Raw genomic sequence first — 49,213 nt, 5'->3', positions numbered from 1 at the left:
TCCACCAACTGCTGCATCAGCTCTGGCGAGTCGACATCGAAATCTTGTATTGTATAAGGCTCCTCCTCACCTTCATATATCTCCATATCCTTCTTGCGCTGCATGAGAATGGTTTTCTGAAGGTCGGTATCTATCAAGCAAACATCCTTTCTTTTGTACGCTAAATAGTTGGCAAACAGAATACAAAGGGTAGTCTTACCAACTCCACCTTTCTGATTCGCAAAGACTACTTTTACATTTTTCATTATTTATATATTTATATTTTCGTATTAAAATCTATTTATATCTTCACGCTAAAATGTATTTACATTTTCGTATTAAAACGTATTTACATCTTTACACTAAAACGTATTTATATATTCGTATTAAAACATATTTATATTACAACGTTTATATATTTAAACATAAAAACATAACCACGTAAAATATGCTAATACACTACCATTTTTCGCCCATTTTGTCTATTTTCAGCGAAAACAGAAACACCGCCTTTGAGCAGAAATACATAACGTTTTGTCATATCTATCTAACTACTATGCGAAAAACACTTTCTTTTTGATCACTAATTAGCCAACAAACAATACTTTATGTAAAATCGCCGTGCGCTATTTTATTCTATTTTTGTCGCCGCTCTGCCTTTTGTCCGAAATAGGCGAAATATGCGGGTAAAAAACGCTTAGCACTCGCTTGTTTTCACTTATCGCTAACCCCAAACGCCTAATTTTCTTCGGTTTCAAGTGCCCAGCGCAACAATCCCATCGGCAAAACTGTCAAAACGAGCCCTATAATGCTACCCATATTTACGTAAGTAGCTATCTCGGGAAGGGTCAAACCGCCTGCCACATTATATAAATAATAGTTGAGTAGGGTAATACCGCCCATAAATATTGGGGTAATGATGAGCGATGCACCGTAAGCACGCAGCTTGCCAACACAACCTCCCACCATGAAAGCCCCCAAAAGTACCGTATTGATAGCGATAGCCGAGTACGAATAGTTTACGAAATGGCTCGCAAAAGTGCGTATCGCCGTGTCGGTGGAGTAGGTGAAGAGGGTAGTGCATATAAAGGTTAGCAAGCTAAACACCATCATCAATCCTAAAAAGGTGAAGTGGAACGCACGCTTGGTTCGTGCAAAACACGATTGCAAGACACCCCACATTGTGAGTGCTGCTCCTACGCCGATTGCGCCTTCAGCCACCTGGACAGGGCTGAGTGCTTGGAGCGTTTGCAGCGAGCCGATCACTCCTTGCGCCGGATCGTTAGGATCGCTAATCCAACCGTCCACCACCGTCATACCCGTTGCTAGCGTGTATAAGCCCAGCGCCCAGTTGAAAACCTCACTCTTTGTCTTACTAATTAAAAATGTATTTATCTTCATATATTTTTATATCTGTATGAAGATAATTTTCTTCTTTTTTTCTCTTTATGACAAAATCGATATTTTCATATGAAAAGTCATCATTCGTTTCTATATAATCTTTATTTATGATATCAAAAGTAAAAATAGAATTTTTATTCAACATTTCATAAGCATTATTTAAAGTATCCATAAAATCTTCTTCATTTAAAAGGTAATTCATGCTGTCGCAGGCGGAATATATCAAATCAAATTTTATATCGCATATGAATTTAGACATATCACATTTTATTAAGTTTAGGTGTTTATCTTCAAAAAAAGCATTCTGGTCTGCAATACTTAACATTTCTTCGCTTATATCGACTCCATATAAATTAGCATTTGTCATTTCATCAAGACTTAGAAGCATTTCTCCGCTGCCGCAGCCCAAATCCAAAATGTTTTTATTTGTTAAATCTTTATCGGCAAGGGCATATATATATTTGCTCCATAATTCATAATCTACAAAGGAGGTATATATATCATAATATTCGCTGAACTTATCATAACTGTTATTCATTTAATAAATTTTCCCTTATGAATTTATCCGTTCCATTTTCAAATACGCTGTCCGCAATATACATTGCATTCTCCTTTAACTCATCTCTGGCATTTTCAACCGCTACGGGTATTCCCGACTTATCTAAAAGAGGTATATCTGCAAGGCTGTCTCCGAAGCTAATAAGTTCTTCTTTTTTTATATTTGCATAGTCCATTAAAAAATCAAGAGCTTTTCCTTTATCCGAACATCCGAACTCAAAAACAGTTTTAAATGACTGTGCATATTTTACTTTTCCTTTATATTTTTCAGCAATGTTTTTAAGTTTATTTTGTACTTCCTCCGTTTGAAGGAAATCAAAAATACATATCCTCGTCAGTGGTTTATCCTTAGGGAAATCTTTTAAATTTCTCATTATATTTACTCGCAAGTCTTTGTCAAATTGTTGGACTTTCGTAAATATTTCTACATGTTTATCGCAAAAATCAGGTTCCGCTTTGCAAGGATTTACATATAAATCATCTCCGGACTCAAGCATAAATATAAGATTATCGTACTCTTCAATCGAAGATATTATATCTCTTTTTATATCGTCAGGAATATTTACCTTGAAAATTATTTCTTTTTCCCCGTTAATAAATTTTGTAACGAGTGCTCCGTTGTCACTGATTACATAATCGGGATTTAATTTCTTCGTAAAATAATATGCCTGATAGAAACCTCTTGCCGTAGCTACTATGGTTTTATATCCTTTTTCTTTTAATTTTTTAAAGGTTTCGACCGAGATATCATCGATTGCAAATTCATGCTTTATCAAAGTATGGTCAAGGTCTGTTGCGACCGCTTTTATTTTTTCAAATCGTTCTTTATTTTGAGATAATGTAAATTCGTATAATTTATTATTTATATAATCGTAATTTTCTCTTTTATGAGGAAGCAGACAATTTGAACAGTCCTTTATCCCATTTTTTGTGTAAGTAAAATTACCACCGCATTTATCTTCCATTAAATACAGCGGGCAGTAGCAAAATAAGCAATTGAAATTTTCTTTATCATCTGTTTTATGGCAAGGGAAGAACTCGCATTTTTCATGATTTATAAATTTATAATTTTCCATAAAACAATTTTAAATCAAATCCTTTATTTTTTCAAGCTTGTCTTGTATAATACCTGATAGTGAAAGAGGAGAGTATGAAATATAAAAATATAGTTAAAGCGACTTTTATAAACCGACCTAACAGATTTATAGCAAAATGTAAAATAGGAGATATAGTTGAAACTGTACACGTAAAGAACACAGGAAGGTGCAGAGAGTTATTAAAAGAAGGTGCGGCTGTTTATCTTGAAAAATCGGATAATCCAAACAGAAAGACAAAGTATGACTTAATAAGTGTGTATAAAAACGATATCCTATTCAATATGGACAGTCAAATCCCAAATAAAATATTTAGGGAAGCACTTGAAAATAAAATTATAAACCTCGATGGTTTTGATGGTGAACTCTTTATAAAGAATGAAAGTACTTACGGTAATTCAAGATTTGATTTTTATGTTGAAAGTAAAGAGCGAAAAGCATATATAGAAATAAAAGGGGTAACATTAGAAGAAGAGGGGATAGCTATGTTTCCCGATGCACCGACAATAAGGGGGATAAAGCATATCAATGAACTGGTAACGGCTCATAAAGACGGTTATGAAGCATATATGATTTTCATAATCCAGTTTAAAGGTGCAAAGTATTTTACACCTAATCCCGTGCATGATGATTTTATAAATGCACTTAAAAATGCAAAAGAAAATGGTGTAAATATACTTGCTTTTGACTGTGATGTAACCGGTGATGAGATAAAAATAAGTAAAAAAATAGACGTTAAAATATAATTCACTTTAATTATTAAGAATTGATGAAAATTTTGTAATATTTTACATATTTTTCATTAAACATACTTTTATTTAACTTTTATTATGCTATAATACTAAAAGTAAAATGATTACTGATACTAGGAGTTTTTATGAATATAGAGTTTACTTTTTTAAGTTTGGTAATAATTATCGCATCTTATTTTATAGGGTGTATAAATGGTGCATATATATTTTCAAAAAGCGTAAAAAAAGAGGATATAAGAACTTACGGAAGCGGTAATGCCGGGGCTACGAATGCCCTTAGAACATATGGCTTTTTTTCCGGACTTCTGGTTTTTTTAATAGATTTTTTTAAAGGGATGCTTGCTGTGGGACTTTGTTATATATTTAATCAAAGTTCTTTTGTAATTCTGATTGCGTCGCTTTTTTGTGTTGCAGGACATAACTGGCCTATATTTATGGGTTTCAGAGGGGGAAAAGGCGTATCTGCCAGTGCGGGTATCCTTGTAATGGTAGATTATAGATTAGCTTTAATGGCTATTTTAATAGGTCTTATATTGGCACTTATCACAAGAATGGTATCCGTGGGTTCTCTTACAGCACTTACCCTAAGTGCAGTATTTTTTATTGTATTTAAAGTAGATACTTATTACATAATTTTATCTTGCATTCTATGCATTTTAAGCATATATCAGCATAGACTTAATATAAAAAGAATAATTAACGGGAATGAAAATAAATTAAGTTTTGGTAAAAAAGATAAATAATTTATATAAAATAATAGATTTGAGGATTTATTTATGAGAACAAGTTCTAAGAAAAATTTAAAAATAATTTGGTTGGTAATACTTTTATTCGGACTTATAAGCGGAGGGATATTGATTTCTTTTGCTATCGGTCATAAGTTATACTGGGTTGCACCTATTTGCCCTATACTTATAATCCTAATGTATTATTTATCATTATATTTTAAATATAAATCATACAGCATTATATATAATAAAAAAGGTTATGACACTACGATGCTATATATGGATCCTTTTTATGTTTTATATAAAAATCCGGATAAAAAATATAGAGGAAGACTTCATAATAAACACTATTTTTCACTCGGGGTAACCGTTCCGAAATTTAAATATCCTCAAAATGATGAAGAATTCAATAAATTAAAAAACAACTTTACCTTTACTACTTTTGAAAATATAGCAGGAAATCTGCTTTTATTGGTGTTGGCTTGTATATCGGTTTATTTTTTGTTTGTTTATATTTTCTCTGATATAATACTGTTTTTTATTGATGTAGCTTTGATTTTTTTAATTTTATTTACATCAACACAAATTTTATTTATCCTTCTTGAAGGCGATAAATGCTTGGATATCCCAAATGATAAAATCGATACAGGAGAGAAAGATGAAGAAGGACATCACATTGTTAAAAATTCTTTGACTGAAGAACAATATGATTACCTTGTAGCGTCTAAATTCCTTCTTTACGGAAGTTATAACCTTCAAAATAAAGATATTAAGAGAAACTACCTGCTTAAAAAGATTTCAGATTATTTGAACAGAGATTTTATGTTGGAAGAATTCGATTTTGAGGATATGTATACTGTAGACTTTGTCTTAAGAGATTATCTTGATGTAAAGTTTGGGAGACTTAATGTTGGGTTCAGTAAGTATATTAACTTTTTATATGAAAATTTTGATGATATTGCAGTAAACAAAATATCTCCTTTAAAAGATGATATCAAAGAATATTTAGTCGTTTGTCATCATATCGTGGCCTATTTTATTAAAAGAAAAGACTACAAAAAAGCTAATGATCTATATGAAAAAATGTCAAACTTTGATTTTGATGAAAAGAAAGATAAAGATTTGATTTATTTAAAGAAAAGAAACGCTGCTTTACTTAAAATAGATGACAGTGATATAAATAATGTTTTAACTGAAGAAACGATAGTATATAACGGACTTGACGTTTTCAGCAAGGTCACTTCAAATTATATTGATGAGGAAAAAGACTACAGATATATAACAGAGACAAAATCACAAAGAGATAAAAGAAGAAAAGAACGTGAAGATAAGTTAAGAGAACAAGGTCTATTGATAGAAGATACTTCAGAAAAAGAAGAAGATAAACCTAAGAAAAAAGGATTATTCAAAAAAAGAAATAAAAAAGAAGATCTTGAAAATGAAAATGAAAATGATTCTTTATCAGAACAAATGGAAAAAGATTTTGAAGAAAATAATTCAGAAATCACATCCGAAGAAAGTGGACTGTCGTCTGATGAAACAGAACTATCCGATAGTGAACAAACAAAATCGGAAGATATAAATGAAGCAGCTGAAGATGTAGTCTTGAATGAGACAGATGATAAAGAAGATTATAAATAGTAATAAATAAAAAAGAAGGTCATAATTCCTTCTTTTTTTATTTTGCTTTAATATGTTTTAAACTGTTGATGATAAAATTAGAAAGAATTTTTTGTATAAATACATTGATAATAGTACATTGCTGTTTATGTAGTTTATGTTTTAACTTTTCCGTCAATATTTAATTATTATATTTTTTGTTCTTTTAATATTGAATTATATATCAAATTTTTATATTTTATAGTTTTAATTCGTACATGTTCAGTATTAAATGTCATTATGAATAGTTTGTTTTTTTTGTTTGTATGATTTATTATCTTAAATTTTTTTAAGTAATTAATTACACTTTTAATTTTTATTTTATATACTTCCAGTTATTTAAATACTTTATTAATGTTTAAATGAAATATCTTTAAATTTCTAGTTATTTTGAAAATGTACATTATCCTACTTAATGCTGCTTTTTTGTTGAAATCGTGTACAAAATGTATATATTTTGGTTAATTTGTGTTATTATAGTTATATCTTATAAAAACCCTAAAAAATTATAATAACGACCCAGATATATTACATAAATCAATATATGTGTAGTATATTTGATTGTTACAAAATATATACAATATGTAACAATATATTAAAACCTTTATTTTAATATAATTTTTCAATATTATCATATATATAACATGATTTTCACATAAATAACACTTTATAATATTATATCACACCAATTACAAAATTTATACTTTAGGGATTCAAGGGGGAAAAAATGAAAAAGAAAATTTTATCGTTGTTATTGGTCTTTTTTATGTGTATGTCAGTAGTACCGGCGACTGCATTTATGGCTGATAACGAAGAAACATCTGAGCTTCCAAAAGAGGAAATTCAGACAGAAATCGATGAGAAAAATGAAAAAAGCGAAGCTGATGAAGTTGAAGCAGAAAGTAATGCAAAAGAAAATATTGTTGATGAAGAGAAAAAAGATGATACTAAACCTTTAGAAGAAAAATCTAATGATAAAGTGAAAAATCCTTCCTCAAAATTATTAAAATCTTCTACTTCAATTTACAGAGTTGATGTTGAACAGAAAAAAATCAATTACTTGGATGTAAATGTTACAGTTCCAAATGCGGATGATTTGAAAAATATAACAGGAGCTGACAGTATAAAAGTTACGGCTAAAATGTACTATGGAAAGGCTGAAAGACAAAGTGTCCAAAAATCAGCAAAACTTTCCGAACTTAATGCCAATGTTCTTGAAATGAAATTTCCTGCATATGGGAAGTATTCTGTAAAGATTGAGATCCTAAAAGGTAAAGATATTATAAAAACTATCACAAAAGAAGATATCGGAGTAGTAGCGGAAGAGTATAATTTTGCTCCTCTTAATGCCACAATGCCTGCTTTACTTACTTCTTTAAATTTATGGAAAATATCTAAGAATGAAAAAAATGAACCTATTCCAACTTTTATGGTTTTAGAGAGAACTAAAGCGTATAACTGGGATAAACTACCTGAAAATGTGTATTCAGTACCATACTTAACAAAAGCTGAAACAACATCAAAGGCAAGCATTGCTCCCAGAACAGATAATCAAACTGCAGCGTACTTAAAGGAGCTATATGAATTAAACCCTTCATCTAAATTCCATATTTATTGTGCAGATAATTACCAAAGAGTAATCATATCACTACTTTATAAAAATAATATTCCTGATAGTAACAGTACGATTACAATGATAACAGATGGTGCTGATACATATAAAAATTTTCAAGCTGTATATCAGCCTGCTGGTGTTAATGTAAATAAGCAGCATGAAGATATGAAAGCAGAATATAAAGCTTTAGTGCAAAAAGCCAAAGATACAAAGAGTGTGCCGGATTTTTCAACACTGAAATATTATAGCGGCAAACAGACAACTGGATTAAATAGATATGAATATGCTATTTTCGATGTTGAGAAAGAAAAAGATGCAAATAGGATTCAGTGGTGGGTAATCAATAGCGGTGCATTATGTTTTCCTGCTGCAGTAGAAGCAGAGAATGAGGAACTTAAAGCTTTTTCTGCATCAGCTAGAGGAAAAGTTACCGGTGTTAATATAGGTAACCTTCTAACTGATCTTGCAGAAAAAGGTAACCAGCAAGCATTTAAAGAATTATATAATATGGGTGATATGAATCCATTTGCCGAAGCTGAAAGCAAAAATAAAAAAGTTATGGTGATTTTAGGAACTAAGATAACTACAAGTAATTCTCCTAATTTGGCTGATTATACAAGATTTTTAAATACATATTATGGAGACGATTATGTTCTTTATTTTAAAGGACATCCTGGAACTCCTACAGAACTATATCCGGAAATGGTAGAAAAATTAAAAAATCTTGAAGTAAATGACTTAAATGCTTCAATCCCAGCAGAACTGTTTATGTTCTTCTATCCTAATATTTATTTGTCGGGATATCAAAGTACTACTTTCCAAAGCGTATCTTCTGATGATATAGCATGTTCCATATTTGAAACAACATATCAAACGGCACAAAATTCTTCAAATATGACCGAGTATAGAGACAAAGTCGGAAGTTATGTTACTAAAATAAATGATAATTCTTATTACAATGATTATCAAAAATATGTTCCTAGTGGTCATACATGCTATTTGGTTGAATTTAATAAAGATAAAGCAGACAGCGGTTATGATAAACATCCATTTGCTATATGGGATGTGACCGCAGGAAGCTATAAAGCTTATAAAGACGATAAAGTAGTAGATGAAAAGAATTTTACTTATCAAAAGCAAACTATAACAACATCGGCTTCAAGCTATAAAAAAGTTTACGGAGATAAGCCATTTTCATTGGGTGCAAAGACTAACGGAAAAGGAACTTTATCTTATAAATCAAGTAATAATAATGTCGTAAGCGTTGATTCTACGGGAAAAGTAACTATAAAAGGTGCCGGTACTGCTACTATAACCGTTACAGCGTCTGCAACTCTTCGTACAAATGCTGCGATTAAAAATATAAAAGTTACTGTTTCCAAAAAGACTCAAAAGGTTACTACTAAAAAATCAAGCTATAAAATTCCTTATGGTTCAAAATCTTATTCTCTAGGTGCAAAAGCGTCTTTAGGCGGAAAGCTTACATATAAATCAGGAAATACTAAGATTGCTACCGTAAATTCAAAAGGTATAGTGTATGGTAAAAAGTTTGGTAAGGTAACAATTAAAGTTACTGCCGGTGCTACAAAATATGCAAATTCCGCTTATAAAAAAGTTACTGTATACGTTGTTCCTAAAAAACAAAAAATCAAGAAAATCAAAGTAGGTAAAAAAGCTGTAAGAGTTTATGTTACAAGAGACAGTAAAGTTAGTGGATATCAAGTATATATGGCAAGAAACTCTAAATTTACAAAAGGTAAAAAACTTAAGACTGTAAAAGGATATAAAACTTCTTCTGGGAAAATTACTAAATTATCCAGTAAAAAAGTATATTATGTAAAAGTTAGATCGTACAAAACTGTGTCCGGTAAGAAATATTATGGAGACTGGAGCAGTGTTAAAAAAGTAAAAGTTAAATAGCAACAAAAAAGACTGCTTATGCAGTCTTTTTTATATTACTTCATAACCTTCTTCTGTTATTATCTTTTCTAATTCTTCTTTGCTTGCCATTTCTTCATTATATTTGATTTCAACTGTATTCTTTTTAGCACTTGCTTTAGCTTTTTTCACAGCTTCGTTTTTCTTTAAAGCTTCTACTACTCTGTTTTCGCAGTGAGAACAAGACATCCCGTTTACGTTTAAAACTATTTTTGTCATATTTTACTTCTCCTTATTCTTTTTTTATTATTATATATCAATTGCTTTCAAATTAACATAGGAAATAAATAAATGAAAAATTTTCAATAATTTACTAAATTTTCTTGACATTTATGAAAATGAGGTGTATTATATCAAACAAGATATACATTAGGAGAAGAAAAAATGAAAGGTCTAAAAGAACTTAACAGCTTTAAATTTTATAACTTTTTTAGCTTTGCAAACTATTATTTCTTTGCAGGTTCTTTTTCATGTACAGTTTAGCCTTTTAGTGAGTATCAACTTTTATGTATAAAAATTTATGTAAAAATATTAGGGAACTCATTAAAAGGAGTTCCCTTTTTTATTTTACAAATACACAATTTTTAAGGAGAAAATAAAATGATAGTAGTATTACAACCGAATGCAGACAAAATGGAAGTGGCAAAACTAGTTGCCCTAATCGAAAGCAAAAATCTTAAGATCCAACCTATCGAAGGTCAGGATTTAACGGTACTTGGACTTGTTGGTGACACATCAATTTTAGACGCTAAAATTCTTGAAGCCAATGATGTGGTAAGAAGAGTCCTTCACGTAGAAGAACCTTACAAAAAAGCCAACAGACTGTTTCATCCAAACAACAGTGAAATCAAAATCGGAGACCAGGTAATCGGAGGAGAAAAACTTGCAATCATTGCAGGACCTTGTTCGGTAGAAAGCAGAGAGCAAATCACGGAAGTTGCAAAAGATGTTAAGGCTTCGGGAGCAAACTTTCTAAGAGGGGGAGCGTTCAAACCGAGAACTTCACCTTACGCTTTCCAAGGACTTGGATACGACGGACTTGATCTTTTAAAAGAAGCAAGAAAAGAAACCGGACTTCCTGTAGTGACCGAACTTATGTCTGCAAATGACCTTGAAAAATTCATTGAAGACGTTGATGTTATTCAAATCGGTGCAAGAAATATGCAAAATTTCGATTTATTAAAAGAACTTGGAAAAATCAGAAAACCGATTTTACTTAAAAGAGGTTTAAGTGCAACCATTGAAGAACTTTTAATGTCAGCTGAATACATAATGGCAGGCGGGAATGAAAATGTTATCCTTTGTGAAAGAGGTATAAGGACTTTCGAAAATTACACAAGAAACACTCTTGACTTAAGCGCAATCCCTGCAATTAAAAAATTAAGTCACTTGCCTATCATAATCGACCCTTCTCATGCTACGGGTAAATGGTGGATGGTTGAATCTCTTGCAAAAGCAGCGGTAGTTGCAGGTGCGGACGGACTTATAATAGAAGTACATAACGATCCTTTAAATGCACTATGTGACGGTCAGCAATCGCTTAAACCCGAAGCATTCGATGAATTGATGTCTGATATCAAAAAACTTGCTCCAATCGTAAACAGAACAGTTTAGGAGAAATCAATGAGTAACTCACTTCATGTCGCTCTCGGAGAAAATTCTTATGATATCATAATAGAAAAGGGTATCTTAAAGAAGGTCTCCGAGGAGATAAAAAAGGTTTATAAAGGCGAAAAAATATTTATAATAACCGATGATATCGTCTCAAAGTTCTATTTGGATAAAGTATCTGAAGAGTTGAAATCAGGAGGGTACTTGGTCGATAGTATAATTCTTCCAAACGGAGAAAGTACAAAATCTCTTTCTTCGCTGGAAGTGATATACAATGCTTTGATAGATTTTAAGATGACTAGGAAAGACCTTATCATCACCCTTGGCGGAGGGGTCATAGGGGACCTCGGCGGATTTGTAGCTTCAACTTTTTTAAGAGGTTTGGATTTCATACAAATACCTACCACTCTTTTATCTCAGGTTGACAGCTCCGTAGGAGGAAAAGTTGCAATAGACTTGGCTAAGGGCAAAAATTTGGTAGGAAGTTTTCATCAGCCCAAACTGGTTTTAATAGACCCAAATGTACTTGCAACCCTTGATGACAGGACAGTAAACGACGGATTTATGGAAGTCATAAAGTACGGCTGTATATTCGATAAAGAATTTTTTGAACTGTTATATTCAATGCATTCAAGGGAAGATATCTTAGAGCATATAGAACATATAATATATAAAAGCTGCGATTTAAAAAGAAGAGTGGTTGAAGAAGATGAAAAGGATACCGGGGAGAGAATGAAATTAAATTTCGGTCATACTCTTGCTCACGGGATAGAAGCGTATTATAATTATGAAAAGTACACTCACGGCGAAGCGGTAGCTATAGGCATGTATGAAATAACAGCTCTGAGTGAAAAAAAAGGTCTTACAAAAAAAGGTACAAGTGATAAAATCAGAGATATACTTGTGAACTTCGGTATGGACTATGATATAAACGCAGTACACAATGAAAATATTTTATCTCATATATCAACGGATAAAAAAAATGAAGGCAGCGTTTTAAACGTGATACTTTTAGATGAAATAGGAAGCTGTTATATTTATAAAACAAATTTAGAATTTTTTAAGGATGAATAAATGGACAACATAAAAATCACACCAAATAAGCTTAAAGGAAAAGTAAATATACCTCCTTCAAAGAGTATGGCTCACAGAGCGATCATATGTGCGGCACTTTCAAAGGGAAAATCAGTAATAGATAATATAGATTTATCCGATGATATAATCGCAACCATATCGGCAGTAAAAAGTATGGGGGCTGAAGTTATAATAGATAAAAGAAAAGTGACTATAAATGGTATATTCAATTCTTCAAGTAAGGATGACTTTACCGTAGACTGTAATGAGTCGGGGTCTACATTAAGGTTTTTTGTTCCCATAACAATGCTTTTAAATGTTAAGAAGACTTTTATAGGTAAGGGGAACTTAGGAAAAAGACCTCTGGATGTATTCTATAATATCTTCGATAAGCAGGGGGTAAAGTATTCTTATAAAAAAGATATTTTAAACTTAACAATAGAAGGAAGATTGAAACCCGATACCTTTGAAGTAAGAGGAGATATCAGCTCTCAGTTCATAACGGGATTGCTGTTTACTCTACCTTTACTTGAGGGAAATTCAAAAATAATTATTACTACCGATTTGGAGTCTAAAAGTTATCTTGATTTGACTTTATCGATGTTAGAAAAGTTTGGGATAAAAATCATAAATAATGACTATAAGGAGTTTATAATAAAAGGGAACCAAGAATATAAATCCATGGATTACACTGTGGAGGGAGATTATTCTCAGGCTGCATTCTTCCTATCAGCCAACTATTTGGGAAGCGATATAGATGTCTTGGGGCTTGATGAAACATCTCTTCAGGGGGATAAAGAAATCATCAAGTGGCTGGATGTCTTAAAAAATTCTGAAGAAAAGATTATAGATTCGACGAACTGTCCGGATATAATTCCTGTACTTACCGTATGTGCCGCTCTTACAAAGGGTGAGACAAGGATAATAAATGCGGGAAGACTGAGGATAAAGGAATGTGACAGGCTTTCTGCGATATCCAGTGAACTCAATAAGCTGGGAGCGAAGATAACAGAAAACGAAGATAATCTTGTTATAGAAGGCGTAGAAGAACTAAATGGCGGACCGGTAAACTCTCATAAGGACCACAGGATTTCAATGAGTATGGCAGTCGCATCAACAGCGGCAAAAGATGATATAATAATAAAAGATTATATGTGTGTAAGAAAATCTTATCCTACATTCTTTGAGGATTTTGTAAGCTTGGGAGGAGAAATTCATGAGTGCGACATTTGGGAATAATTTCAAAGTTACAATATTCGGACAGTCTCACAGTGAGGCTATAGGCGTAGTCATAGACGGTTTGCCTGCGGGAATAAAGCTTGACTTCGATAAAATAGATTTTGAACTTAAAAGAAGACAGGGGGGAGATAGGTTTTCTACTCCAAGAAAAGAAGCCGATACGCCGAAAATCATAAGCGGTTATTTTGATGATAAAACCGCAGGCTCTCCTCTTTGTGCCATATTTGAAAACAGCAACACAAGAAGCAAAGACTACAGCGAATTAAAAGTAAAAATGAGACCCTCTCATGCGGATTATCCGGCATATGTAAAACATAAAGGAAATAATGATTACAGAGGCGGGGGAAACTTCTCCGGAAGACTGACCTTACCTCTTACTTTTGCGGGTGCGGTCGCTAAACAGCTTTTGGAAGAAAAAGGAGTTTATATCGGCTCTCATATAAAGAAAATAAACAAGGTGGAAGATATTTCTTTCGACAAGGTCAATATAAATAAGGATAAACTTATTTCTTTAAAAGAAGAAGTCTTTCCTTTACTTGATAAGAGTAAACTAACTGAAATGGAAGACGTTATCTTAAAGGCGAAGAATGACCATGATAGTGTCGGAGGTATAATCGAATGTGCAGTGCTGGGATTTCCCGCAGGGATAGGTTCTCCTTTCTTTGACAGTATAGAATCAAGATTATCTCATCTTCTATTTTCCGTACCTGCCGTAAAAGGTGTTCAGTTCGGAGAAGGTTTCGGATTTGCAGATTTACTCGGAAGCGAAGCAAAAGATGAATATTACTACGATGAAGACGGAAATGTAAAAACGTATGATAATCATAACGGCGGAGTCCTCGGCGGGATTTCAAACGGTCAGCCTATCCTCTTTTCGGCTGTGATAAAGCCTACGGCAAGTATATCAAAACTTCAGCGTACTATCGACGTAGAAAAGAAAGAAAATACTAAGCTTGAAGTCGTGGGAAGACATGACCCTGTAATCGTCAAAAGGGCAATTCCGGTAATAGAAGCTGTAAGTGCAATATGTTTATATGATTTTTTATTAAGTGAGCAGGTGGTTTTATGAGAAGTTTAGAAGAAAGCAGAAGAAGAATAGACGAAATAGATAAAGAATTGGTAAGGCTTTTTGAAGAGAGAATGAATACCGTCGTATATGTTGCAAAGTATAAAAAAGAACATAACGTGAATGTTTTGAATAAAAACAGAGAAGCGGAAGTAGTTGAAAAAGCTATAAATAATCTCAGTGATAAAAAATATGCGGAAGAAGTGGCAGATTTCTTTAATCATTTAATGGATATAAGTAAAAACTTTCAAAGAAAAGCAATCGCTAAAAAAATAGTTAATAATCTTAAGGAAAGTATATTTATAGATATAAGACAAACCGCGTCAAAAGTCGGATACAGTATGATGATAAATCCTCTTACAAAAAAAACTTGCGATATATATTTCGGGGAGAAAACCGAAAAAATCGAGTTTAGTTCTTATGATGATATAATGTCGGGACTAATCGACGAAAGTCTGGATTATGTGCTTTTGGCTGTAGATAATGCCATGGAAGGTCATATCGCCGAACTTTATAATCTGCTTGAAAAATACGATGATATTTACATAAAAGATAAGTTTGTTACGGATGAAGACGGAAACAGACTGGAGGATGTTCATGGACTAAACACCGAAAATTATAATAAATTTATAATCCTCGGCAAATATAAGAGATTTATAAAAGACAGCAATAAGGTGGATTTGATTGTAAGGATAGATAACGAGCCTAAATCATTGGGACACCTTGTAAAATATTTTTCCAACTACAATATCAATATAAATAAGATCGATTCGAGAGAAGCTGACAGTTCCGTTAAGGATTTCAGCGTTTTTATCAATTTTGACGGTAGCCTTGAAGATAAGAACATTCTTAAAATGCTTTCCGGTTTAGAGGGGGATGTTCCTTATTTAAGACTTGTCGGTGCCTATAGGGGTTAAGTATGAAAAAATTTGGTTTGATAGGAGAAAAGCTTCCTCACAGCTTTTCAAAGATACTCCATAACATAGCTTTTGAAGTCTTAGATTTAGATTATGGATATGATTTATATGAGATAGATTTAAATACTGCTAAGGATATAAAGTCATTTATGATAGAAAATGAACTTGACGGGATAAATGTGACTATCCCTTATAAAGAAACCGTCATGAAAAGTCTTGATAATATAAGTGAAGAGGCTGAAAAAATCGGTGCTGTCAACACTATTAAAAATGTCGGAGGTAAACTTTACGGATATAATACCGATTACTACGGATTTTTATACACTTTAAACAGTAATAATATAAATATAGATAATAAAACGGTTGTAATACTGGGCAGCGGCGGTGCAAGCAAAGCTGTCGTAGAGTGTGTAAAAGATTTGAAAGCAAAAAGTATATATCTGGTAAGCAGAAACAAAACAGACAAAAAGTCCAAAGACGGGATAGCCTTAATTGATTATAACGATTTAAAGGATATAAGAGGAGAAGTTCTTATAAATACGACTCCGGTGGGAATGTATCCCAAAACGGGTTTTTCTCCGGTAGGCAAAGATATTATAAGTAACTTTAATAATGTAGTGGATGTCGTATACAATCCTCTTGAAACCAAACTTATGAAAATAGCAGACAGCTTAGGTAAAAAATCCTTTTCGGGGCTTACGATGCTTATAATGCAGGGGCTTAAGTCTGAAGAGATATGGAACGATTTTAAGTTTACAGAAGAAGAAATAAATATAATAGTAAATAAAGTAAAAAAGGAAATATAGTATGAAGACGAATATTCTCTTAATCGGTATGCCGGGCTGTGGTAAAAGCAGTGTAGGGAAAGCCTTATCAAAAAGCATGGATTTAAAATATATAGATATGGATGATTATATAGAAAAAAAGACGGGAAAAGCCATAAGCGAACTTTTTGAGAAGGGTGAAGACTATTTTAGGGATATCGAAACCGAGTGTGCTAAGGAACTATCGTATAGGGAGAATATGCTTATTTCCGGCGGAGGGGGGATAATCCTAAGAAAAGAAAATATGGATTATTTAAAGAAAACTTCTACGGTCATCTTCATAAACAGAAGCGTTAAAAATTTACTTAAGTCTAAAAATTTGGGAGCTAACAGACCTTTACTTAAAGATAATGAAAACCATATATATAATTTATACAACGACAGGATAGGATTATATAAGAAGTATGCCGATATCGAAGTGGACAACAACGAATATTTTAAAAATTGTGTAGAAGAAATAATGAGAAAAATAAGATAAATTTTCGACAAAATATAATAAAATAAAAAGCATGTGTCATAATTGATACATGCTTTTTTGATATTTAATACAAATATAAATAAATATGTTTCGTTTGTATCTTAACTTGACTTAAATAGTATAATTTTGTGGTATAAAAAATATATTGAAAAAAGTAATATTAGTGATATACTAATAATTGTACCTGATTTCAGATAATATACAATATATGGTATTTTGGGTATAATAAGTATAAATAAAGGTGGAAACGGTAAATGGATAATTTGAGTATAAGTAATATTTTTACCAGACGATTTACTAAAGAATTGGAAAGAGATCCAAATAAGACGGTTTTTGACTTATTTGAATATAAAAAAGTCGACGTAGAAATATTTGATTATAAAACAAATAAAAATATATTTGAAATGAAAGATTTGGAATTCCCTGAATTCTATTCTAAGAATGCGTGTAATATAATCGCTTCCAAATATTTCAGACGTGCGGGAGTAGGTTCAAAGAACGGACACGAAACGAGCATGAAGCAAGTTGCTGACAGAATGGTCGGATTTTGGGCTGATGCACTTGTCGATGAAGGTCTTATAAGAACCAAAGAACAGTATTCTATATTCTATGATGAACTTGTTTATGCCCTTATAAATCAGATGTGGGCTCCGAACTCTCCTCAGTGGTTTAATACGGGGATAAAAAGGAATTACGGTATCGCAGGCGAAAGTGACCATTTATATTACTATGATATAAAAAGCGGGACAGTCAAAGAAAGTAAAGACAGATATACGAGGACTCAGGCTTCGGCATGTTTTATCCTCTCCATAAAAGATACTCTTCTAGGAGACAACTCTATATCAGAACAGTACATAACAGAAACGAAACTGTTTAAAGGAGGTTCAGGGGTTGGGACCAACTTCTCTAATTTAAGAGCCATAAATGAGGGGCTTTCAAGCGGAGGAAAATCCTCCGGTCTTATGAGTTTCCTTAAAGGTTTCGACAGGAATGCGGGGGCTATCAAAAGCGGCGGGACAACAAGAAGAGCCGCAAAAATGGTTATTACCGATATAGATCATCCCGAAATAGAAGACTTCATCACTTGGAAAGCGAGAGAAGAAGACAAAGTAAGAGCTCTCGGAAAAATGGGCTATGATATTTCCATGGACGGAGATGCTTATGCTACGGTCAGCGGGCAGAACGGTAATAACTCTGTAAGACTAAATAAAGAATTTATGGATAAGGTCCTCCATTTAGATGAAAACCCCGATGCGGACTTTGAACTTAAAGGCAGAGTCGACGATAGGGTAAACAGAAAAGTAAAAGTCAAAGAATTATGGGATTTAATTTGTCAGTCTACTTGGAACTGTGCAGACCCTGCGGTTCAGTTTGACGATACGTTCAATGACTGGCATACTTGTCCTGCAGGCGAAGACGGTAAAGTCGGTGCAAAACACAATAGGATAAATGCGACCAATCCATGCAGTGAATATGCTTTCTTGGATAACACCGCGTGTAATCTTGCTTCCATAAATATTTACAGATTTTTCTCAAAGGAAGAAGGGAAATTTAAATTAAATGACTATATCCACTTGATTTCATTGATCCAGTTGGTTCTTGAAGCTTCAATACATTGGGGACAGTTCCCTACAAAAGAAGTAGCAAGAAAGAGTCATTTATTCAGGACCACAGGTTTGGGGCTTGCCAATATGGCATCTCTTCTAATGGTATTAGGATATCCTTACGACAGTGATGAAGGACGAAACCTATCGGCTTCACTATGTTCTATAATGACGGCTCAGTCTTATCTAGTCTCTTCTTTGATGGCTAAAGAAGTCGGTCCTTTCGATAAGTTTGATATAAATAAGGAACACTTATTAAAAGTACTTAGGAATTCCGCAAGATGTTCTCTTGCCATAGATGATAATTTTGAAGGACTTGATTATTCTCCCGTTCGTCTTGATGAAGATTTAATGACGGAAATGGGGCTTGAAGAAGTCTTGAATGCGGGAAAAATACTTTGGATAAAAGCTATAGAAGGTGCAAATCGTTACGGTGTAAGAAATGCTCAGGTAAGTGTCATCGCTCCTACGGGAACTATTTCCTTTGCTATGGACTGCGGAGCTACATCACTTGAACCATTCTATTCAAACGTTGTTTACAAATCACTTGCGGGCGGAGGTATGATGGAGCTGGTAAATCCTGTTTTGGAAGACGCTCTTATCAATTTGGGATATTCTTCGGAACAAGTAGAAAAAATAAAAGATTATTTGCTTGAAAAAGATGAAAACGGAATGTTCGTTCATTTTAATTTAGATAATGCTCCTTATTTGAGAGAAGAAGATAAAAAAATATTCGAAACTGCCAACGATATTTCTCCTAGCGGACATGTTCTAATGGTTGCTGCGGTAACGCCTATGATAAGCGGTTCCGTTTCAAAGACCGTTAATATGCCTGTTAACGCTACTGTTAAAGAAATAAGCGATATATATAAGCTTTCTTATATAACGGGGGTAAAAGCTATTTCCGTATACAGAGACGGGTCAAAAGCCTGTCAGCCTCTTAATACAGCCTTGAGTGAAGACAGCGACTCATTGGAAAACCTTACTTATGACGCACTTCTTGATTATGCGAGAAACTGTAAGAAAGGCAGTCTTCACAGAGTAAAACCCGACGGAATGAGGACGAGCAGGACTCATGCGGCGAAAATAGGGGATATCGAATTATATGTGACAATAGGATTTTATAAAAACGGAAAAATGTCCGAGCTATTCGTTTCAACGGATAAAGAAGGGACCGTAGTAAAAGGTCTTCTCGCTTCGCTTTCAAAATCCATATCAAATATGCTTCAGTATAATATCCCTGCAAAGGAAATTTCTAGGTTACTTCGAGGTCAGCAGTTTGAACCAAGCGGATTTGTATCAAGACATCCTTATATAAAGAATGCTTCGAGTATCGCGGATTTACTGAGTAAAATAATTGATATCGAACTTGGAGATTATTCCAGAGTGCAAATCAAACCAACGGATATGGAAGAAAAGCTGTACAGCGGCTCAGTTAAGAAAAATGAAGAAAAAGCAGATGAAAAAAGTGTTACTTATGATGAAATAAAGGACGATCCCGATACCGAGAGAGTATACGGAGAGGTATGCCCTTTTTGTTCTTCAACACAATTATTTACCAACGGTACATGTAAAGTGTGCAGAGAATGCGGTTCGACTACGGGATGCAGTTAAAATAAATGTAAATAAATTGTTAAACCCTTTATAAATTATTATAAAAATGGTAAAATATATGATAGTTCAAGACCCTTTAATTGATTTTAAAGGGTTTTATGTTAATCTAAGCTAGATTTGGAGGAATTATGTCTGAGACGGTAAGGAATATTACTATAAATGGCAAAGACATAACTTTGATTGGTACTGCTCATGTATCAAAGGAAAGTGCCATTCAAGTAGAAAATTTAATTAGGGAAATAAAACCCGACAATGTGTGTATAGAACTGGACGAAGGAAGATATTCTTCTCTGGAAAACAATAAATCATGGCAGGATACGGATATAGTAAATGTAATAAAGGAGAAGAAGACTACTTTACTCCTAGTAAATCTTATTTTGAGTTCTTATCAAAAGAGGATAGCGGAAAGCTTTGATATAAATTCCGGACAGGAAATGATAAATGCGATAAACGTATCTAAGGAGATAGGATGTAAACTTACTCTTGCCGACAGGGATATAAAGACTACTTTTTTAAGGATATTTAGGAAGATGTCATTATGGGAAAAGATGAAACTTCTGTCAGGACTTATTTTAAGTTTCTTTGAAGATGAGGAACTAACCGAAGAAGACCTTGAAAATATTAAAGAAGGGGATTTTATAGAAAATGCTTTGCTTGAAATCAGCGAAGATTTCCCCGATTTAAAGACTTACCTCGTTGATGAGAGAGATCAGTATCTGTCACAAAAGATAAAAAATGCCGAGGGAGAAAGAGTGGTCGCTGTCGTCGGAGCCGCACATATGAACGGGATAATAAAAAATATTGAAAAAGATATTGATTTAAGTGAAATAGATACCATACCAAAAGGCGGCAAAGCAGGAAAAATAATCGGTTTTGGCATACCGATACTAATACTTGCAATGATATTCGTAAGTTTCTTTAAAAGTATTTCAACGGGAATGTCGCAAATAGTGAGCTGGGTATTATTCAACGGTACTTTAAGTGCTCTTGGTGTAGTTCTTGCTCTTGGAAGTATCCCTTCTATTATAACGGCGTTTATTGCAGCGCCTTTTACTTCTCTTAATCCTCTTCTTGCGGCCGGCTGGTTTGCGGGGCTTGTGGAAGCTCATATAAGAAAACCTAAGGTATCCGACTTCGAAAGTTTGAGCAGTGATTTGGAGAGTTTCAGAGGCTTATGGAAAAATAGGATAACTAAGATATTATTAGTCGTAACTTTCGCAAATTTAGGGAGTATGATAGGGACTTTTGTTGCGGGAGCCGATATTTTTAAAAGTTTTCTGAGTATATTTTAATTAAGGAGTTTTATATGAATATAGCGGTAATAGGACTTGGACTTATAGGTGCGTCTTTTGCAAAAGGGATAAAACAGCATACGAATAATAAAGTATTTGGGTTTGATATAAATAACGAAACGCTGACAAAAGCAAAAAGGGACGGGACTATCGATGATATCGTCCTTATGAATAACATGAGAGAATACGATATGGTAATCGTTGCTCTTTATCCGGTAAATACTATCGAAGTCTGCAAAGACGTTGTTAAAACGATGAAAAAGGGTTCCACCTTAGTTGATTTGTGCGGGATAAAGGGAAGTATCATAGACGAAATAGAACCTGTAGCATTAAAAGCCGAAGTCGATTATATCGGGACCCATCCGATGGCGGGAAGAGAGCTTTGGGGATATGATGCGGCAGTCAATGATTTGTTCAAAGGTGCAAGTTTTATAATTACAAAGACGGAAAATACCAATATGGAAAAAGTGAAAATTCTTGAAAGTCTGGCGGAGGAGATGTTGTTTAAAGAAAGCGTAGTTACAACGCCGAAGGAACATGATAAGATAATCGCTTTTACTTCTCAGCTTGCTCATGTTGTAAGCAACGCTTATGTAAAAAGCCCTTCTTTACTTGAAGAAAAAGGCTTTTCAGCGGGTAGCTTCCTGGATCTGACCAGGGTAGCAAAGCTTAATGAATATATGTGGAGCGAACTCTTTATAATGAATAAAGAACCTTTATTATTTGAAGTGGATAATATAATAAAGGAACTTGAAAAATACAAGGCTGCTCTCGAAAATGACGATATCCAATACATGGAAGAGTTACTTAAGGAAGGTCGTATTTTAAAGGAAAAAAGTAATTTAGCTCATTCTAAAAAATGTTGACTATGTTTACTTTTTCTCTTTCATAAACATTATTTACATTGTATTTAAGAGTATTCAAAGAAGCTATAAGGTCACTTTCAGCTTCTTTTTTTAAATATGCTTCGCTTTGTCTCATAGAAATATCTACGTTGTCTATTTCCTGGTGATTGATTATTATATACCAAATTTTTTTACTTTTTTCCGATTTGCTCTTTAACTGTTGAAATTCTTTTTCTGCTTTTTTAAAGTCTTTTTTATCCGCGTGTGATATGATTTTATCGATACTTGAATCTATATCGCTGACGCTTGTCCTGATAAAATCATAACAAAAAATATTAAGTCCGAGTAAGACCGCAAGCAGTAATGCCGCAAAACTGAATGATCTCATTATTTTAATTTATCCTTTCTTATAATATAAAGTACGTTATCATAAACATAAGCCCAAAAAACATCCTTGTCCTCTTTTATATCTCGTTTTTTAAGTTCTTCCGTAAGTCTTTCATCTGTATAACCTACAAGTTTAAAACTTTCGTACATCCTCTTTCCGTATTTTATAAGACTTACCGGGATACCGTTGTCCATTTTCTTTATAAAACTCGACTGTCCGTTTGATTCCAATATCAAATATGAAACCTCATTTAAATCTACGATATCATTATTTCTAAGCTGTTCGCATAAGTCGTCAATACCGATAAGCATTTTTGACATTTGCTTTTGCATTATATCTCCGTCGTAAATCAAATACTCAGGCTTACCGCAGATGAATGCTCTAAGCTTTTCGTTTTTATAAGTTATAAAAGAAATCAAAGTCTGAAGGAACACGAGTACCACGAGGGGGATTATACCGTTTAAAAGCGGTACATTTACATCTCCTATGGGCTGAGTTACTATATCCGCTATCATTATCGTTATTACTAGTTCAAAGGGCTGAAATTCACTTATTTGTCTTTTTCCCAGAAATCTAATGGCGAAAAGGACCGAGAAGTAAATCACACTTGCTCTGATAAAACAAATTAACATAATTAAAACCTTTCTTTTTTTTTAGTTTTAGTATATGATATAAATGAATTTTTATAACATGGAGAGTATAAATATGAGCGGTTTTTTAGAAAGTTTATCAAAAATAATTAATATAATAAATCCCGTTTTATTATTTGTCGTTTTTATTTCTATTATTTCTTTTTTAAGTTATTTAAGAGTAAAAATTGACGGATTTTTCGGCGATATAAAAGATATTTCAAAAAATCTGGAAAGAATGGCGGATAATGACAAGAATAATACGGAGGGATTTTACAGATAAATGAATGAAAAATAATATGTCGATTTATGGTCAGAAAAGCCTGTTTTAAAGGGGATTTAACCCTATAAAAATGGACTTGATGATGTATTTATGATATACTATATGATGATATTATAAAAACAACAAATACTATATCTTGTGATTATTTACATCAAATTGACCTGTTTTTGATATAGAATTGTCCATTTGAATATAAGTATTAAAAAAATGTAAAAATATGCTATAATATAGTGAAATTGGAGGAAAGATGTCAAAAGATAAAAAAAGTGAAGGCAGGAGCTGGGCAATAAAGATAACCTTTTTGACCTTCGGCTTATCAATGGCCTTTAATGTTATAAGCGAAACACTTGTGGGGAATGCAGGTTTGGTGGGTGCTTTATTCGTTTTAGTAGCCATTATTGCTATAGGTATCATATGCGATATGGTCGGTACAGCCGTTACAACAGAGGGGGTGGCACCTTTCAATGCAATGGCGGCAAACAAAGTAAAGGGAGCAAGAAAAGCAGTGGATTTGGTTTCCAAGGCTTCTCAGGTTTCAAATATCTGTAACGATGTTATCGGTGATATCTGCGGTATCATCAGTGGTGCTACGGTTGCAATCATAATAGTAAAAATAGCTGCAATTTATAATTTAACGGAGACTTTTGTCATAAGCATAATCTTAAACGGTGTCGTTGCGGCGCTTACCGTAGGGGGGAAAGCTCTCGGTAAACATATCGCAATGGCGAATTCCACGGAAATAGTAAGAAAGGCTGCTGTCTTTGTAGAACTGTTTTCATTCAAAAGGAGAAGCGAAAAATGAAAAGCAAAGAAAGATTAGACGTTCTCTTGTTTGAAAGCGGTATGGCTGAAAGCAGAGAGAAAGCTAAGAGGCTAATAATGGCAGGTGTGGTTTTCGTAAATGACCAAAGAGTAGATAAAGCGGGGACTAAAGTTGACATATATTCCAATATAATAATAAAAGGAAACGATAACCCCTTTGTAAGCAGAGGAGGTTTTAAGCTTGATAAGGCACTTAAAGTATTTGGTGCCGACGTAACTGATAAAATTTGTATGGATGTGGGAGCTTCCAGCGGAGGATTTACCGACTGTCTGCTTCAAAACGGAGCAAAGAAAGTTTATAGCATTGATGTCGGTTATGGACAGTTTGCCTATAAACTGAGACAGGATGAGAGAGTAGTCTGCTTGGAGAAGACGAATTTCAGAAATATGGAATTTGAAAAAGTGGGAGAAATGGTAGATGTAGCCGTAATGGACGTATCATTTATCTCTATTTTAAAACTTGCGGACAACTTATTAAATTTCCTAAAAGATGATGGATTTTATATCTGTCTGATAAAACCGCAGTTTGAAGCGGGAAAAGATTTGGTAGGAAACGGTATTATAAAAGATAAAAATATCCATAAAAAAGTAGTTAAAGATGTGATATACGGACTTAAAGATAAAGGATTATATGTAGAAAAATTGGATTATTCTCCGATAAAAGGTCCCAAAGGGAACAGAGAATTTATCGCATATGTAACCAAGAATAAAGATAATATAATAGATATAGAAACGACTGTAGAAAAATGTGTTGAAGATGCACATAAGGAGCTTAAGTGATAATGAAAGAAAGATATGTTGGAATAATAACTAATAATAAAAAAGACAGATATTTGACCTTCACAAAGCAAATAGTACATTACCTATATGAAAAAGGTATACATATATACTTGGAAGAACCTTTGAATGACCCTGATAAAGATAATTTCTCTATAATAAATGAAGAAAATATCAAAAACGTTGAATTTTTAATTATTATCGGAGGAGACGGAACTATTTTAAAGGCTCTTTCTCAGGTGGGGAAATACGAAAAACCTATACTTGGGATAAACTTCGGTACCGTTGGGTTTCTTGCCAATGTAGAAAAAAATCAATGGAAAGAATATATAGATAAGGCTATAGACGGAAATTATACCCTTGATGACAGGATGCTTCTAGATGTATACGATAAAAATGGTATGAAACTCGGTTTTGCACTAAATGATACCGTACTGTTCAGAAAAAATCATTACGGGGTTGCGGAATACAAAGTATTTATAAATGACGAAGTATTTGCGGATTATCTTGCGGACGGAGTTATAATTGCAGGACCTACAGGCTCTACAGCCTATAATCTATCCAGCGGAGGACCGGTCGTAAATCCAAACTGTGATTTATTTATTATAAATCCTATTTGTCCTCATACGTTGAACAACACAAGTATTATAGTGAATTCCAAAGATGTTGTTAAAATAAAATTTAATCCGAAGATAACCAGTGTGTTCATAGATAGCTTCGAACCTGAAATATCGGATAATGAAATAATCGTTAAGAAGAGCGATATGAAAGCACATTTTATAAGATTTGACGATTATAACTTTTATTCTTTACTTGTAAATAAAATTAAAAATCCTATAGCGGAAGGAGATTTGGATAATGAAGATTGACAGACATTCTAAGATTTTAGAAATTTTAAATAAATACGAAGTTGAAACTCAGGAAGATTTGACTGAGCACTTGAGAGAAGCCGGCATAAACGTGACTCAAGCAACAGTTTCAAGGGACATCAGACAGATGAAACTTGTCAAAGTAATGACTAAGAGCGGAAAATATAAGTATGCTGCTTATTCAAATCAGAGTTCCGAACTTGATGACAGGATAGTAAATGTATTCCGTGAAGCGGTCTTGACTATAGATTACGCGGCTAATTTCGTATGTTTGCATACCATAACAGGAATGGCTCAGGCTGCGGGAGTTGCTATAGACGCACTTAAATTGAATGAGGTAATAGGGACCGTTGCAGGGGATGATACACTATTTATTTTAGTCAGAACGGAAGATAACGCAAAGGCACTTGTTAAAAAGTTTGAATCATTATTAAAGAAAGGATAGAAATATGCTTTTATCACTTAATATAAATAACTATGCGATCATAGATAAATTAAGTATTGATTTTGACGAAGGACTCAATATCATAACCGGAGAAACCGGTGCCGGTAAATCAATTATCATAGGAGCCCTTTCACTTGTTCTCGGAGAACATGCAAGACTTGAAAATATTAGGACGGGACAGGATAAAGCTAATATCCAAGCCCTTTTTACCGTTGATGATAACAGTTTGGAGCTTAAAAATATTTTGGACGACCTTTCTATCGACTACAGCGACGGTACACTTATTTTAAATAGAGAGATATCATCAAAGGGAAGGAATATATGCAGAGTCAATAACTCCCTTGTAAATGTTTCTACCCTCAAAGAAATAGGTACACATCTAATCGATATCCACGGTCAGCATGAACATCAAAAACTACTAAATCAGCATACTCATTTATCTTTTCTTGATGCTTACGGAAATAATTTAATAAACGATGATCTTGAAAATGTCGAAAGGTCTTATTTTGAATATAAAAAGGCAGAAAAAGAGTTTAAAAATATAAAAAGTAAAGCAAAAGAAAATGAAGATAATTTGGATTTGCTTACAAGACAGTTTAAAGAAATTGACGAAGTAGAGTTGGAAATCGGAGAAGAAGAAGCTTTGTCAAAAAGAGAAAAGCTTCTTCTAAATTCTCAAAATATCTACAATTATATAGACGGTGCTTATTCTCTTCTTTATAAAGGGGAAAATAATGTTTCAATCAATCTTGCCGAAGCCGAGAAGATGTTTTCGGAAGTCGAAAGGTTTGATGACAGCGTGAAAGAAAGCATAGAAATGCTCTCAGAAGGGAAAACTTTGATAGATGAAGTCATATTCTTCTTGAGGGACTACAGGGATTCTATAACCTTTAATCCGTCAGAACTCAATGACATAGAAAGTAAACTCAATAAAATCAATAATTTAAAGAAAAAATATGGTTCTACCATTGAAGAAATCTTGGAGTATAAGGAAAATATAAGCGAAGAATTGGAGCTTATAAATAATTATGATGAAAAGATTACATTATTAGAAAAAGATTTAAAAGAAAAAAGGGAGACTTATCTCGATAATTCTTATATTTTAAGGGATAAGAGAAAAAAAATCGCAAAAGATTTTTGTGAAAAAATCAGTAAAAACCTCGAACTTCTGTCGATGAAAGGGACTGTCTTTACAGCTCAGTTTAAAGATTTGACGGAAAATGAGAGTTTTAATAAAAAAGGCATTGACGATATTACATTTTTAATATCAACAAACAAAGGGGAGAGCTTGAAACCTCTCAGTAAAATCGCATCGGGAGGTGAAATATCGAGAATAATGCTTTCTTTCAAGAGGATATTATCAGAAAGTGATAATATCGACTCATTGATATTTGATGAAATAGACACAGGGATAAGCGGACAGACCGCACTTGTAGTAGCGAAGCAGATGTGGGAGCTTTCCAAAAATCATCAAATCATGGCAATAACACATCTTCCGCAGATAGCTGCAATGGGAGATACCAATTATTTCATAAAAAAAGAAATAAAAGGGGAAAAAACATATACTTCATTTGAGAGATTGAATGAAGAAGAGAAAGTAAATGAGTTGGTTAGGATAATAAGCGGAGAAAGTATCAGTGATAATGCGTTCATGTATGCAAAGGACATGCTTGATAATGCAAAAAAATCAAAAAAACAGTAATCACTTTTAAAGTTTGTTTATATTTTTCCTTTCATTGGGGAAAATAGAGAAAAAACAAACGAGGTATAAAAAGTGAATGCAGTAAAAAAGAAAAGAATTCTTTTTGGATTTTTATCATTAATATTAATAATATCAGCTTATATTCTTTATCTTAATTTTTCGACAAAGGAAATAACTGTTTTATCCAGCCAAACAACGAGCGTCTCTTTAAATTTACCTAAAAACTGCAGTATTCAAAATGAAAACGAAGATTTAAAGGTAAACGGTAAGAGTGAAAAAAACTATAATGTAGATAATGACAAAATAGATGTTTATTCTTCCTCCACAGGAAAATATAAATTAAAGGCGAAGCTGTTTGGGATAGTTCCAATAAATAATTATAATATAAACGTATACCCCAATGTAAAACTTCATCCGTCGGGGAATTTGGTCGGTGTCAGCATGAATACAAAAGGCGCTATAGCCGTTCAGTTCCAGTCTATTATAGATGTAAACGACAACGAAGTTTGTCCCGCAAAAGATGCGGGGATAAAAATGGGAGATATCATTGTAAAAATAAACGATAAAAAAGTTTATAACGCAAAAGAGGTTATAAGCGAGCTGAATAAACTAAATCATAAAGATTTATCTATGGTCATAAAGAGAGAGAATACCGAAGAGACCATTAAAATCACACCTGTAAAGGCTAAGAAAGACAATAAGTATAAAATCGGTCTGTGGGTACGTGACAGCGTTGCGGGGATAGGGACTCTTACTTGCTATAATGAAGATAAATCAAGATTTGTTGCTTTGGGACACAGTATCAATGATGTTGATACCGGGATAATCATGCCGGTCAAAAACGGAAACGTGATTGAAAGTGAGCTTATCAGTATCGTCAAAGGGAAAAGAAATGCTCCCGGCGAACTCAGAGGTGTACTTAAAGCAGATAAAAAAGATATTATCGGGTCTATTCATTTAAACAATGATTACGGACTTTACGGAGATGTTACAAAAAAAGTTACTACAAGTAACGCTTTGGACATAGCCCTGCAGGATAAAATAAAAGAAGGAAAAGCTCAGATATTGACTACCATTGATAGCAGCGGACCTAGATTATTTGATATAAAAATTAAAAAAACTTACAAACAAACCAAAAAAAATACCAAAAGCATGCTTATAGAAGTAACCGATAAGGAACTTTTAAGTAAGACCGGAGGTATCGTTCAAGGAATGAGCGGAAGCCCTATAATCCAGGACGGTAAGCTTGTCGGCGCGGTTACACATGTTTTCATTTCCGATCCCACAAAAGGTTATGGAATATATATAGAATGGCTTTTAGAAGATTTATTAGCTAAACAAAATTAGACAAACTTTGCATATAAATTGTAGTAATCTTTAAAAGAAATTAAAATTAAACAAAATAATATTTATTCAGGAGGAGAAATATGGTATACAAAGTTGCAATAGCAGATGATAATGAAAAATTTGCCTTGGCTGTTAAAAACCATTTTGAAGAAAAAGAAAATTACAACGTTGTGGGCGTAGTAGGTAACGGAAAGGATCTTATAGATGTGGTTGAAAAAGAAAGACCCGACATCTTACTGGTAGATACTATCATGCCTATGCTTGACGGTATTGGAGTTTTAGAAAAATTAAACAAGAAAAATATGAAGGATTATTCACCTCATGTTGTTATGATGTCTGCAGTGGGAGGAGAATCTTTTACCAGACAAACAGTAAATTTAGGAGCGGATTATTATTTCTTAAAACCGTTTGACTTAGGGGAACTATCCAGAGAAATCGATGCATATTTTTCTCCTGATGTTTTAGATACACCTAAAAAAGGACAGCAGAAAAAAGATAAAAATTATCAGGTAGCCGTGACTTCTATCTTACATGAAGTCGGAGTACCTGCACATATCAAAGGTTATATATATTTAAGAGAAGCTATCAAACTTGTTATCGACGATGTTGAATTGCTCGGAGGTATCACAAAAACTCTTTATCCAATGATTGCAGAAAAGTATAACACAACTCCAAGCAGAGTTGAAAGAGCAATCAGACATGCAATCGAAGTTGCATGGAACAGAGGTAAAGTAGAAACAATAGATAAGATATTTGGATATACTATCGACCAAAACAAAGGAAAACCTACAAATTCGGAATTTATAGCTATGGTTGCTGATAAAATGAGACTGGATATCGGACAATACGCTTAAGTATGAATATTAAATCAAATAATTTAGAGTGATAATGATGTTTATCACTCTTTTTTATTGATTTAAATACGTTTTTATATTAGAATAGAGTTAACAGTAGGGGGTAAAGAAATGGACAAAGTATACCAATACAGTAAATTATATACATATTTCAAAGAAAAAATTGAAAACGGATATTATAAACCGGGAGATTTGATACCCCCGGAACCTGAGATAGAAAAGATGTTCAACGTCAGCAGGACTACGGTAAGAAAGGCAGTTGACCTACTTTCACGCGAAGGGTTTTTAAAGGCTCAGCAGGGAAAAGGTACCGTTGTAACGGACAATAAAACAATGCAGAGTTTAAATCACGTTACATCCGTATCGGAAACATTGAGACACAAAGGTTATGATGTTAAGCCTAAAAATATTTTTATAGATACTGTTGCGGCAGATGACTTTATAAGTGACAGGCTTGGGATAGAAAACGGTACGACTATTATAAGGATACAAAGGATACAGCTTGCGAACGGAGTGCCTATAGCTATAGTAAAGAATTACCTAAGAAAAGAAGATGTTCCCGACATCATGAAGAGACAGGATGAAATATATTCTCTTTACGCTTTTTTGGAAAGGGAATATGGAATAAACTTCGATTCCGCGACCGAACTTATATCGGCAAAAAACGCTACTTTCGAGGAAAGTCAAATGCTCAATGTTCCCGTGGGCAATGCACTGATAGAACTTAAGAGGACTTGCTATATGGGCGATAACCCTATATGTATAGATCACTCTAAGATAGTCGGAAGTAAATATGAACTTGAAATAGAAATGGTAGGAAGAGAAAAATAAAGAGGTAAATCAAATGAGAGAATATAAAGACCTTGAAAATTTAAGCAGGATGATCGATATAAGTGCGGTCAGGACCGATGTAACTATAAACGAAATCGATAATTTGGTTGAAATGGCTAAAAAGTATGATTTCATAGCGGCATTCGTTATGCCGATATTTGAAGAGTATCTTGCAGAGAAATTAAAAGAAGTGCCTAATACAAAGCTGGGTATTGCAGTTGGTTTCCCTTCCGGTGCAGAACCTACAAAGATGAAGATAATAGGTGTCGAAGACGGACATAAGCTAGGTGCTGACGAATTTGATATGGTAATAAATGTGGGAGCTTTAAAATCGGGAATGTACGATGTCGTTTCCGACGATATAAAAGCGGTGGTTGACGCAGCTGACGGTAAGCCTGTAAAATCAATACTGGAAATCGCATATTTAACGGACGACGAAATAAAAAGAGCCAGCGAAATTGCCGTTAAAAGCGGGGTCACATTCGTTAAAACCGGTACCGGCTGGGCAGATAAACCTACAACGGTGGAAACTATCAAACTTATAAAATCCGTAGTGGGTAACGATGCAAAGATAAAAGCTGCGGGCGGAGTAAGAAGCCTTGATACTCTTTATGACATGATAGATGCAGGCTGTTCTAGATTTGGAATAGGTCTTACTTCTGCGGTAAAAATCATGGAAGACGCATATAAAATACTTGGTAAATAAATTTAAGCGGGGTATATCCTCGCTTTTTTATATTAAGTAGGTTAAAGAAAAATATAAGTATGAAAAACATAATAGTAAAAAACGAGAGACTTGATATAGTCCCTCTTGAAATCGATGAACTTAAAATCATGTATAGAAATGAAAAAATAATGTAATGAAATTAGGCATATAAAGAAATGATAACCAATATGGAAAAACTTAATGGTTTTGAAGAGTGGGGTACTAACTGGGAAATCAAATTAAAATCGAGTGTGACCATAGGAGGTCTTTGTTTTAAGTGTAAACCCGATAATGAAGATAGTGTAGAAATCGGATATGGAATTGATCAAAATCACCAAAATCATGGTTATGCTACAGAAGCTGTAAAAGGGGTTACCGAGTGGGCATTAAAACAAAATGGTGTTAAATGTGTTTGTGCTCAAACTGATGAAGAAAATATAATCTCTCAAAAAGTACTTATAAAAAGTGGATTTACACATGACGGATATGGAGATGAGGGAATGTTGTTTAAGAAAACATTATAAAATAAAAGTAAAAAAGCACAATTAACTGTGCTTTTTTAAATACTGAATTCCTGATTTTCTTCTTCTATTATATGGATATGAACATCTTTGAATTTTTCTATTACTTGCTCTAAATCCTTTATATATCTGTAGTTTCCGCCAAAGTGCATTGGAAATACTTCTTTAACTACGATATTTTCAAGGAAGAAGTTTATGGCAAGAATTGAATTTTCGCCCAGCCTTCTGTCTACCGGGACGAAAGCAAGGTCAAGCTTCTTACCGTCAAGGACATTTTTTAATTTGAGAATTTCTTTTTCGTAATCCACAGCTTCTTTTTCCTGTGTTTCTTTATCGTCGTTTTCCCAGTGCCACCAATTCAAATCACCGCTGTGGAAGATAAGTTTTCCGTCAGCTTCTATCAAATAGCTTACTCCGAGGTCGGTCGAGCCAAAGGTTTCGATTTTTATGTCACCTACTCTCAATTTTTCATATGGCTTTACAAAATAAATTTTATTTTTACGGTCGTGTTCTTTTACTTTTATATCATCGCTAAGTATCACTGTTTCCTTTTCCAAAATAAATTTATTGTAATGGTCCATATGAGAATGGGTCGCAAAATATAATTCTTTCTTGTTGTTTTTATTTTCTACTTCTGTTTTATGCATGCTGTCTATTACTAAAATATACTTATGGGTTTCAATTATAAATCCGCTGTTATATAGATATTTTACTTTCATTTTTTTGCCTCCTTATAACTAAATTATATCAAACAATGCTTTTAATATAAAGCTAAATATGGTAATATATAATTTAGTTTAAAATAAAAAAATACATAACTCGGAGGAGAATATGAAAGCAATTATTACTGTAATAGGAAAAGATAAAACAGGTATCATTTATAATGTTTCAAAAGTGCTAAGCGAACTTAAAGTAAACATTGAAGATATCTCTCAAACCGTTATGCAGGATTATTTTACAATGCTGATGCTCGTTACTATAGATGAAGAAAAAACTGCATTTAAATCTTTAAAGGAAGAACTAGATAAGACTGCAGAAGAAGTTGGGTTATCGATAAGACTTCAAAAAGAAGAATTATTTGATACTATGCATAAGATTTAAGGAGTGAGTTATGATATACAAAGACGTACTTGATACTATTAAAATGCTGGAAGTCGAAAATTTGGATATAAGAACTACTACTCTCGGTATTTCTTTGCTTGACTGCTTCGATTCCGATTATAAAAAAGCTACTAAGAAAATATATGATAAGATTACCACATTAGCCAAAGACTTGGTTAAAACAGCCGATACCGTTGCGGACGAATATGGGATACCTATCGTAAATAAAAGGATTTCCGTAACTCCGATAGCTCTTGCCTGTGCTAATAATGTAGATGAATGGATAGAATATGCAAAGGCACTTGATAATGCGGCAAAAGAAGTTGGCGTGGATATCATCGGAGGATATTCCGCTCTTGTACAAAAGGGCTGTACAAAAAGCGACGAAAGCTTTCTTGAGTCTATCCCTTATGCTCTTACGGAAACTACGAATATGTGTTCAAGTGTAAACCTCGGAAGCACAAAATCCGGTATCAATTTCAATGCAGTAAAGAAAATGGGACCGCTTATCAAAAAGGCTGCGTATTTAAGCAGAGATGATAATTCATTCGGTTGTGCAAAATTTGTAGTGTTTGCAAATGCCGTTGAAGATAATCCGTTTATGGCAGGCGCTTTCCATGGTGTGGGAGAAGCGGAAAAAGTCATAAACGTTGGTGTAAGCGGACCGGGCGTTGTTAAGACTGCTCTTGAAGGCATGAAAGGTGCTACCGTAGACGAAATAGCCGAAACTATAAAGAGGACTGCTTTTAAAATAACTAGAGCCGGTTCTTTGATAGGTCATGAAGTCAGCAAGCGTCTGGATGTTCCTTTCGGGATACTTGATTTATCTTTAGCACCTACTCCTGCTATAGGAGACAGTGTTGCTGAGATACTTGAAGTAATGGGGCTTGAAAGATGCGGTGCTCATGGAAGTACTGCTGCTCTTGCAATGCTTACCGATGCAGTGAAAAAAGGCGGTATCATGGCTTCAAGTCATGTGGGAGGTCTATCGGGAGCTTTCATTCCCGTAAGTGAAGACAATAGGATGATAGCCGCAGTGGAAGACGGATGTCTTAAATTCGATAAACTGGAAGCTATGACAAGCGTATGTTCGGTAGGTCTTGATATGATAGCTATCCCTTGGGATACTCCGGAAGATACAATTTCCGCTATGATTGCCGATGAAGCGGCAATAGGCGTAATAAATAATAAAACCACAGCCGTAAGGGTCGTACCCGTTTACGGTAAAAAAGTCGGCGATAAAGTAGATTGGGGCGGACTTTTCGGTTCTGCACCTATAATGGAAGTAAACAGCTTCAGCAGCGGTGACTTCATACAAAGGGGCGGAAGGATACCTGCTCCCGTGCATTCATTTAAAAACTAATAAGGATAAAAATCATGAAACCTACATTAAAAATCAACTTAAATAAAATATACGATAATGCAAAGATCGTAAAGAATACTTTAGATAAATATAACGTAGATATAACTTCTGTTACAAAGCTTCACTGCTGTAATCCCGTTATCGTTGATACTTTAATGCAGGCAGGGATAAATAAGTTCGGTGATTCAAGGATAGATAATCTTAAAAATATAAAAGATATCGACGCTGAAAAATGGCTTATGAGGCTTCCAAGTATTTCAGAAGCCGAAGAAGTCGTAAGGTACAGCGATATATCTCTAAACAGTGAATATGAAACAGTCGAAGCTCTTAATGAAGAAGCTAAAATACAAAACAAAGTTCATGATATTCTTCTTATGTTCGACGTTGGAGATTTAAGAGAAGGATATTTTGATAAAAAAGATATAGTCGACAGTGCTAAAAGAATAAAAAACTTGACTAATATCAGACTCAGAGGAGTAGCCACAAACCTTACCTGTTACGGGGGAGTGCTTCCCGATGAAAACAACCTTACAAATCTGGTAAAAGTAAACGAGCTTCTGGAAGATAAGTTAAATACCAAGCTGGATATAGTTTCTGGAGGTAACTCTACAAGCTATACACTATTCAGAGAAGATAATCCCGTTAAAGGTGTAACCAATATCAGGATAGGTGATACCATTTTATTTGGCAGGGACTGTACTTACAGAAGTCATATCGAAGGAATGAATAAAGACGCTTTTATAATAAAAGCAGAAATAATAGAAATAAAAGAAAAACCGTCTATACCAATCGGTAAAAGAGGCTTTTCGGCTCTTAATTCAAAGCCTGAGTTCATAGATGAAGGTATGAGAAAGAGAGCAATATTATCCGTAGGGAAGCAGGATATAGATATGGATATGTTCCCTTTGGATAAGGATACAAAAATTCTCGGAGGAAGCAGTGACCATCTTATAATAGACATCACAGACAGCAGCAGAGATTATAAAATCGGAGATACTTTTGAACTTTATATGTATTATACTGCGGCTTTAAGGGCTTTTACTTCAAAATATGTGGTTAAGGAGTTTATTTAAATGGAAGAAATCTATTTTGATAATGCCGCTACTACTATTTGTTATGAAGAAGTGTCAAAAGAAGTCAGTAAATACTTTTTGGAAGAATACGCAAATCCTTCCGCTGTACATAAAAAAGGGTTTGAAGCGGGTAAGATACTTAAAGAAACAAAAGATAATCTTTTAAAATTGCTTGGTATCGACGGTAAAAGAAGAGTAATCTTTACCTCCGGTGCAAGCGAATCCGTCAATCTTGCAGTAAAAGGAAATTTGGCTAAATATAAAAATCTTGAAGATGTCAATATAATAACCACCAATATTGAACATCCTTGTGTAACGAACACATTCAGATATTTTGAAAGTTTAAATGTAACTACGAAATATATTACAGTCAATGAATTCGGTGTAGTAAATATCGATGAACTGATTAATAATATTGACGAGCATACCAAACTTGTGAGCATTATTTATGTAAATAATGAGTTCGGTGTGGTTCAGGATATAGAAAATATAATAAAAAAAATAAAAGAAAAGAATGAAAATGTTTTAGTACATATAGACGCAACACAGGCTGTGGGAAAAGTGGACTTACATTTAAAAGAAGCTGATATGATTTCTTTGAGTGCTCATAAATTCCATGGTCCGAAGGGTGTCGGTGCACTTGTACTCAAAGAAAACATTACTCTTACTCCTCTTATTCACGGCGGAGGACAGCAGGAAAGCTTCAGGAGCGGGACGGTAAATACTCCTTTGATTGCGGGATTTAACGAAGCAATCAAAATTACGAATAAAAATTATAAAGAAAATAAAAATATTTATAAAGAATTATTTGAATATGCGGTCAAAAAACTAAATGATAATATTAAAGATTTTCAAATAAACACTCCTTACGAAAAAGCAGATATATCTTATCATATTTTAAATGTAAGTTTTAAGGGTATAAAAGGAGAAGTACTTCTTCATATGCTGGAGGAATACAACATTTACGTTTCGGTATCCAGTGCATGCTCCGCAAGGAACAGCAGTGTAAACACTATCTTACAGGCAATAGGAGTGGAAGATGAACTTATTAAGGGAACTATAAGGATAAGTTTCAGTGAATTTAATACAAAAGAAGAAATAGATTATTTCATAGAAAAATTAAAAGAATGTATAAATAGATTAAATCTTTTAAATAAATATAAGTAGGGATAAAATTTATGAAGAAAATGATAATGGTAAAGTATGGGGAAATAAGCCTTAAAGGACTAAACAGAAAATACTTTATAGATTTACTCGCAAAGAATATAAGACTTTCTCTCAGAAAATTTGAAAATATCAAAGTACATACGATACAAAGCAGGATCATCGTAAGCGGTTATAACAATGAAGACGAGGATAAAATAATCGAAAGACTTAAAAAAGTTTTTGGAATAGTTTATTTGACAAAATGCTACGAAGTCGAAAAAGATATGGACAAAATCAAAGAAGTGGCTTTGATGGTAATGAAAGAAGGCGGATATAAGACTTTTAAGGTCGAAACAAAAAGAAGCGATAAGAAGTATCCTTTGAAATCCCCTGAAATAAGCAAAGGTGTGGGAGCATATGTACTTATTAATACTGATGACTTAAAAGTCGATGTGAGAAACCCTGAAGCGGTTTTAAAGGTGGAAATAAGAGAAAATGCATATGTTTATGCCGGAGATATAAGATGTAATGCGGGACTTCCCGTGAACTCAAGCGGGGTCGGCGGACTTCTTTTATCCGGCGGACTTGATTCTCCCGTTGCGGGATATTTGATGAACAAAAGGGGTATGAAAGTCGTTGGACTTCATTTTCATAGTTATCCTTTTACGAGTATGGATGCAAAAGAAAAAGTTAAAGATTTAGCGGAAGTTTTAAGCGATTATAATATGGGCATAACTCTTGTAAATATCAGTCTTACCAAGATACAAGAACAGATAATATCTAACTGTGAAGGCGAATATCTAACGGTAATACTTAGAAGATTTATGATAAAAATCGCAAACAGACTTAAAAATAAATTTGATTTGAAGGCTCTTATTACCGGAGAAAGCTTGGGACAAGTGGCATCGCAGACAATAGAAGGTATCTCTTGTACAAATGAATGTTCCGCTCTTCCGATTTTAAGACCTCTTATAGCTTATGACAAGACCGAAATAGTAGATATTTCCAGAAAAATCGGTGCTTATGATATTTCTATCAGACCTTATGAGGACTGCTGTACTATATTCGTACCCAAACATCCCATAATAAAACCGAAATTATCCAGAGTTTTGGAAGAAGAAGCAAAGTTAGACGTAGAAAATTTGATTGAAGAAACGATAAATGATATAGAAATAATAAAATTATAAATTTAAACTGAATAAACGACAAATTTAGGCTTATTTTTTAAATTATTTGGAGTAATATATATAAAAACTGTTTAAGGAGTAGAGTTTTGAAATATACTATTACACAAGCATCCAATATTTTAGATTGTAAGCCTTATTTATTAAGATTTTATGAAGACGAATTCGAACTTCAAATCCCCAGAGGCTCGAACAACAGAAGATATTATACAACAAAGGAAATCGACATATTTCGTTACATAGAAGCCTTAAAAGGCGAGGGAAAAAGAAATAAAGAAATTAAAGAAACTCTTCATAGTTCAAAAAATGAAATTATTTTTGAAGAAATCGAAGAAGAAAAACCAAAAGAAGAAGATAATAATATTACGTGCCTAATAAAAACGATAAATTCTTTACGTGAAGAAATCGAAAATTTAAAGCAGCAGGACGCATTCAAACAAAGGGACGAACTTATAACCGAAAACGCAAGACTAAAAATGAAATTAAAAGAAAAATCATATGAATTATCGATTTTAAAAGAAAAATATAACGCTCTAAAGCAGGCTAAAAAGCGAAGTTTGTTCAAATTTGAATAGTAGGGAAAACTTTCCAGTGTATTTTTGTTTCAAAAGTCCATAATAGAATTATAACACTTATAAATGGAGGTGAAACAGATGAACAACAGAGAAGCTAAAAAAGGCTTAGACCAATTTAAGAAACAAGTTGCTAGCGAACTTAGCATTAATCTTCAAGATGGATATAATGGTAATTTAACTAGTAAAGAAGCCGGTTCTATCGGTGGTGAAATGGTTAAAAGAATGGTTGAATCTTACGAAAATTCAATGAAATAAGTAAGATAGCATTTGTATGATATAAAAAGGAAGCAGTTAATCTGCTTCCTTTTTTATTTTTAAAAATGATTAAACATTTGGATTTAACCCTAAATTTTTCAAAATTCTACATGCATATTTTGGTACTATCATGTAGGCAAAAATAATATAGAGAGGTTAAATCATGAATTTTGAAATAAATATAACAGGTAACACTCTGACTGTCAAAATCAAGGGTGATTTGGATGATCATGTTACTTTGGATTTAAGAGAAAACATTGATTACGCATTATGTAAAAAAGAAATAAAAAATTTGATTTTTGATTTAAGTGAACTTACCTTTATGGACTCTGCGGGTATAGGACTTTTTATGGGAAGATATAAGAAAATATCTGCTGAAAACGGAAAATGCGGTTTGGTCACAAAAGATAAACAAATTATAAAAATACTTAGGATGTCGGGAATACTTTCGATTTTTGATTTATTTAATACATTAGAAGAAGGGATAGAAAAATATGAAAATAGGTAATAGAGTAGATAATTTTTTAAATGTTTCGTTTAAAAGCATATCCGAAAACGAATCTTTGGCAAGGCTTATAATTTCAAGTTTTGTACTTCCGTTAAATCCGACTATAGATGAGCTAAATGATATAAAGACGAGTGTATCGGAAGCGGTGACAAATTCAATAATACATGCATACAACAATGAAGATAATCATTTGATAACAATGGAAGCATTTATAAAAGAAAGAGAAGTTACGATTAAAATCATAGATGACGGAGTTGGTATAAAAGATATAGATCAGGCTAAGGAACCTTTATATACTTCAAAACCCGAACTTGAAAGATCCGGACTTGGCTTTACCATAATGGAAAGTTTTATGGATGAGCTAAGTATCACATCAAAAGAAGGCGACGGGACTACTTTAATAATGAGTAAAAAAATTTCTAATAGGAACAATACATATAATGAATAGCGAATCTGCAAAAATTGATTATTTTTCAGATGAGATAAAAGAACTTATAGTAAACGCACAAAACGGAGATAAAAATTCTTTAGAAGAACTGACTGTTATAAACACACCTCTTATAAATTCCATACTTAAGAGATATCTTTCATATTCCATAAGCTATGATGATTTGTTTCAAATCGGAGCGATAGGACTTATAAAGGCGATTAAAAGATTTAGTTTTGAATTCAATACTAAATTTTCAACTTACGCTGTATACGTCATAAACGGAGAATATAAAAGATATTTCAGAGATGAAGGAATAATAAAAGTAGGAAGAAATTTAAAGACTATTTATTTAAAAACAAAGACAATCAGAGAAGATTATGTAAAGAAAAACGGTGTGGAACCAAGTATAGACTATTTAAGCGAAAAAATCGGAGTTTCATCGGAAGATGTATTGATGGCTCTGGAAGCTTGCAGACAGCCGGAAAGTCTATCTAAAGAATTAAATAACAATGAAAATACTCCTATTTTATTAATGGATAAAATAAAAGATGAGAACGACAGCAATGAAAAGATAGTTGAAAAGCTAGATTTGAAAAATGCTATTATGAACCTTGAAAAAAGAGACAGGCAGATAATAGTGCTTAGATATTTTAAAAATAAAACTCAAAAAGAAGTAGCCGAAGTTCTGGGACTTTCACAGGTGCAGGTATCCAGATTAGAGAAAAAAATAATAGAAAATATGAAAAAAACTTTCGAAAGTTAAATTTTTGAAAGTTTTTTTGTTTTTCGGGGAAAATAAAATAAATTTTTATTTAGGAGTTTATAAATGGAATCAAATAAAAAAAATATCAAAGATTATCAAGAAGTCGTTAAGAAAAATAAACCCACTCCCAATAAGAGTCATTTATATATGTCTTTTATTGTTGGGGGGATCATATGTATGATTGGTCAGTTTATCAATAATTTCTTTTCCAGAAGGGGCTTTTCTATGCTTGAAGCCGCAAATATGACATCAATCGTAATGGTCTTTTTAGGTTCTTTATTAACTGGACTTGGATTATATGACAATATCGGTAAAAAAGCCGGAGCAGGTTCTATCGTTCCCATAACCGGATTTGCAAACAGTATAGTATCAAGTGCAATGGAATTTCAAAAAGAAGGCTACATTTTCGGTATGGCAGCAAATATGTTTAAGATCGCGGGACCTGTAATAGTGTTCGGAGTTACTTCAAGCTCTATTGTGGGACTTATATATTTTATTTTAACGAGGTAAGAGATGAATAAAAAAATAGGAAGACAAACTTATAAATTCGAAAAGAGGATATGTATATCAGACACAAGGTCGATAGCAGGTCCCGTCGAAAGTCAGGGACCTTTAAATAGTTATTTTCATGAAACATTTGAAGATGATTTACTTGGACAGGATTCGTTTGAAAAAGCCGAGCACCAAATGTGTCTTAGAAATATCTTATCTTTACTTGAAACAAATCAATTAAATGAAACCGATATAGATATTTATATCGGCGGAGATTTGTTAAATCAAATTATTACTACAAATCTAACAGCAAGAGACCTTAAGATCCCTTACTGGGGACTTTATAATGCTTGTTCTACTTTTGTGGAAGCAATTCAGGCAGCCGCAGTCCTTCTTGACGGAGATTTTATAAACAGAGCAGTAATAAGTACGGCAAGTCATTTTTCTACCGCAGAAAGACAGTACAGGTTCCCTTTGGAGCTTGGTACACAGTCTCCTCCAAGCGCACAAAGGACCGTAACCGGTTCCGGGGCAATGATTTTGGAAAAGAGCTGCTTGGAAGGACCTTTCGTTACTCATATGACAATAGGTAAAGTCATGGACTTCGGTCAAAGTGACCCCAATGATATGGGAAGTGCAATGGCGATAGCCGCTTGTGACACGATTATGACACATCTAGAGGATTTGGATGTGAGTGCGGAAGATTATGACCTTATAGTTACGGGTGACCTTGGCGAAGTCGGATATAATATCACAAAAGATTTCTTAAAGAAAAAAGGTGTGAATATAGAAAACAAATATAAAGACTGCGGTATGCTTGTTTACGACATAATAAATCAAGATGTTATGTGCGGCGGAAGCGGGGCGGGATGCAGCTCTACGGTCTTTACGAGTTACTTTTACAATAAGCTTAAAAATAAGGAATTAAATAAGATTTTACTTGTGGCAACGGGAGCATTATTAAGTCCGATTTCAACCGGACAAAAGGAAAACATTCCTTGTATAGCTCATGCGGTAACAATCGAGAATTCTAAATAAAGGAGATAATAATGGATTATTTATATGTATTTATAACCGGAGGGATACTATGTTTAATTGCTCAAATCATCATGGATAACACTACACTCGTTTCGGGACAGATTTTAGTTATATATATTGTTGCGGGAGTAATTTTAACTGCTCTTGGGCTATATGAACCTATAGTAAAGTTCGGTCAGGCAGGTGCTACGGTTCCTCTTACCGGGTTCGGATACAGTCTTGTTAAAGGGACTATATTTGCGGTCAAGCAGGACGGGCTTCTGGGAGTACTTACCGGACCTCTTACTGCAACGGGAGGCGGAATTGCTGCAGCAATAATATTCGGATATGTATTTGCGGTCATATTTTCTCCTAAAACCAAGAAATAAAATAAAAGAGATGTCGAACAAGATGTCTCTTTTTTTATGTTATTTGGTTCAAAAAATGCTATAATGGATTTAATTTGATAAAGGATAATTAATATGAAAAGCATATATAAAACCAAAGAAGGAAAGAAAAAGTGCCTTGAGTTATACAATAGACAGCTTGAAAAATTAGGAAATCCTTACGAAGATATTTATGTAAATACTTCATTTGGAAAAACACATTTGGTAAGGACCGGGAATAAAGTCGGGAAACCGTTATTGGTATTCCACGGAGGGAATTCCAGTTCTGCTTACAATTTGCTTCTATGTAAATTCCTGCTTGATGATTTTAATATTTATGCGGTAGATATAATAGGTCATCCGGGGAAAAGTGATGAAGTCAGCTTATCTTCAAGGGGTTATTCTTACGGGGAGTGGGCAAGTGAGGTAATAGATAAGCTTGGATTTAAAAAGATGAGATGTTACGGTGGTTCTTTCGGCGGAGGAGTACTGGCTAAATTGATGTGTGTCAGTCCCGAAAAGGTGGAAAGATGTGTCCTGGAAGTCCCATCGGGAATAAATAATGCCTTCCCTATAAGCAGTGCAAAAATGATGATACCTTTGATAAAATATATTATTACAAAAAATGAAGATTTTATAATAAAAACAGCTATGTATATGACAAACGGAGAAGATATAATAGATGAAGATACAAGAGATATATTAAAAGACAGTTTTGACAATGTAAAAACAAAAGTGGCAATGCCAAGCAATGTAGATAAAAAACGAATGCAGAATTTTAAATCTCCTGCGTTCATTTTGGCGGGAGAGTACGATTGTTTGTTTCCTTCAAGAAAAGTATTAAAAAGAGCAAAAGAGATAATTTCTGATGTTAGGCTATATGAACTGAAGGGCAGGGGACATATGCATCTTCTGACAAACAAAGAAAAACAAATGATAATAAATTTTTTTAAAGAATAATAAAAAAGGATACCTAATGGTATCCTTTAAATTTATATCGTTCTTAAAACTTCACTGTCCTGTCTTGCGGCACATGCAATATTATAGGCATGGTCACCGACACGTTCAAAATCGGTTAAAGACTGGATATAAAGCATTCCCGTAGATACTCCGCATCTGCCTTCTCTAAGTCTCAATACGTGATTTTCCTGTGCTTTTAGAGTAAGTTTATCTATCTCTTCTTCTATGCTGTATAATTCAACTTGTTCATCTTCGCTTATTTCCTGATTTGTAAATGATTCAACTGCTTTATCAAGAAGTTCTAAATCATTATCCAAAAGAGATTTTAATTCTTTTCTTGCATTATCGGAAAATCTAACTTCTTTTTTTACTGCTTCTTCGCTTTTTTCCATCAAGTTTACCGCATGGTCGTTTATTCTTTTTATATCGTTTATCACGTAGAATATCCTTGATAGATGTTCGGAGTCTTTTCCTTGAAGTTCCATGGAATTTATTTTAATAAAGAACTCTGTTAAATGTTCGCTCAGCCAGTTCACCAGTTCTTCGTTTTCTTTTATATGGTCTCTGTCTGTGGACTTTGAATATATAAAATCATTTCCGGCTATAAAAAGACTGTCTTTTGCAATATCAGCCATTCTCTTTATTTCACTTATGATTTGTACCAATAAAGACGCTGAGTTTGTTACGATTTGAGGGTCTAAATAATAAAATCTAAGATTACTAGAATGTTCTCTGTCCGGTATAATTTTATATGATAAATTAACTATCGCATTCGTAAACGGAAGAAGAACTAACGCCGTAACTATTTTGAATATGATATGTATCATTGCCACTTGAGCTACCGGAGCCGAGAATGTACCGGTAACAAAGTCCGCAAATGGAGTGAACATACCTATCGGAACGAAAAGGACCGCTCCGAATAAGTTATAGATAAGGTATATAAAAGAAGCTCTTTTAGCATTTGTCTTAGCATTTATAGCTGATAATAGAGGAGGTGCAGCAGAACCTATATTAACACCGCAGACTAAATATATGGCAAAGCTGGCAGGCATCAAACCTTGAAGAGCCAAAGCCTGAAGTACACCTACTGCCGCAGATGAAGACTGCAGTATAGCACAAAGTATAGTTCCGACCAATACTCCGATAATAGGAGAGTTTGCACTGCTTATGAAGTCTATGAAGGGCTGATATGTCCTTAGGCTCACCATTGCTCCGCTCATTGTGCTTAAGCCTTGGAACAATATACCAAAACCAAGGATAATCTGTCCTATATGTTTTTTATTTTGTTTCTTTGCAAATAAAAGAAGCATTGCTCCAATAAAAATGCATACCGGTGCTATTGCCGAAATGTCAAGTGCAATGATTATACTTGTAACGGTCGTACCGACGTTTGCACCGATAATGATTCCAACGGCTTGGTTCAGCGTCATCATTCCTGCGTTTATGAAGCCCATTACCATAACGGTGGTAGCAGAAGAAGACTGTATTACCGCAGTAACTACAAGACCGACAAGAAAGCCCATGACAGGGTTACGGGTAAGTGCCTCAAGGAGTTTTTTCATTTTTGCTCCGGCAGCAAGTTCTAGACCGTCGCCCATGTATTTCATCCCAAATAAAAAGAACCCGAGGCCCCCGCATAACGTAAGAATATTAGTAAATGTCATATGCTTATACCCCTAAATTTTAAAATATTATATATATGAATACGAATTAATTACTATTTTAATATTACTTATTTAAAGTATACGACAAAAAATGACTATAATCAAGATTATTTTTACCGATAGTTTACTATTATTTTACATTTTATTTACATTAGCTTAATAAAAAAACACCTGAAATAGGTGTTTCACTTTATATAAAAAAGTTATTAAAGCATTCTCATTACCCCGATAACTTTACCCAGGATCTTTAAATCGGTGGAATAAATAGGGTCATAAACGGGGTTTTCAGGCTGTAGCCTTACTCTGTTTTGTTCTTTAAAGAAAGTCTTCACGGTTGCTTCATCATCGATAAGTGCAACTACTATATCGTGGTCATTTGCGGTATTTTGTTTTTTTACGACAACCAAATCTCCGTTTAATATACCTGCATTTATCATGCTGTCGCCTTTTACATGAAGCATAAAACATTCGTTTTTCCCAACAAAAGAACTCGGAAGGGGATATGTGTCTTCCACATTTTCCTCCGCAAGTATGGGATAACCCGCCGCAACATTACCGATAATAGGTACGTTTATTACGTCATCCACTAAGCTTACTTCGTCCACTTGATTTTCGTCTTTTGTAAAAGGAGAAAACCCTACTACTTCTATTGCCCTTTGTTTTGACACTCCTCTTTTTATGTAACCTTTTTTTTCTAAGTTGTTTAATTGATTATGAACAGATGAGGTCGATGTTAAACCCACATTTGAACCAATTTCTCTTACTGAAGGGGGATAACCCTTATCCTTTAATTCAGCTTTAATAAAATCTAAAATTTTAATTTGAATTTTCGTTAAATCGTTATACATAACATTAACCTCCTATGATTATATTATACATAAATTTCCGGTAATGTCAAACTTATGTTCTAACTTTTTCAAAAATTTGTTCTAAATATATTGACAAATAGAACGAACGTTTGCTATAATAATAACGAACAAAGGTTCTTATTTCGATAAGGAGGACGAAACAATGACAAATTATGAATACAACTTACATAGAAATAAACAAAGAAGGATAGAAAGAGCGAAAAGAAAAAGAGCTTTAAGAAGAAAAAGAAGGATTATGATATCCGTTTTGGTTTTAGCTGTGCTGATAAGTGTTCCTACGTTCTTCTATTCCGCTAAAGCAAAGACTTTACATCAGGATACATATCCTGTTTATACTGTTCAGGCTAATGATACCTTATGGGATATAGCCAAGGATATAACAGATGACAATACTGACGTAAGACAGACTATTTATGAAATAGGCAGGCTTAACAATATAGATGAAAATCAGTCTATAGAAGTAGGGCAAAGGATTTTACTTCCTTACTGATTTAATATTTTATTTTTTTTGATATATCATTCGAACATTTGATGTAAACATATGTTTATTAAACTGATTTTTGTTCGAATATAATAGCCCACTCCTCATATATTCTTTAATATATGGGTAATATATAAATTATCAATCAATAGTAAACGCTAAAAAAGACCTTACCCGGGTCTTTTTTAGTTCAATCATCTCTTAATTTGGTTACTCTTGCCGCTATTTTTCTTCTTTCTTCTTCTATTGCCGCGTAATGTTTCTTGGTTGTATTGACATCTTTATGACCGAGAACATCTGCCACAAGATATATATCTCCCGTTTCCTTATATAGATTGGTCCCGTAGGTACTTCTAAGTTTATGGGGTGAGATATTTTTAAGGGGTACCACTATCTTCGTATACTTCTTTAACATCTTTTGTATGCTGCTTTGAGTCATCCTTTTATTTTGAAGGGATAAGAATAGGGCACTTTCCTCCGTATCAATTTTGTCTCTTGTCTCTTTTAAATATCTCAGCAGAGCTTCTCTTACTTCTTCAGGCATATAAAGTATGGTTTTGTTTCCGCCTTTTCTGGTAACAACAAAGCTGTCATTGTCAAAATCCACGTCGTTTACATTCAGTCCCACACATTCGCTTATACGTATACCCGTACCGACAAGAAGCGTTACGATGGCTAAGTCTCTTACTTTGGTTTTGTTATGATATTTAAGCTGGGCGGGAGTAAGGCTTTTTCCGCTTTCTATTTCATCCAAAAGGTTAGCCACTTCGTTCGGTTCCAGCCTTATGATAGGCTTTTCATAGTTTTTCGGAAGGTCAACGAGGACAGTCGGGTTTGTTTTTATCATTTCTTTCTTAAAATAGTATTTATAGAAAGAGCGAAGCGTTGAAAGCTTCCTCATTTTTCCTCTGTTGGAATTGGAAAGCTGGACCTTACTGTTCTCATTCTTATAATGTTCTTTTGTGTAATAGGAAAGATATTCGGTAAAGTCTTCCAAATCCACTGCTTTTATATTATCCAAATCACTCAGAGAAATATCTTTTATATCTTTTAAATGAGAGAATAGGGGATGATTTTCTATCAGATACTCAAAGAAGATTTTTATATCCATAGCGTATGCAATCCTTGTCTTTATGGAGGTGTTGTTTGTTATACCTCTGAAGAATGCATTTGCAAAGCTTGGAAGCTCTTTTATTTCTTCTCTCAGTTTTATATTAAGTTTGTTTGAGACTTCTTTTGTATAATCGGCCATGTTAACTCCTATATAAATAATATATCTAATTATATTACAATCCTCTTAAAATTCAAAGTTTTATGTGGTATAATGGTAAAAGTTTGATAAATTGATAGTATTAGGGGTGTAGAATGAATAAGACATTTAAAGAGGCATTTAAGGTTACTATGCCGGTACTTCTTGGATATCTATCCATTGGTTTTGCATTCGGACTGATGATACAAAGCATCGGTCTTAATTTTATTTGGGCAGGGGGAATGTCCCTTACCATATATGCGGGAACTCTACAGTATCTCGCAGTTGTTATGTTTCAAGGCGGTATGAGCCTTATAAGTGTTGCTCTGATGAGCTTTTTCGTGAATTTCAGACATATGGTCTACGGACTTTCTTTAATTGAACCTTTCAAAGGTATAAGTTTCTTTAAAAAGTTATATATGATATTTGCTCTGACCGATGAGACATATGCACTTTTAACTTCTTCCACCGTTCCGGAGAGTGTAAAACATGACAAGGAAAATTATTATTTTTACATAAGCATCTTAGACCAGAGTTACTGGATAATAGGCTCTATACTGGGTGCGACTATAGGCTCTATCATAAATATAAATACAAACGGGGTTTCATTTGCCATGATAGCCTTATTTTGTGTATTATGTGTAGAACAGTGGATGAATTTAAAAGACAAGACTCCTGTTTTCATAGGAGGTATATGCGGTATCCTATCACTTGTTATTTTCGGTGCTGATAATATGATGATACCGGCAATCATAGGGATAATAACTCTTTTATTATTAGATAAGAAAAGGGAAGAAAAGGAGGGGATACTGGATGAATAAGTATACATTGATTCAAGGACTTTTGGCGATTGGGATCATGTGTATCATTACATTTATAACAAGAGCTGTCCCTTTTGTCCTTTTCTCGGGAAAAGATAAGAAACCCGGCGATACTATACTATATTTAGGTAAAGTCCTTCCTCCGGCTATGATGATAATGCTTTTGGTGTACTGCTTAAAGGATATGTCGTTAATAGCTTATCCTTACGGTATCGCCGAAATAATAGGAGTAATTTTAGCAGTGGGACTTCACATATGGAAGAGAAATAACTTTATAAGCATATTCGGTTCTACAATAGTGTATATGATATTGGTTCAGGCGGTTTTTGTGTAATAAGGTAAATTAAGTTTATTTTAAAATAAAAATAGCATAAAAATCTAGTTATCCGCATAAAAACTGGACTTATCACACTT

At 33.6% G+C, this 49,213-nt stretch carries 53 protein-coding genes and 1 pseudogene; 42 read left to right on the top strand and 12 right to left on the bottom strand.

The features are described from left to right. The 5 genes and pseudogenes from Q0516_RS02870 to Q0516_RS02850 form a co-directional block, all read right to left on the bottom strand. On the bottom strand, positions 1-245 hold a 245-nt coding region (locus Q0516_RS02870), incomplete at its 3' end, for a ParA family protein (protein WP_294468138.1). A 472-nt stretch (positions 246-717) separates the two neighbouring features. Further along, positions 718-1,380, bottom strand: coding sequence for a hypothetical protein (locus tag Q0516_RS02865; RefSeq protein WP_004339783.1), 663 nt, complete (start codon positions 1,378-1,380; stop codon positions 718-720). Then, complete coding sequence (locus Q0516_RS02860; protein ID WP_294468131.1) at positions 1,355-1,918, bottom strand: class I SAM-dependent methyltransferase; 564 nt, start codon at positions 1,916-1,918, stop codon at positions 1,355-1,357. Before Q0516_RS02860 ends, Q0516_RS02865 begins: the two co-directional genes overlap by 26 nt. Beyond that, complete coding sequence (locus Q0516_RS02855) at positions 1,911-2,747, bottom strand: HAD-IIB family hydrolase (RefSeq protein WP_294468141.1); 837 nt, start codon at positions 2,745-2,747, stop codon at positions 1,911-1,913. Before Q0516_RS02855 ends, Q0516_RS02860 begins: the two co-directional genes overlap by 8 nt. A gap of 33 nt (positions 2,748-2,780) precedes the next feature. Then, positions 2,781-3,014, bottom strand: a pseudogene (locus tag Q0516_RS02850) (cysteine-rich small domain-containing protein); the annotation flags it as partial. A gap of 74 nt (positions 3,015-3,088) precedes the next feature. On the opposite strand from Q0516_RS02850, the gene sfsA reads away from it, so the two are divergent. The 4 genes from sfsA to Q0516_RS02830 all read left to right on the top strand — a co-directional run bounded on the left by sfsA (position 3,089) and on the right by Q0516_RS02830 (position 9,706). After that, entirely contained in the window at positions 3,089-3,778 is a 690-nt protein-coding gene (gene sfsA, locus Q0516_RS02845; RefSeq protein ID WP_294468129.1) for a DNA/RNA nuclease SfsA, read from the top strand. 131 nt (positions 3,779-3,909) lie between these two features. Then, positions 3,910-4,527 carry a glycerol-3-phosphate 1-O-acyltransferase PlsY gene (gene plsY / locus Q0516_RS02840; protein ID WP_257480230.1) on the top strand — a complete coding sequence of 206 codons (618 nt, stop codon included), beginning with the start codon at positions 3,910-3,912 and terminating at the stop codon, positions 4,525-4,527. Between the two features lie 33 nt (positions 4,528-4,560). Then, a complete protein-coding gene (locus Q0516_RS02835) occupies positions 4,561-6,153 on the top strand; it encodes a hypothetical protein (protein WP_294468126.1) in 1,593 nt (530 codons plus the stop codon). Positions 6,154-6,898: 745 nt separating this feature from the next. After that, on the top strand, positions 6,899-9,706 hold the full coding sequence (locus Q0516_RS02830) for an Ig-like domain-containing protein (protein ID WP_294468124.1): 2,808 nt from the start codon (positions 6,899-6,901) through the stop codon (positions 9,704-9,706). Between the two features lie 30 nt (positions 9,707-9,736). On the opposite strand, the gene Q0516_RS02825 is transcribed toward Q0516_RS02830, so the two are convergent. After that, entirely contained in the window at positions 9,737-9,943 is a 207-nt protein-coding gene (locus tag Q0516_RS02825) for a cation transporter (RefSeq protein ID WP_257480240.1), read from the bottom strand. 381 nt (positions 9,944-10,324) lie between these two features. On the opposite strand from Q0516_RS02825, the gene aroF reads away from it, so the two are divergent. From aroF to Q0516_RS02775, 10 genes are all read left to right on the top strand, one after another. Further along, on the top strand, positions 10,325-11,338 hold the full coding sequence (gene aroF, locus Q0516_RS02820; protein ID WP_257480241.1) for a 3-deoxy-7-phosphoheptulonate synthase: 1,014 nt from the start codon (positions 10,325-10,327) through the stop codon (positions 11,336-11,338). Between the two features lie 9 nt (positions 11,339-11,347). Further along, positions 11,348-12,409 carry a 3-dehydroquinate synthase gene (gene aroB, locus Q0516_RS02815; RefSeq protein WP_294468121.1) on the top strand — a complete coding sequence of 354 codons (1,062 nt, stop codon included), beginning with the start codon at positions 11,348-11,350 and terminating at the stop codon, positions 12,407-12,409. Further along, a complete protein-coding gene (aroA, locus tag Q0516_RS02810) occupies positions 12,410-13,648 on the top strand; it encodes a 3-phosphoshikimate 1-carboxyvinyltransferase (protein ID WP_294468119.1) in 1,239 nt (412 codons plus the stop codon). Continuing rightward, the gene (aroC, locus tag Q0516_RS02805) at positions 13,626-14,717 is read left to right on the top strand and encodes a chorismate synthase (RefSeq protein ID WP_294468115.1); all 1,092 of its coding nucleotides are present in this window, start codon (positions 13,626-13,628) and stop codon (positions 14,715-14,717) included. Before aroA ends, aroC begins: the two co-directional genes overlap by 23 nt. Next, a complete protein-coding gene (locus tag Q0516_RS02800) occupies positions 14,714-15,631 on the top strand; it encodes a chorismate mutase (protein WP_294468114.1) in 918 nt (305 codons plus the stop codon). Before aroC ends, Q0516_RS02800 begins: the two co-directional genes overlap by 4 nt. Positions 15,632-15,633: 2 nt before the next feature. Then, a complete protein-coding gene (locus tag Q0516_RS02795) occupies positions 15,634-16,437 on the top strand; it encodes a shikimate dehydrogenase (protein WP_294468111.1) in 804 nt (267 codons plus the stop codon). A gap of 1 nt (position 16,438) precedes the next feature. Then, positions 16,439-16,933: a shikimate kinase gene (locus Q0516_RS02790; protein ID WP_294468108.1), complete on the top strand. Its 495-nt coding sequence runs from the start codon at positions 16,439-16,441 to the stop codon at positions 16,931-16,933. Between the two features lie 254 nt (positions 16,934-17,187). Continuing rightward, positions 17,188-20,151 carry a vitamin B12-dependent ribonucleotide reductase gene (locus tag Q0516_RS02785; RefSeq protein ID WP_294468105.1) on the top strand — a complete coding sequence of 988 codons (2,964 nt, stop codon included), beginning with the start codon at positions 17,188-17,190 and terminating at the stop codon, positions 20,149-20,151. Between the two features lie 128 nt (positions 20,152-20,279). Next, positions 20,280-21,443 (top strand): TraB/GumN family protein, encoded by a 1,164-nt coding sequence (locus tag Q0516_RS02780; protein WP_257480249.1) that lies wholly within the window; start codon positions 20,280-20,282, stop codon positions 21,441-21,443. Between the two features lie 14 nt (positions 21,444-21,457). Next, positions 21,458-22,309, top strand: coding sequence for a prephenate dehydrogenase/arogenate dehydrogenase family protein (locus Q0516_RS02775; RefSeq protein WP_294468102.1), 852 nt, complete (start codon positions 21,458-21,460; stop codon positions 22,307-22,309). On the opposite strand, the gene Q0516_RS02770 is transcribed toward Q0516_RS02775, so the two are convergent. Together Q0516_RS02770 and Q0516_RS02765 are read right to left on the bottom strand one after the other, a co-directional pair. After that, entirely contained in the window at positions 22,296-22,676 is a 381-nt protein-coding gene (locus Q0516_RS02770) for a DUF4363 family protein (protein ID WP_294468099.1), read from the bottom strand. The two genes, Q0516_RS02775 and Q0516_RS02770, sit on opposite strands and share 14 nt — an antisense overlap. Continuing rightward, the gene (locus Q0516_RS02765; protein ID WP_257480252.1) at positions 22,676-23,308 is read right to left on the bottom strand and encodes a DUF421 domain-containing protein; all 633 of its coding nucleotides are present in this window, start codon (positions 23,306-23,308) and stop codon (positions 22,676-22,678) included. The genes Q0516_RS02770 and Q0516_RS02765 overlap by 1 nt, the downstream gene beginning before the upstream one ends. Before the next feature lie 73 nt (positions 23,309-23,381). Here Q0516_RS02765 and Q0516_RS02760 point away from each other — a divergent pair, with 73 nt between their 5' ends. The 11 genes from Q0516_RS02760 (at position 23,382) to Q0516_RS02710 (ending at position 32,465) form a co-directional block, all read left to right on the top strand. Next, positions 23,382-23,588 (top strand): hypothetical protein, encoded by a 207-nt coding sequence (locus Q0516_RS02760; RefSeq protein WP_257480253.1) that lies wholly within the window; start codon positions 23,382-23,384, stop codon positions 23,586-23,588. Between the two features lie 247 nt (positions 23,589-23,835). Next, positions 23,836-24,390 carry a hypothetical protein gene (locus Q0516_RS02755; protein WP_294468095.1) on the top strand — a complete coding sequence of 185 codons (555 nt, stop codon included), beginning with the start codon at positions 23,836-23,838 and terminating at the stop codon, positions 24,388-24,390. After that, positions 24,387-25,190 carry a TlyA family RNA methyltransferase gene (locus Q0516_RS02750; RefSeq protein WP_294468092.1) on the top strand — a complete coding sequence of 268 codons (804 nt, stop codon included), beginning with the start codon at positions 24,387-24,389 and terminating at the stop codon, positions 25,188-25,190. Before Q0516_RS02755 ends, Q0516_RS02750 begins: the two co-directional genes overlap by 4 nt. A gap of 2 nt (positions 25,191-25,192) precedes the next feature. After that, complete coding sequence (locus Q0516_RS02745; protein ID WP_294468088.1) at positions 25,193-26,056, top strand: NAD(+)/NADH kinase; 864 nt, start codon at positions 25,193-25,195, stop codon at positions 26,054-26,056. Next, positions 26,046-26,501, top strand: coding sequence for an arginine repressor (locus Q0516_RS02740; RefSeq protein WP_257480257.1), 456 nt, complete (start codon positions 26,046-26,048; stop codon positions 26,499-26,501). Before Q0516_RS02745 ends, Q0516_RS02740 begins: the two co-directional genes overlap by 11 nt. 4 nt (positions 26,502-26,505) lie before the next feature. Next, positions 26,506-28,203 (top strand): DNA repair protein RecN, encoded by a 1,698-nt coding sequence (recN, locus tag Q0516_RS02735; protein ID WP_294468086.1) that lies wholly within the window; start codon positions 26,506-26,508, stop codon positions 28,201-28,203. Between the two features lie 72 nt (positions 28,204-28,275). Continuing rightward, complete coding sequence (spoIVB, locus tag Q0516_RS02730) at positions 28,276-29,550, top strand: SpoIVB peptidase (RefSeq protein WP_257480259.1); 1,275 nt, start codon at positions 28,276-28,278, stop codon at positions 29,548-29,550. Positions 29,551-29,630: 80 nt separating this feature from the next. Continuing rightward, entirely contained in the window at positions 29,631-30,404 is a 774-nt protein-coding gene (spo0A, locus tag Q0516_RS02725) for a sporulation transcription factor Spo0A (RefSeq protein ID WP_007049274.1), read from the top strand. Positions 30,405-30,515: 111 nt separating this feature from the next. Then, on the top strand, positions 30,516-31,235 hold the full coding sequence (locus tag Q0516_RS02720; RefSeq protein ID WP_257480260.1) for a GntR family transcriptional regulator: 720 nt from the start codon (positions 30,516-30,518) through the stop codon (positions 31,233-31,235). Between the two features lie 13 nt (positions 31,236-31,248). Then, positions 31,249-31,941, top strand: coding sequence for a deoxyribose-phosphate aldolase (gene deoC, locus Q0516_RS02715; RefSeq protein ID WP_294468081.1), 693 nt, complete (start codon positions 31,249-31,251; stop codon positions 31,939-31,941). 188 nt (positions 31,942-32,129) lie between these two features. Then, on the top strand, positions 32,130-32,465 hold the full coding sequence (locus Q0516_RS02710) for a GNAT family N-acetyltransferase (protein WP_294468078.1): 336 nt from the start codon (positions 32,130-32,132) through the stop codon (positions 32,463-32,465). Positions 32,466-32,500: 35 nt separating this feature from the next. On the opposite strand, the gene Q0516_RS02705 is transcribed toward Q0516_RS02710, so the two are convergent. Further along, on the bottom strand, positions 32,501-33,181 hold the full coding sequence (locus Q0516_RS02705; protein WP_294468075.1) for an MBL fold metallo-hydrolase: 681 nt from the start codon (positions 33,179-33,181) through the stop codon (positions 32,501-32,503). Positions 33,182-33,293: 112 nt separating this feature from the next. Between Q0516_RS02705 and Q0516_RS02700 the strand changes: the two genes are divergently transcribed. From Q0516_RS02700 to Q0516_RS02635, 14 genes are all read left to right on the top strand, one after another. Beyond that, on the top strand, positions 33,294-33,563 hold the full coding sequence (locus Q0516_RS02700) for an ACT domain-containing protein (protein ID WP_257480264.1): 270 nt from the start codon (positions 33,294-33,296) through the stop codon (positions 33,561-33,563). 10 nt (positions 33,564-33,573) lie between these two features. Next, positions 33,574-34,926: a PFL family protein gene (locus Q0516_RS02695; RefSeq protein WP_257480265.1), complete on the top strand. Its 1,353-nt coding sequence runs from the start codon at positions 33,574-33,576 to the stop codon at positions 34,924-34,926. A 14-nt stretch (positions 34,927-34,940) separates the two neighbouring features. Next, positions 34,941-35,999, top strand: a complete 1,059-nt coding sequence (locus Q0516_RS02690) for an alanine/ornithine racemase family PLP-dependent enzyme (RefSeq protein WP_294468068.1) — start codon at positions 34,941-34,943, stop codon at positions 35,997-35,999. Continuing rightward, complete coding sequence (locus Q0516_RS02685) at positions 36,000-37,166, top strand: cysteine desulfurase family protein (protein WP_294468064.1); 1,167 nt, start codon at positions 36,000-36,002, stop codon at positions 37,164-37,166. Between the two features lie 11 nt (positions 37,167-37,177). Continuing rightward, complete coding sequence (thiI, locus tag Q0516_RS02680) at positions 37,178-38,332, top strand: tRNA uracil 4-sulfurtransferase ThiI (protein ID WP_294468061.1); 1,155 nt, start codon at positions 37,178-37,180, stop codon at positions 38,330-38,332. Positions 38,333-38,418: 86 nt separating this feature from the next. Beyond that, positions 38,419-38,904 (top strand): MerR family transcriptional regulator, encoded by a 486-nt coding sequence (locus tag Q0516_RS02675; RefSeq protein ID WP_257480269.1) that lies wholly within the window; start codon positions 38,419-38,421, stop codon positions 38,902-38,904. A 63-nt stretch (positions 38,905-38,967) separates the two neighbouring features. Then, on the top strand, positions 38,968-39,159 hold the full coding sequence (locus tag Q0516_RS02670; protein WP_007049263.1) for an alpha/beta-type small acid-soluble spore protein: 192 nt from the start codon (positions 38,968-38,970) through the stop codon (positions 39,157-39,159). 163 nt (positions 39,160-39,322) lie between these two features. Continuing rightward, on the top strand, positions 39,323-39,667 hold the full coding sequence (locus tag Q0516_RS02665; protein ID WP_257480270.1) for an anti-sigma factor antagonist: 345 nt from the start codon (positions 39,323-39,325) through the stop codon (positions 39,665-39,667). Beyond that, on the top strand, positions 39,654-40,115 hold the full coding sequence (gene spoIIAB / locus Q0516_RS02660) for an anti-sigma F factor (RefSeq protein WP_294468050.1): 462 nt from the start codon (positions 39,654-39,656) through the stop codon (positions 40,113-40,115). Before Q0516_RS02665 ends, spoIIAB begins: the two co-directional genes overlap by 14 nt. Then, positions 40,108-40,860 (top strand): sigma-70 family RNA polymerase sigma factor, encoded by a 753-nt coding sequence (locus Q0516_RS02655; RefSeq protein WP_007049260.1) that lies wholly within the window; start codon positions 40,108-40,110, stop codon positions 40,858-40,860. Before spoIIAB ends, Q0516_RS02655 begins: the two co-directional genes overlap by 8 nt. A 63-nt stretch (positions 40,861-40,923) precedes the next feature. Continuing rightward, positions 40,924-41,370: a stage V sporulation protein AC gene (spoVAC, locus tag Q0516_RS02650; protein ID WP_294468045.1), complete on the top strand. Its 447-nt coding sequence runs from the start codon at positions 40,924-40,926 to the stop codon at positions 41,368-41,370. 3 nt (positions 41,371-41,373) lie between these two features. Beyond that, complete coding sequence (spoVAD, locus tag Q0516_RS02645; RefSeq protein ID WP_294468042.1) at positions 41,374-42,390, top strand: stage V sporulation protein AD; 1,017 nt, start codon at positions 41,374-41,376, stop codon at positions 42,388-42,390. Positions 42,391-42,401: 11 nt separating this feature from the next. Then, a complete protein-coding gene (gene spoVAE, locus Q0516_RS02640; protein ID WP_007049257.1) occupies positions 42,402-42,758 on the top strand; it encodes a stage V sporulation protein AE in 357 nt (118 codons plus the stop codon). A gap of 93 nt (positions 42,759-42,851) precedes the next feature. Further along, a complete protein-coding gene (locus tag Q0516_RS02635) occupies positions 42,852-43,715 on the top strand; it encodes an alpha/beta hydrolase (RefSeq protein WP_294468035.1) in 864 nt (287 codons plus the stop codon). A 32-nt stretch (positions 43,716-43,747) separates the two neighbouring features. Here Q0516_RS02635 and Q0516_RS02630 read toward each other — a convergent pair whose 3' ends face one another. Together Q0516_RS02630 and lexA are read right to left on the bottom strand one after the other, a co-directional pair. Continuing rightward, positions 43,748-45,379: a Na/Pi cotransporter family protein gene (locus Q0516_RS02630; RefSeq protein ID WP_257480288.1), complete on the bottom strand. Its 1,632-nt coding sequence runs from the start codon at positions 45,377-45,379 to the stop codon at positions 43,748-43,750. Positions 45,380-45,585: 206 nt separating this feature from the next. Then, positions 45,586-46,227, bottom strand: coding sequence for a transcriptional repressor LexA (gene lexA / locus Q0516_RS02625; RefSeq protein WP_117532102.1), 642 nt, complete (start codon positions 46,225-46,227; stop codon positions 45,586-45,588). Positions 46,228-46,390: 163 nt separating this feature from the next. Here lexA and Q0516_RS02620 point away from each other — a divergent pair, with 163 nt between their 5' ends. Beyond that, complete coding sequence (locus Q0516_RS02620; RefSeq protein WP_294468029.1) at positions 46,391-46,738, top strand: LysM peptidoglycan-binding domain-containing protein; 348 nt, start codon at positions 46,391-46,393, stop codon at positions 46,736-46,738. Between the two features lie 181 nt (positions 46,739-46,919). Here Q0516_RS02620 and Q0516_RS02615 read toward each other — a convergent pair whose 3' ends face one another. After that, positions 46,920-47,981 carry a tyrosine-type recombinase/integrase gene (locus Q0516_RS02615; RefSeq protein ID WP_294468026.1) on the bottom strand — a complete coding sequence of 354 codons (1,062 nt, stop codon included), beginning with the start codon at positions 47,979-47,981 and terminating at the stop codon, positions 46,920-46,922. A gap of 113 nt (positions 47,982-48,094) precedes the next feature. On the opposite strand from Q0516_RS02615, the gene Q0516_RS02610 reads away from it, so the two are divergent. Continuing rightward, on the top strand, positions 48,095-48,799 hold the full coding sequence (locus Q0516_RS02610; protein WP_294468023.1) for an AzlC family ABC transporter permease: 705 nt from the start codon (positions 48,095-48,097) through the stop codon (positions 48,797-48,799). Then, positions 48,792-49,133, top strand: a complete 342-nt coding sequence (locus tag Q0516_RS02605; protein WP_294468021.1) for an AzlD domain-containing protein — start codon at positions 48,792-48,794, stop codon at positions 49,131-49,133. Before Q0516_RS02610 ends, Q0516_RS02605 begins: the two co-directional genes overlap by 8 nt. The last annotated feature ends 80 nt before the right edge of the window (positions 49,134-49,213 follow it).

This window comes from uncultured Anaerofustis sp., assembly GCF_938029165.1.
Classification (GTDB): Bacteria; Bacillota; Clostridia; order Eubacteriales; family Anaerofustaceae; genus Anaerofustis.
Note: the sequence above shows the minus strand (reverse complement) of the source record. Positions and strands in the feature narration are given on the sequence as shown.

Coding starts and splice junctions, on each gene's coding strand:
- Q0516_RS02865 (WP_004339783.1), bottom strand. CDS start 1,380: ATGAAGATAAATACATTTTTAATTAGTAAGACAAAGAGTGAGGTTTTC.
- Q0516_RS02860 (WP_294468131.1), bottom strand. CDS start 1,918: ATGAATAACAGTTATGATAAGTTCAGCGAATATTATGATATATATACC.
- sfsA (WP_294468129.1), top strand. CDS start 3,089: ATGAAATATAAAAATATAGTTAAAGCGACTTTTATAAACCGACCTAAC.
- plsY (WP_257480230.1), top strand. CDS start 3,910: ATGAATATAGAGTTTACTTTTTTAAGTTTGGTAATAATTATCGCATCT.
- Q0516_RS02835 (WP_294468126.1), top strand. CDS start 4,561: ATGAGAACAAGTTCTAAGAAAAATTTAAAAATAATTTGGTTGGTAATA.
- Q0516_RS02830 (WP_294468124.1), top strand. CDS start 6,899: ATGAAAAAGAAAATTTTATCGTTGTTATTGGTCTTTTTTATGTGTATG.
- Q0516_RS02825 (WP_257480240.1), bottom strand. CDS start 9,943: ATGACAAAAATAGTTTTAAACGTAAACGGGATGTCTTGTTCTCACTGC.
- aroF (WP_257480241.1), top strand. CDS start 10,325: ATGATAGTAGTATTACAACCGAATGCAGACAAAATGGAAGTGGCAAAA.
- aroB (WP_294468121.1), top strand. CDS start 11,348: ATGAGTAACTCACTTCATGTCGCTCTCGGAGAAAATTCTTATGATATC.
- aroA (WP_294468119.1), top strand. CDS start 12,410: ATGGACAACATAAAAATCACACCAAATAAGCTTAAAGGAAAAGTAAAT.
- aroC (WP_294468115.1), top strand. CDS start 13,626: ATGAGTGCGACATTTGGGAATAATTTCAAAGTTACAATATTCGGACAG.
- Q0516_RS02800 (WP_294468114.1), top strand. CDS start 14,714: ATGAGAAGTTTAGAAGAAAGCAGAAGAAGAATAGACGAAATAGATAAA.
- Q0516_RS02795 (WP_294468111.1), top strand. CDS start 15,634: ATGAAAAAATTTGGTTTGATAGGAGAAAAGCTTCCTCACAGCTTTTCA.
- Q0516_RS02790 (WP_294468108.1), top strand. CDS start 16,439: ATGAAGACGAATATTCTCTTAATCGGTATGCCGGGCTGTGGTAAAAGC.
- Q0516_RS02785 (WP_294468105.1), top strand. CDS start 17,188: ATGGATAATTTGAGTATAAGTAATATTTTTACCAGACGATTTACTAAA.
- Q0516_RS02780 (WP_257480249.1), top strand. CDS start 20,280: ATGTCTGAGACGGTAAGGAATATTACTATAAATGGCAAAGACATAACT.
- Q0516_RS02775 (WP_294468102.1), top strand. CDS start 21,458: ATGAATATAGCGGTAATAGGACTTGGACTTATAGGTGCGTCTTTTGCA.
- Q0516_RS02770 (WP_294468099.1), bottom strand. CDS start 22,676: ATGAGATCATTCAGTTTTGCGGCATTACTGCTTGCGGTCTTACTCGGA.
- Q0516_RS02765 (WP_257480252.1), bottom strand. CDS start 23,308: ATGTTAATTTGTTTTATCAGAGCAAGTGTGATTTACTTCTCGGTCCTT.
- Q0516_RS02760 (WP_257480253.1), top strand. CDS start 23,382: ATGAGCGGTTTTTTAGAAAGTTTATCAAAAATAATTAATATAATAAAT.
- Q0516_RS02755 (WP_294468095.1), top strand. CDS start 23,836: ATGTCAAAAGATAAAAAAAGTGAAGGCAGGAGCTGGGCAATAAAGATA.
- Q0516_RS02750 (WP_294468092.1), top strand. CDS start 24,387: ATGAAAAGCAAAGAAAGATTAGACGTTCTCTTGTTTGAAAGCGGTATG.
- Q0516_RS02745 (WP_294468088.1), top strand. CDS start 25,193: ATGAAAGAAAGATATGTTGGAATAATAACTAATAATAAAAAAGACAGA.
- Q0516_RS02740 (WP_257480257.1), top strand. CDS start 26,046: ATGAAGATTGACAGACATTCTAAGATTTTAGAAATTTTAAATAAATAC.
- recN (WP_294468086.1), top strand. CDS start 26,506: ATGCTTTTATCACTTAATATAAATAACTATGCGATCATAGATAAATTA.
- spo0A (WP_007049274.1), top strand. CDS start 29,631: ATGGTATACAAAGTTGCAATAGCAGATGATAATGAAAAATTTGCCTTG.
- Q0516_RS02720 (WP_257480260.1), top strand. CDS start 30,516: ATGGACAAAGTATACCAATACAGTAAATTATATACATATTTCAAAGAA.
- deoC (WP_294468081.1), top strand. CDS start 31,249: ATGAGAGAATATAAAGACCTTGAAAATTTAAGCAGGATGATCGATATA.
- Q0516_RS02710 (WP_294468078.1), top strand. CDS start 32,130: ATGGAAAAACTTAATGGTTTTGAAGAGTGGGGTACTAACTGGGAAATC.
- Q0516_RS02705 (WP_294468075.1), bottom strand. CDS start 33,181: ATGAAAGTAAAATATCTATATAACAGCGGATTTATAATTGAAACCCAT.
- Q0516_RS02700 (WP_257480264.1), top strand. CDS start 33,294: ATGAAAGCAATTATTACTGTAATAGGAAAAGATAAAACAGGTATCATT.
- Q0516_RS02695 (WP_257480265.1), top strand. CDS start 33,574: ATGATATACAAAGACGTACTTGATACTATTAAAATGCTGGAAGTCGAA.
- Q0516_RS02690 (WP_294468068.1), top strand. CDS start 34,941: ATGAAACCTACATTAAAAATCAACTTAAATAAAATATACGATAATGCA.
- Q0516_RS02685 (WP_294468064.1), top strand. CDS start 36,000: ATGGAAGAAATCTATTTTGATAATGCCGCTACTACTATTTGTTATGAA.
- thiI (WP_294468061.1), top strand. CDS start 37,178: ATGAAGAAAATGATAATGGTAAAGTATGGGGAAATAAGCCTTAAAGGA.
- Q0516_RS02670 (WP_007049263.1), top strand. CDS start 38,968: ATGGAGGTGAAACAGATGAACAACAGAGAAGCTAAAAAAGGCTTAGAC.
- Q0516_RS02665 (WP_257480270.1), top strand. CDS start 39,323: ATGAATTTTGAAATAAATATAACAGGTAACACTCTGACTGTCAAAATC.
- spoIIAB (WP_294468050.1), top strand. CDS start 39,654: ATGAAAATAGGTAATAGAGTAGATAATTTTTTAAATGTTTCGTTTAAA.
- Q0516_RS02655 (WP_007049260.1), top strand. CDS start 40,108: ATGAATAGCGAATCTGCAAAAATTGATTATTTTTCAGATGAGATAAAA.
- spoVAC (WP_294468045.1), top strand. CDS start 40,924: ATGGAATCAAATAAAAAAAATATCAAAGATTATCAAGAAGTCGTTAAG.
- spoVAD (WP_294468042.1), top strand. CDS start 41,374: ATGAATAAAAAAATAGGAAGACAAACTTATAAATTCGAAAAGAGGATA.
- spoVAE (WP_007049257.1), top strand. CDS start 42,402: ATGGATTATTTATATGTATTTATAACCGGAGGGATACTATGTTTAATT.
- Q0516_RS02635 (WP_294468035.1), top strand. CDS start 42,852: ATGAAAAGCATATATAAAACCAAAGAAGGAAAGAAAAAGTGCCTTGAG.
- Q0516_RS02630 (WP_257480288.1), bottom strand. CDS start 45,379: ATGACATTTACTAATATTCTTACGTTATGCGGGGGCCTCGGGTTCTTT.
- lexA (WP_117532102.1), bottom strand. CDS start 46,227: ATGTATAACGATTTAACGAAAATTCAAATTAAAATTTTAGATTTTATT.
- Q0516_RS02620 (WP_294468029.1), top strand. CDS start 46,391: ATGACAAATTATGAATACAACTTACATAGAAATAAACAAAGAAGGATA.
- Q0516_RS02615 (WP_294468026.1), bottom strand. CDS start 47,981: ATGGCCGATTATACAAAAGAAGTCTCAAACAAACTTAATATAAAACTG.
- Q0516_RS02610 (WP_294468023.1), top strand. CDS start 48,095: ATGAATAAGACATTTAAAGAGGCATTTAAGGTTACTATGCCGGTACTT.
- Q0516_RS02605 (WP_294468021.1), top strand. CDS start 48,792: ATGAATAAGTATACATTGATTCAAGGACTTTTGGCGATTGGGATCATG.